Annotated in this window: 50 protein-coding genes and 2 pseudogenes; 27 read left to right on the top strand and 25 right to left on the bottom strand. The window is 69.1% G+C overall.

The features are described from left to right. Positions 1 to 90: 90 nt before the first annotated feature. Positions 91 to 1,059, bottom strand: coding sequence for a hypothetical protein (locus B056_RS37430; protein ID WP_018503851.1), 969 nt, complete (start codon positions 1,057 to 1,059; stop codon positions 91 to 93). Between the two features lie 204 nt (positions 1,060 to 1,263). Between B056_RS37430 and B056_RS0121095 the strand changes: the two genes are divergently transcribed. After that, complete coding sequence (locus tag B056_RS0121095) at positions 1,264 to 2,640, top strand: hypothetical protein (RefSeq protein WP_018503850.1); 1,377 nt, start codon at positions 1,264 to 1,266, stop codon at positions 2,638 to 2,640. A gap of 183 nt (positions 2,641 to 2,823) precedes the next feature. Here the strand turns inward: B056_RS0121095 and B056_RS0121090 are convergent, their stop codons facing one another. The 3 genes from B056_RS0121090 to B056_RS0121080 all read right to left on the bottom strand — a co-directional run bounded on the left by B056_RS0121090 (position 2,824) and on the right by B056_RS0121080 (position 6,843). Continuing rightward, on the bottom strand, positions 2,824 to 3,546 hold the full coding sequence (locus B056_RS0121090; protein ID WP_018503849.1) for a hypothetical protein: 723 nt from the start codon (positions 3,544 to 3,546) through the stop codon (positions 2,824 to 2,826). Positions 3,547 to 4,272: 726 nt separating this feature from the next. Continuing rightward, positions 4,273 to 5,442 carry a DNA polymerase III subunit beta gene (gene dnaN / locus B056_RS0121085; protein ID WP_018503848.1) on the bottom strand — a complete coding sequence of 390 codons (1,170 nt, stop codon included), beginning with the start codon at positions 5,440 to 5,442 and terminating at the stop codon, positions 4,273 to 4,275. Between the two features lie 51 nt (positions 5,443 to 5,493). Then, a complete protein-coding gene (locus B056_RS0121080; RefSeq protein ID WP_063826646.1) occupies positions 5,494 to 6,843 on the bottom strand; it encodes a hypothetical protein in 1,350 nt (449 codons plus the stop codon). 460 nt (positions 6,844 to 7,303) lie between these two features. Here B056_RS0121080 and B056_RS42950 point away from each other — a divergent pair, with 460 nt between their 5' ends. The 6 genes from B056_RS42950 (at position 7,304) to B056_RS0121050 (ending at position 13,989) form a co-directional block, all read left to right on the top strand. Beyond that, positions 7,304 to 7,456, top strand: coding sequence for a hypothetical protein (locus tag B056_RS42950; RefSeq protein ID WP_018503846.1), 153 nt, complete (start codon positions 7,304 to 7,306; stop codon positions 7,454 to 7,456). A gap of 459 nt (positions 7,457 to 7,915) precedes the next feature. Continuing rightward, positions 7,916 to 9,172, top strand: a complete 1,257-nt coding sequence (fxlM, locus tag B056_RS0121070) for a methyltransferase, FxLD system (protein ID WP_026239952.1) — start codon at positions 7,916 to 7,918, stop codon at positions 9,170 to 9,172. After that, positions 9,172 to 9,306 carry an FxLD family lanthipeptide gene (fxlA, locus tag B056_RS40870; protein WP_018503844.1) on the top strand — a complete coding sequence of 45 codons (135 nt, stop codon included), beginning with the start codon at positions 9,172 to 9,174 and terminating at the stop codon, positions 9,304 to 9,306. Before fxlM ends, fxlA begins: the two co-directional genes overlap by 1 nt. A gap of 78 nt (positions 9,307 to 9,384) precedes the next feature. Beyond that, positions 9,385 to 12,126, top strand: a complete 2,742-nt coding sequence (locus B056_RS0121060; protein WP_018503843.1) for a lantibiotic dehydratase — start codon at positions 9,385 to 9,387, stop codon at positions 12,124 to 12,126. Continuing rightward, complete coding sequence (locus B056_RS0121055; RefSeq protein ID WP_018503842.1) at positions 12,123 to 13,193, top strand: lanthionine synthetase C family protein; 1,071 nt, start codon at positions 12,123 to 12,125, stop codon at positions 13,191 to 13,193. Before B056_RS0121060 ends, B056_RS0121055 begins: the two co-directional genes overlap by 4 nt. 16 nt (positions 13,194 to 13,209) lie before the next feature. Continuing rightward, positions 13,210 to 13,989 carry a thiopeptide-type bacteriocin biosynthesis protein gene (locus tag B056_RS0121050; protein ID WP_018503841.1) on the top strand — a complete coding sequence of 260 codons (780 nt, stop codon included), beginning with the start codon at positions 13,210 to 13,212 and terminating at the stop codon, positions 13,987 to 13,989. A 59-nt stretch (positions 13,990 to 14,048) separates the two neighbouring features. Here the strand turns inward: B056_RS0121050 and B056_RS0121045 are convergent, their stop codons facing one another. Continuing rightward, entirely contained in the window at positions 14,049 to 14,396 is a 348-nt protein-coding gene (locus B056_RS0121045; RefSeq protein ID WP_026239951.1) for a hypothetical protein, read from the bottom strand. A 227-nt stretch (positions 14,397 to 14,623) separates the two neighbouring features. On the opposite strand from B056_RS0121045, the gene B056_RS44575 reads away from it, so the two are divergent. Both B056_RS44575 and B056_RS0121035 read left to right on the top strand, forming a co-directional pair. Beyond that, positions 14,624 to 14,947, top strand: a complete 324-nt coding sequence (locus tag B056_RS44575; RefSeq protein WP_018503839.1) for a hypothetical protein — start codon at positions 14,624 to 14,626, stop codon at positions 14,945 to 14,947. A 168-nt stretch (positions 14,948 to 15,115) separates the two neighbouring features. Then, positions 15,116 to 15,427, top strand: coding sequence for a hypothetical protein (locus B056_RS0121035; protein ID WP_051105697.1), 312 nt, complete (start codon positions 15,116 to 15,118; stop codon positions 15,425 to 15,427). A 156-nt stretch (positions 15,428 to 15,583) separates the two neighbouring features. On the opposite strand, the gene B056_RS0121030 is transcribed toward B056_RS0121035, so the two are convergent. From B056_RS0121030 to B056_RS0121010, 5 genes are all read right to left on the bottom strand, one after another. Then, entirely contained in the window at positions 15,584 to 15,934 is a 351-nt protein-coding gene (locus B056_RS0121030) for a bifunctional DNA primase/polymerase (RefSeq protein ID WP_018503837.1), read from the bottom strand. Continuing rightward, positions 15,916 to 16,605 (bottom strand): hypothetical protein, encoded by a 690-nt coding sequence (locus B056_RS39600; RefSeq protein WP_018503836.1) that lies wholly within the window; start codon positions 16,603 to 16,605, stop codon positions 15,916 to 15,918. Before B056_RS39600 ends, B056_RS0121030 begins: the two co-directional genes overlap by 19 nt. A gap of 207 nt (positions 16,606 to 16,812) precedes the next feature. After that, positions 16,813 to 17,259: a hypothetical protein gene (locus B056_RS0121020; protein WP_018503835.1), complete on the bottom strand. Its 447-nt coding sequence runs from the start codon at positions 17,257 to 17,259 to the stop codon at positions 16,813 to 16,815. A 616-nt stretch (positions 17,260 to 17,875) separates the two neighbouring features. Beyond that, positions 17,876 to 18,106, bottom strand: a complete 231-nt coding sequence (locus tag B056_RS0121015; RefSeq protein ID WP_018503834.1) for a hypothetical protein — start codon at positions 18,104 to 18,106, stop codon at positions 17,876 to 17,878. Between the two features lie 227 nt (positions 18,107 to 18,333). Then, entirely contained in the window at positions 18,334 to 19,725 is a 1,392-nt protein-coding gene (locus tag B056_RS0121010) for an XRE family transcriptional regulator (RefSeq protein ID WP_154677155.1), read from the bottom strand. A gap of 806 nt (positions 19,726 to 20,531) precedes the next feature. Here B056_RS0121010 and B056_RS0121005 point away from each other — a divergent pair. The 8 genes from B056_RS0121005 to B056_RS0120970 all read left to right on the top strand — a co-directional run bounded on the left by B056_RS0121005 (position 20,532) and on the right by B056_RS0120970 (position 29,653). Continuing rightward, positions 20,532 to 21,530 carry an aldo/keto reductase gene (locus B056_RS0121005; protein WP_020572621.1) on the top strand — a complete coding sequence of 333 codons (999 nt, stop codon included), beginning with the start codon at positions 20,532 to 20,534 and terminating at the stop codon, positions 21,528 to 21,530. 74 nt (positions 21,531 to 21,604) lie between these two features. Next, the gene (locus tag B056_RS37420; protein WP_018503831.1) at positions 21,605 to 22,396 is read left to right on the top strand and encodes an endonuclease/exonuclease/phosphatase family protein; all 792 of its coding nucleotides are present in this window, start codon (positions 21,605 to 21,607) and stop codon (positions 22,394 to 22,396) included. Between the two features lie 436 nt (positions 22,397 to 22,832). After that, complete coding sequence (locus B056_RS0120995; RefSeq protein ID WP_018503830.1) at positions 22,833 to 24,686, top strand: B12-binding domain-containing radical SAM protein; 1,854 nt, start codon at positions 22,833 to 22,835, stop codon at positions 24,684 to 24,686. A 56-nt stretch (positions 24,687 to 24,742) separates the two neighbouring features. Next, a complete protein-coding gene (locus tag B056_RS0120990) occupies positions 24,743 to 25,468 on the top strand; it encodes a nucleoside/nucleotide kinase family protein (protein ID WP_018503829.1) in 726 nt (241 codons plus the stop codon). 18 nt (positions 25,469 to 25,486) lie between these two features. Beyond that, a complete protein-coding gene (locus B056_RS39595; RefSeq protein ID WP_018503828.1) occupies positions 25,487 to 26,743 on the top strand; it encodes a DegT/DnrJ/EryC1/StrS family aminotransferase in 1,257 nt (418 codons plus the stop codon). A gap of 4 nt (positions 26,744 to 26,747) precedes the next feature. Further along, a complete protein-coding gene (locus B056_RS0120980; RefSeq protein WP_018503827.1) occupies positions 26,748 to 28,151 on the top strand; it encodes a formyltransferase family protein in 1,404 nt (467 codons plus the stop codon). Beyond that, entirely contained in the window at positions 28,148 to 28,840 is a 693-nt protein-coding gene (locus B056_RS37410) for a hypothetical protein (RefSeq protein ID WP_018503826.1), read from the top strand. Before B056_RS0120980 ends, B056_RS37410 begins: the two co-directional genes overlap by 4 nt. Further along, positions 28,841 to 29,653, top strand: a complete 813-nt coding sequence (locus B056_RS0120970) for an endonuclease/exonuclease/phosphatase family protein (RefSeq protein WP_018503825.1) — start codon at positions 28,841 to 28,843, stop codon at positions 29,651 to 29,653. Here B056_RS0120970 and B056_RS40865 read toward each other — a convergent pair. The 3 genes and pseudogenes from B056_RS40865 to B056_RS0120955 form a co-directional block, all read right to left on the bottom strand. Further along, on the bottom strand, positions 29,650 to 30,255 hold the full coding sequence (locus B056_RS40865; RefSeq protein WP_026239949.1) for an NUDIX domain-containing protein: 606 nt from the start codon (positions 30,253 to 30,255) through the stop codon (positions 29,650 to 29,652). The two genes, B056_RS0120970 and B056_RS40865, sit on opposite strands and share 4 nt — an antisense overlap. Before the next feature lie 369 nt (positions 30,256 to 30,624). Continuing rightward, positions 30,625 to 30,765: pseudogene (locus B056_RS45425) on the bottom strand (GNAT family N-acetyltransferase); the annotation flags it as partial. Positions 30,766 to 30,866: 101 nt separating this feature from the next. Further along, the gene (locus B056_RS0120955) at positions 30,867 to 31,115 is read right to left on the bottom strand and encodes a WhiB family transcriptional regulator (RefSeq protein WP_018503822.1); all 249 of its coding nucleotides are present in this window, start codon (positions 31,113 to 31,115) and stop codon (positions 30,867 to 30,869) included. A gap of 215 nt (positions 31,116 to 31,330) precedes the next feature. Here B056_RS0120955 and B056_RS0120950 point away from each other — a divergent pair, with 215 nt between their 5' ends. From B056_RS0120950 to B056_RS37400, 7 genes are all read left to right on the top strand, one after another. Then, positions 31,331 to 32,206: a helix-turn-helix domain-containing protein gene (locus B056_RS0120950; protein ID WP_230203099.1), complete on the top strand. Its 876-nt coding sequence runs from the start codon at positions 31,331 to 31,333 to the stop codon at positions 32,204 to 32,206. Continuing rightward, positions 32,193 to 32,405 (top strand): DUF397 domain-containing protein, encoded by a 213-nt coding sequence (locus tag B056_RS40855; protein ID WP_076784742.1) that lies wholly within the window; start codon positions 32,193 to 32,195, stop codon positions 32,403 to 32,405. The genes B056_RS0120950 and B056_RS40855 overlap by 14 nt, the downstream gene beginning before the upstream one ends. A 254-nt stretch (positions 32,406 to 32,659) precedes the next feature. Beyond that, positions 32,660 to 33,181, top strand: a complete 522-nt coding sequence (locus B056_RS0120945) for an AAA family ATPase (protein ID WP_018503820.1) — start codon at positions 32,660 to 32,662, stop codon at positions 33,179 to 33,181. A gap of 186 nt (positions 33,182 to 33,367) precedes the next feature. After that, positions 33,368 to 33,988 (top strand): class I SAM-dependent methyltransferase, encoded by a 621-nt coding sequence (locus tag B056_RS0120940; protein WP_018503819.1) that lies wholly within the window; start codon positions 33,368 to 33,370, stop codon positions 33,986 to 33,988. Between the two features lie 232 nt (positions 33,989 to 34,220). Then, positions 34,221 to 35,012, top strand: a complete 792-nt coding sequence (locus B056_RS0120935; RefSeq protein WP_018503818.1) for a ParA family protein — start codon at positions 34,221 to 34,223, stop codon at positions 35,010 to 35,012. A gap of 833 nt (positions 35,013 to 35,845) precedes the next feature. After that, positions 35,846 to 36,097 (top strand): hypothetical protein, encoded by a 252-nt coding sequence (locus B056_RS0120930; protein WP_230203097.1) that lies wholly within the window; start codon positions 35,846 to 35,848, stop codon positions 36,095 to 36,097. Between the two features lie 192 nt (positions 36,098 to 36,289). Next, a complete protein-coding gene (locus B056_RS37400; protein WP_230203096.1) occupies positions 36,290 to 36,820 on the top strand; it encodes a hypothetical protein in 531 nt (176 codons plus the stop codon). Here B056_RS37400 and B056_RS0120920 read toward each other — a convergent pair. The 3 genes from B056_RS0120920 to B056_RS44570 form a co-directional block, all read right to left on the bottom strand. Continuing rightward, positions 36,806 to 37,003, bottom strand: coding sequence for a hypothetical protein (locus tag B056_RS0120920; protein ID WP_018503815.1), 198 nt, complete (start codon positions 37,001 to 37,003; stop codon positions 36,806 to 36,808). The two genes, B056_RS37400 and B056_RS0120920, sit on opposite strands and share 15 nt — an antisense overlap. A 122-nt stretch (positions 37,004 to 37,125) precedes the next feature. After that, positions 37,126 to 38,106 carry a class I SAM-dependent methyltransferase gene (locus B056_RS37395; RefSeq protein WP_154677154.1) on the bottom strand — a complete coding sequence of 327 codons (981 nt, stop codon included), beginning with the start codon at positions 38,104 to 38,106 and terminating at the stop codon, positions 37,126 to 37,128. Positions 38,107 to 38,271: 165 nt separating this feature from the next. Beyond that, positions 38,272 to 38,556 (bottom strand): hypothetical protein, encoded by a 285-nt coding sequence (locus tag B056_RS44570; protein ID WP_154677153.1) that lies wholly within the window; start codon positions 38,554 to 38,556, stop codon positions 38,272 to 38,274. A gap of 311 nt (positions 38,557 to 38,867) precedes the next feature. Here B056_RS44570 and B056_RS37390 point away from each other — a divergent pair, with 311 nt between their 5' ends. Beyond that, a complete protein-coding gene (locus B056_RS37390) occupies positions 38,868 to 39,983 on the top strand; it encodes an ISAs1 family transposase (protein ID WP_230203095.1) in 1,116 nt (371 codons plus the stop codon). A gap of 133 nt (positions 39,984 to 40,116) precedes the next feature. Here B056_RS37390 and B056_RS44565 read toward each other — a convergent pair whose 3' ends face one another. Continuing rightward, positions 40,117 to 40,527 (bottom strand): transposase, encoded by a 411-nt coding sequence (locus tag B056_RS44565; RefSeq protein WP_230203094.1) that lies wholly within the window; start codon positions 40,525 to 40,527, stop codon positions 40,117 to 40,119. After that, positions 40,478 to 40,681, bottom strand: a pseudogene (locus B056_RS46110) (IS1182 family transposase); the annotation flags it as partial. The pseudogene B056_RS46110 and the gene B056_RS44565, both read right to left, overlap by 50 nt. 390 nt (positions 40,682 to 41,071) lie before the next feature. On the opposite strand from B056_RS46110, the gene B056_RS37385 reads away from it, so the two are divergent. Further along, complete coding sequence (locus B056_RS37385; RefSeq protein WP_230203093.1) at positions 41,072 to 41,494, top strand: hypothetical protein; 423 nt, start codon at positions 41,072 to 41,074, stop codon at positions 41,492 to 41,494. A gap of 96 nt (positions 41,495 to 41,590) precedes the next feature. Here the strand turns inward: B056_RS37385 and B056_RS42040 are convergent, their stop codons facing one another. From B056_RS42040 to B056_RS42925, 3 genes are all read right to left on the bottom strand, one after another. After that, a complete protein-coding gene (locus B056_RS42040; RefSeq protein ID WP_018503807.1) occupies positions 41,591 to 42,016 on the bottom strand; it encodes a class I SAM-dependent methyltransferase in 426 nt (141 codons plus the stop codon). A 177-nt stretch (positions 42,017 to 42,193) separates the two neighbouring features. Continuing rightward, positions 42,194 to 42,442: an effector-associated domain EAD1-containing protein gene (locus tag B056_RS44560; RefSeq protein WP_018503806.1), complete on the bottom strand. Its 249-nt coding sequence runs from the start codon at positions 42,440 to 42,442 to the stop codon at positions 42,194 to 42,196. Positions 42,443 to 42,612: 170 nt separating this feature from the next. Then, positions 42,613 to 43,122, bottom strand: a complete 510-nt coding sequence (locus tag B056_RS42925; protein WP_020572619.1) for a DUF6232 family protein — start codon at positions 43,120 to 43,122, stop codon at positions 42,613 to 42,615. Positions 43,123 to 43,799: 677 nt separating this feature from the next. On the opposite strand from B056_RS42925, the gene B056_RS0120865 reads away from it, so the two are divergent. Continuing rightward, entirely contained in the window at positions 43,800 to 44,630 is an 831-nt protein-coding gene (locus B056_RS0120865) for a class I SAM-dependent methyltransferase (protein ID WP_407672402.1), read from the top strand. A gap of 334 nt (positions 44,631 to 44,964) precedes the next feature. On the opposite strand, the gene B056_RS37375 is transcribed toward B056_RS0120865, so the two are convergent. The 4 genes from B056_RS37375 to B056_RS0120845 all read right to left on the bottom strand — a co-directional run bounded on the left by B056_RS37375 (position 44,965) and on the right by B056_RS0120845 (position 49,030). After that, positions 44,965 to 45,468 (bottom strand): site-specific integrase, encoded by a 504-nt coding sequence (locus tag B056_RS37375; RefSeq protein ID WP_018503803.1) that lies wholly within the window; start codon positions 45,466 to 45,468, stop codon positions 44,965 to 44,967. A 466-nt stretch (positions 45,469 to 45,934) separates the two neighbouring features. Further along, on the bottom strand, positions 45,935 to 46,984 hold the full coding sequence (locus B056_RS37370; RefSeq protein ID WP_084647213.1) for a Crp/Fnr family transcriptional regulator: 1,050 nt from the start codon (positions 46,982 to 46,984) through the stop codon (positions 45,935 to 45,937). Continuing rightward, entirely contained in the window at positions 46,984 to 47,565 is a 582-nt protein-coding gene (locus B056_RS39590; protein WP_018503801.1) for an RNA polymerase sigma factor, read from the bottom strand. Before B056_RS39590 ends, B056_RS37370 begins: the two co-directional genes overlap by 1 nt. Positions 47,566 to 48,181: 616 nt before the next feature. Then, a complete protein-coding gene (locus B056_RS0120845) occupies positions 48,182 to 49,030 on the bottom strand; it encodes a hypothetical protein (RefSeq protein WP_018503800.1) in 849 nt (282 codons plus the stop codon). Between the last annotated feature and the right edge of the window lie 437 nt (positions 49,031 to 49,467).

The following is a 49,467-nucleotide window of genomic DNA, read 5'->3' as shown; positions in this document are numbered from 1 at the left end:
CTTCCGGCCTCCGGGTCGCCCGTCGGCGGCTCCTTCATGCGCGCGAGATGGAACGTTCCCACGATTCAGGCAAAGCAACTCTGAAAAGGCTCAGTCTTCCCGCGCATACGACCAGTGGTCGGAGAAGTCGTCCTCGACACGGTGGGAGCGCACCGCGTCGAGGATCCCGCGTAGCCGGCCCTCGGCGTCGGCGTACTCGACGGTCATCTCAACAACCTCGGCAGCGTCAGCTTCCCCACACCACAGCTCGCAGCCCCTGCGGGGACTGCCCGCCACCATGTCCTCCAGGACGCTCCCATCCTCCAAGGGGACCAGCGACATCTCGGCGAGGGTGGGATCCACGAGCGGCTGGCTGCCGAGGATCTCCTGGATGGCGGCGGTTACCCCCGGCAGCCAGAAGTCCAGGTTGTGGGCCAACAGCCGGATCGGGTCGGACCCCGAGAAGGCCCGCAGGGCGGAGCCGGAGTTGAGGTGTCGCCACACCGTCGACGCCCAGGCCCGGGAAACCCGCTCTTCGAAGTTCACGGGGAGGAACCGGTCAGGTGAGACGAGTTCCGTGAAGTACGGCCACTGCCCGCAGCGCAGCGCCGGCAGCCCGTGGCGCTGGACGGCCTGGTACGGCAGCAGGTGAAACAGCGGCGCGTACTCGTAGTAGCGGCTGGCGGTTCTCGGCACGAACACGATGTTCACATCGCCGCGGTCGGCGATCTCCCACATGGCAGGCGGGAGATCCTCCTCGGCGAAGAACCGGCGCCGGAACTGGGCTGCTTCCCACAGCACGTTCCACCGGGAGACCGCCACCACCCAGTGAGCCCGCTCCTCGGCCCCTACCGCGGTCAGGGGCAGCGTGACGTACTCCGGGGGAGCAGGCACACGCGGACGGATCACCCGCCGGTAGAAGGGAGCCGCAGGCAGGTTTATCGCCCGCGGGTACAGCTCGGCGGTGATCTCCTCGGGATCCGCGAAGAACTCCTCGCGGTGGAACGCCTCGATCTCCGCGGCGGTGGGCTGGCGGTCGCGGGTCATCGGCCCCAAGTCCTGGTCGGTGGTGTCGGTCATGCCTACCTCACGACGCTCGGCGTCGTTTCCGTTCCACGTGGCGTCCGCGGATCTCAGCGGGGCCGCCGGCATCCGCGCTGTCTCCGCCCCCGCGATGCCGGCAGCGCAAAGTTCGGGTCCTGCACCATCCCACGGAACTGTTTCCCGATCTCCATCGTCTATGCTGTAGCAACTCACAGCACAGTTGATTCGGAGGTGGTAGCGATGGAGATGTACCGTGCTCGCGCGCTGGGGAACGGCCTGCGGACCGATCATCCGATCCCGGACCTGCCGTTCGTCGACGACGCGCACATCCCCGTAGACGACCCACAGAGGGTGGAGGCGGTCGGCCGGCGTCGAGGCAGCGAGATGTGGGGCCGACAAGACCAGGTACCGGAGGGCGGGTGGGTGGCGTTCACGACCGACCCGACGCGCCACGACCTGGCATGGGGTGTGCGCTGGCATCCCGATCACGGCAGGTCGGTGGTGCTGTACCACAACGAGGAAATGCCGTCGGTGCACAGCGCGCTGCTGGGACCGTCGTTGCTGTTCCGGGCCGGGGGTTACTGGTGGGACGGTGAGACCTGGTACCGGCCCTTGCAGGTGTGGGACCCGGCCGCGGAAACCTACCTACGCCGACCGGTGCCGGGCGCGACGGCGATCAGCGCGGCGGATCTGCTCGCCGGCGGCGGGAACGCCGCCCGGGGCCGGGTGCTGTCGGTGGACGAGGTCACGCTCGACGCCGGCCCGGCCAAGGGATGGCTCGACGACCTCGCCGTCTGGGCGGCCCGCCGCAGCGCGGATGACCGTCCGCTCGATCGCTGCGTGGTGCGCCTGTCCGCCCCGGAACTCGCCGGTGACCAGCTCCTCAGCCAACGCGAACTCGCCCTGGCCGCCGGAGTGGCGGCGTCCACGGTGCGCGCCTACGTCGCCCGCGGCGAAGGAGAGGTTCCCCTGCCCCAGGCCACGGTCGGCGGGCGCCACGTGTGGGCCCGCCCCGTCGCCGAGGGCTGGGCCGAACGCCGCCGCCGTTCCTCCGAAGGCCTGACGGAGGCGATGAGCTCGACCCACTACGGGGAGCAGCACCCCCCGGGGGTGATCGACGTGTGGAAACGGTACGCGCAGACCTTCATGTCCCTGCTGTGGGACAACCCCGACCGGCGCCGACGATGGGCCCTGCGCTGGCGTAACCAGGCCGCGGTCCAGGACCTCGCAGAGAACCTGAGCTGGACTGTCGCGGCCGGGCTGAGCAGCAGCCAGCTCATCCCCCTGGCCGATCTCGCGATCACCATCCGGCACGCGGTGCTCGACGAGTTCGCCACCGGGCAGGAACTCGACCGGCAGATGGACCCAGCCCGTGAGGCGATCTTCTACGGGATCGCCCCGGCGATCGCCCGGATACTGGACTGGCTCATCCGCCATCATCCCGTCCTGGCCGCCTCCGCCATCGCCGACATCGTCGGCGAGGCCGAACGACGCCTGCAGGTGCCCCGCGACGTCAGCGAGGATTCCCTGCGCACGGCCCTCGCGCTGGACGGAAAACTCGATGACGACGACTACACCGAGTTCTTCAGCCGGGCCCTGACGCCCGCGCACAGCTGAGGGAGCGCGGCCTGCTGGCCTCGGCCGCCGGCCCGGTGCCGGTCGTCACCCGCGACCAGCAGGCCCCAGCCTTCGAGGAGGACGGCCCGGTGTGAGGAAGCGACCGGGCTGTAGTGGATGCGACCGTCCGAAATCGACGGGAAGGAGGATGTGTCCCGGGTTCGGGGAAGGCCGTGTACGCGATCATTCCGTCGTGATGTGGGTGCGGAAATCCGCAGCGGCGCGGAACAGAGTGTCGAGTAGGCCGGGCGCGATGCGGTCCTCGGTGAGGGTCAGGTACCAGCACCGGTCGCTCTCGTCGTAGGCAGCGCCGCTGTCGTGGATCAGATCGAGCTGTGCCTGCCACCGGTGAGGGCTGGCGGGAGCGGGGACGATGCGCAGCCGTGTTTCCCGCTCGTCGGGCGCGGGGTTGCTGGAGGTGGGGGTGACGGGGATCGGGGGAAGGTCTCTCTCGACCTGCGTCCACAGCAGGGTCACCCACTGGTGAGCGAGGGCTGCGTCCCAGCGGCGCGGTGGCCAGGTCCAACGAGACAGGTAGCCGTGGGACTTCGCCGCGGTCAGGGCGTCGAGGAGCCAGACGGCGCGGGCCTGGTCCTGGTCGGCGCCTGCGGCCCGCAGGAGACGGATCGCGCGGTCGGCGAGTGCGGCGCCGGCGGCGTAGGCGTCCACCTGGTCGCCGGTGGCTCCCTCGGCGAGCCGGGTCCGGTGCCGCCTCCGGCAGACATCAGCCGCCGCGCTAAGCCGGCCGATGTCGGCGCCGAGGTGGCGCAGCAGGATCTCGGTGTAGGAACGGGTGACCGGTTCCCGCCGAGCCGGTGTGTTCCGCAGTTTCGGGAGAATGCCGAGCCCCAGCCCCCACAGGGCCGTTTCATCACAACTACGGACGTTACCCGCCTCAACCGTCATATTCGGCACCGTACGACGCGACGTGGTGACGCGGCGCCGGTATCCACATGCGGACCTCGGTTTGGCGACACGCAACGAGGCCAGCCCACGCGCGGCACTCACGCCAGCGCGGTAGCGTCCCGGTCGCCCTCCTCGGGCAACCACACACAGACGGCCCGCCTCCCCCAACCTGCCGGGGGAGGCGGGCCGCTTTTCGCGTGCCCCGCTTCTCTCCCTCGTGCGAGAGGGGCGGGCTTTCGCCGGGTCCGGGGCCTGGCGGCGCGCCGTGGCGGCTGCTGGGGCCGTCCGGGCGCGCCCGGTAGTCCGCCGTTGCCACGGCAGATACGGCGATGCCCCACCTGTGGGTCCCCCCGGCGGGTGGGGTTTCGTCGCGTCTGGGCTGGTCGCGACACGTGCGGTGGCTGGCCAGCTGGTGGTGTCCGGCGTGGGGTTCGGCCCGGTAGCCTGCTGGCGCCCTCCCGGGCGCACACGGCGGGGCCCTGCCTGCAAGGGGAACGCGGGCGGGGCTTCGTCATGGCAGGCGACACGGGCCGTGGTGTCGGTGCTGGCGGCGTCGGGCTGGGTAGCCTGCGGCGGCCCGGGCGGCGCAAGCCCCGCTCATCCATGACGAGTGGTGAGCGGGGCTTCGTCGTGTCCAACGGTCTGCGACACGGAGCCGGCATCCCTGGTGAAGTAGCGCCGGCCGGGTTGGACGGGCACGCCCCCAACCGGGATGCGGTGCTCGGCTCAGCTGTTGAGGCGGATCGGCATCAGCAGGTACCGGTAGTCGGGGATCTCCCCGTCGCCGGTCTTGCCCGTGAGGATGGCTGGTTTCTGGGCGGCGATCTCGGGCTCGACCGTGGCGAATCCGAACCGTGCAAGGTCACCGTCGATCGCGCCCAAGGCGTCGGTCAGGTACGCCGGGTTGAACTGCACGGTGAGCTCGGGGCCGTCGTAGGCGACGGCCAGCGTTTCGGACGCCTGCGCCTCCCCACCGGTGCCAGCATCGAGAACGAGGTGGCCAGGGGTGAAGGTGAGCCCGACCGGGGCGGTGCGGGAGGCGACCAGGGAGACACGCTTAACGGCGTCGGCCAGAGGTCGGATATCGACCTCGGCGGTCAGGGGGGTGCTGTCGGGCAGCAGCTTGCGGTACGGCGGGAAGGTGCCTTCCAGTAGCCGGGTGGTGGTGATCCGGCCGGCGACGTCGAAGCCGGCCAGCGCCGGCTCGCCGCTGGCCCGCCCCTCCGCCTTGATGGCGCCGACTGCGGCGATGGTGATCCGACCGTTGCCGGCCGCGCGGGCGATGTCCGAGAGGGTGCGGGCGGGGATCAGCAGGGTCTGCGCCAGGTCCGCGCCGGGGACGGGCTCCCAGGGAATGGTGCGCACGGCGAGCCGGTACCGGTCCGTGGCCGCGAGGGTCAGCGTCTCGGGGCCGAGCTCCAGGCGGATGCCGGTGAGCACCGGCAGGGTGTCATCCCGGCCCGCGGCGATGGCGACCTGACCTACCGCGGCGGCGAACAGGCCGGCGTCGACCGTGCCGAGCGTGGGCGGCATCGCGGGGAGCGCCGGGTAGTCCTCGGCCGGCAGCATCGGCAGCCGGAACGCGGCGGATCCGCTGGTGATGGCCAGGCGGGTGCCATCCACGGCCAGCTCCACGCGGGCCTTCGGCAGGGCCTTGACGACCTCGGCGAGCATCTTGCCGTTGACCAGCGCCCGGCCAGGCTCGACGACGCGGGCGTCGGCCGCGGCGTGGGCGGCCACCTCGTAGTCGTAGGCGGAGACCCTCAGCGCGCTGTCGCCGGCTTCGAGGAGCAGGCCCGCGAGGACCTGGAGCTGGGTGGTTGCCCGGCCAGGGAGGGTCCTGGCGGCCCACGGGACGAGATCAGCGAGAGAGTCACGGTCGACGGTGAGACGCACCCTTCTATTGTGCGCCTCGTGCGAACTGATGTTCGGGTGCGACCCAGTACCTCAGATGGCGATGGCAGCGACCCGGTGGCCCAGTTCCACCACAAGCCCCTCCCGCGTCCAGGGCGCCAGTTCGGCAGCCAGGCGGCGCGCACGATCGTGAACCTCGGCGTTCGGAGCTGCCGCTACGACGTCCAGCGCGGCGAGGGTCGAAGCGGCAGCGGCGGCCGGATCGGCTCGGTCCTGCTTCAGGCTGCCGGACGCGACTGCCAGATGAGCGAGCGCCGCCCCTTGGCACGGCCCTTCAAACGCGGCGACAGACCGTCTGCCGGCCTCGATCGCGATGGCGGCTCGCCCCGGAGTGCTGGCCGCGGCCAGTGCGGTGAACAGGTGCTCGTTGGCCTCTCCCCACTCGATCGCCGGGTGGCCGACGGTGGCCGCGCGCATGCCGTCCAGCATCGCGGCGAGCGCCGTGTCTGCTCGCGCATACTGCCCGGCGGCGGCGGCGGCCTCCGCCTCGTAGCCGGCGAGGCGCGCTTGGTCTGCCGGGTCGGCGTGGCGCCGGCCGTCCGCGGCAATATCGGCGGCGGTCAGGGCCAATCCGGCGTCTAGGGCCTGCCAGGACCGGATCCCGGCCACCCGGGCTCGCAGCACTGGTTCTCCGGCGGCGGTTGCGTGGACCTCCGCGATACCTGCGAAGACCCGGGCGAACTTTTCGTCGCCCGCGAACGAAGCAAGGGTGGATAGCCCTGCGGCCAACGTTCCAGCGAGCAAGGTCAGCTTGGGGACGTACGACGGGTGCACGCGGCGTTCGAGAATGGACTCGACTGCCGTCCATGCGTCAAAGGCGGGAGGGAACAGGTCTGCCGGGTTCGCGGTTGTCCGGCCGCGTTCGAGCGCGAGAAGCGCGGCCTCGGCGTCCGCAACATCCGTGATCTTGGGGCGGTAGGTCTGGAGCTGCTCGTCCACCTTGCCGGCAAACGCGAGAACGGCTGCGGCGCTCAGCCCCCCTGCGTTGAACAGACGCCTGTCCGTTGGACTCACCTCCCCTGTTCGTTCCACTGTCTGCCCCAGCAGCGGGGGCAGTCCACCCAAGCCGGGAAACTCCCTTGCTGCCATCCGGGTGAGGCGGATCTCTTCGTCCTCACGGCGCGCCTGGACCCATGCTGCGAACACGACACCACCTGCCCGGAGTCCCCGGTCAAGCGCGACGATCGTCGCTTCGGATGGGATAGCCCACATCCGCCCGCCGGGTTGGTGCCCTTTCGCGGCGGCCGAGAACGCTTGGCGGGGGATGCCTGTCTGGTGCTCCAGCCCTGTGAAGGTCGCCTTCCGGCGCTTCCGTAGATCGTCGATGACGGCGATGAGTTGGTCGAGGGCGGGGCGCGGTTCCGATCCGGATCCAGTGTGCACGGTGGCTCCCCTCCAACCGGCCGTCTGGCTGTGTGTATCTGCATTGCATGTGAGTGCCTGCATTGCAGGCTGTCTGCTGCCTGTTGCGCAGTGTGTCATAGGTCATGCGCGGCGGGACACACGCCGGCCACCTCCCGGACCCGAAGAGGAGCGGAACGTGACACCACCGGACGCCCCCGGGTCCGCCGGCCGGATGCCCGCCGAGGGCCACCCGTCCCACCGCGACCCGTCGCCACGCGCACAGCGACGGTCCGGTGTCGGGCTGGACGAGGTGGCCAGGGCGGGGAGGGAGCCGGTCATTTCGGCCGTTGACGGCGCTCCCTCCCCACCCCTCCCGATCCGCATCCCACACACAACGTGGCCGGCGGGAATCCGCCGGCTGTCCAGCAAAGGCCGCGGGCATGTTGTCCGTCCGGTCAGCAGCCGGGCAGGTGCGGCCGAGCAGACGTGGACTGTGGTTGTGCTCGACACGGACGGCGACCCGCGGGAAACCGTCACCGGGTTCTCCTCGCTGGATGCCGCCGACGCCTACGCCCAGTTCGACCCGGACATCCTCCGCTGGACGTCGGTGCCGTCCCGGCCCGCGATCCCAGATCGCCCGCCCGGGACCTGAAACGGGGGGCGCTCTTCCCCACGCGGCCCGTCCACCACCCCGCCCGCGCCCGCGCGACCGTGCCGCCCGCGCGACCGTGCCGCGGGCGGGGTGGCCCCGCTCGTCGCCTGCTCCGGTGCTGACCCGATCCGTCGGGGCAGGCGGCCCTACCAGGAAGGATCGCCGTGGATGTCCCGTGCTCTGCTCCGGACGCCGACCCGTTGTGGCAGCAGCCCTCCAACCCCCATCCCACGGCGGTGGACGCGGTCGAAGTCGCCCGAGGCCCGGCCCTGGTCCTCATCCGGTCGTCGCTCGGCCGGGTGCCAGTCGGGGTGACCCCGGGGGCGTGGGCGAGCTTCGTGGCCGCGGTGAGGGCCGGCGAGTACGAGGCAGAACCGGTAGCTGATTACCGGCCTGCTGGAATGCCAGGAGTCGCCCGGACCGCGGCGGCTCGCACGCATCGGGAGAGGAACCTCAAGGATGAGCCTCGGCACCATGAGTAGTGAGAACGAGCGCCTCCGTAACACGATGGTCGACCTGATAGCCGCCGATCATGCGGGGAAGGGTCTCACTCTGCGGCCCGAGGTGGAGGCGGCGCTGCGGACCGTCCCGCGCGAGCTGTTCACGCCGGGCCTTCCACTGGAGAGGGCGTACGACGCGAACACGGCGGTCTTGAAGAAGATGCGCGGCGACGAGGCCATCAGCTCGGTGTCGGCGCCGTACCTGATCGCGGAGATGATCGGCCAGGCCACAGATGCGCTCGGCTCTCTGGAGGGCCGGCACGTGCTGGAGATCGGCAGCGGCGGCTACAACGCCTCACTGGTGCGGGAACTCGTCGGCCCGACGGGGTCGGTCACGACCGTCGACATCGATCCCGAGGTCACCGAGCGGGCGGTCGCCTGCCTGGCGACGGCGGGCTACACCGACATCACGGTGGTGTGCGCGGACGCTGAGCATCCGATCATGCCGGCCCGTACCTACGATTTGATCATCGTCACGGTCGGAGCGTGGGACATCCCGCCCGCGTGGCGTGATCAACTCGTCGACGGTGGTGTGTTGGTGGTGCCGCTACGCACGTTCGGGATCACTAAGTCCTATGCCCTGCGGCGCCGCGGGGACCGCCTGGTCAGTGAGAGCCACCGCCAGTGCGGATTCGTTTTCATGCAGGGCGATGGGGCCCACGAGGTGCGGTACATCGACATCGCCGAGGGTGTCCATCTGCGGCTGGACGAAGGCCAGCAGGTCGACCCCGCCAGGGTCGCTCGTCTCCTCGAAACACCCCGGGAACAGGCCTGGGCCGGGGTAAGTCTGCCGCCCCGTACCACTCTGATCAACCTGGACCTGTGGCTGGCGACCCGTCTGCGCCGCGAGGCAGGCGAGTTTGTGGTGCTGACAGCGCAGGAGGCGGCCATCAAGGCCGGCACAGTCGTGCCCTCCTGGCGTTTCGGTACCCCAGCCGTCCTCCGCGACGGCGCATTTGTCTACCGCTCGGACCTGCACTGGACCGATCGGCGATTCGATCTCGGCGCATGCGCTCACGGAACCGAGGCCGCGGTGGCGGCCGGGCGGATGGTCGAGCACATGCGTGCGTGGGTGGATGCGGGCAGCCCGGCTCCGGTGCTGCACGTCCTTCCCGCGCACACCCCGGACGGCGACCTGCCGGACGGGGCGGTTCTGGACAAGCGGCACAGCCGCCTCGTCCTGACCTTCACCTCCACCGAGAAAGGAACTCCCTGATGGACGAGTTCGACCTGAACCTGAACCTGGTCGACGCCGGGCCCGCGGCGAGCGGCCACGCCACCACCACCAGCGACGAGTGCGGCTCCGGCAACACGGACTCGGACGCCTGCTCGGGGGGCAGCGGCAACTAAACCCCACGCACTCGTCGGGTCCGGCCCCATGGGGCCGGACCCGCCCTCCTTCGCCCATCCCGGAACGCGGAGCGAGAGATGTTCCAAACGGCAGACGCGGCGCTGATCAGGGCTGCCTCCTACCCTCGAGACCTGCGGCTGCCTGCGTGGCCCGACCTGTCCACGGAGAAGCCCGACCACTGGCTGGAGTGGCTGCGGGAGGTGTGGGCGCTGCCCGACTTCGCTGCTGCCGTCGGGTCGGCCGCGCCGGACCTGGCCGCCCAGATCACCCGCGCCCTGGCCGAGGGGCCGCCTCACACACGCAGGCTCCGACGCCTGGTGGAGACCACGGTTCGGTATCTGCTGCGGTGGACGACTCGGGCGACCCCGTTCGGCAGGTTCGCCGGAGTGGCACCAGTCGCGATGGGCCCCCGCGCGACGGTCCGATGGGGGGAGCGGCACCACACGGTCGCTCGCCCGGATGACCGCTACATCGCCGAGTACACGGGCATGGCCGAGCAGGACCTGGCGACGCTGCGCACGGTCACGGTGATGACGAACTCCCTGGGATACCGCCGGGGCAAGGTCTGGGTGCTGCCCTGCGGCCGGGTCGAGGGGGAGCGGGTCTGGGATGTCGAGGTCGCCCTGACCGGGCCGGTGCGGATGGCGGTCGAGGCGGCCGGCGTCCCGATCCCGTTCCCGGAGCTGGCCGCGAAGGTGGCCGGCGACCCGGCCAACGGGAAGGCGGCCGAGAGGCTGCTGGCAGCGCTGGTGGACGCGGGGGTGCTGGTGTCGGCGATCCGCCCGGCGATGACCGTGACTGACCCGGCCGCGCACCTGGCCCGCCACATCGCCCTGCCCGACCCGGACGATCGGATCGCGGTCGATCTGCGGGTCGACTGCTCGGTGACATTGCCTCCCGCCGTCGTCCGTGAAGCGCAGGAAGCCGCCGCCGCGCTCGTCTCCGTCGCGTCACACCTACCGGGATGGGCCGCCTACCACCGGGCATTTCTCGAACGGTGGGGGCCGGGCGCCGCCGTGCCTCTGCGCGACGTCCTGGATGTTCTCGGGTTCCCCGCCGGCTACCGGGGCTCACCGCGCCGTGACCCGGCCGTGTTCACCCCCCGAGACAAGATCCTGACGTCGCTCGCCCAGCAGTCCGCCATGGACGGCTGCGCCGAGGTGGTGCTCGATGACGATCTGATCGGATCGCTGCGCGGCGGCGATGACCGGCCGCCGATCCCGCACACCGAGCTGCGGTTCACCCTCGCCGCCGAGACACCACAGCACCTCGACCGCGGTGCGTTCACGTTGACGGTGGTGAGTGGGGCCCGCCATGCCGGAGTCGCGGCTGCCCGGTTCCTGCACCTGCTCACCCCCGCCGAGCTGGACCGGTTCCGCGGCGCCTACGCCGACCTGCCGACCGCCTTACCTGGCGCGGCCACCGTGCAGGTGTCCGGGCCTCCGCTGGACGCCCGACTTGCCACCGTCGCCCGCGCACCCGAGCTCCTGCCCGTGCTGCCCGTCGGGGACTTCCACCCCGACCCGCCGTGGACGCTAGACGATCTGGCAGTGGCCGGCGACGGCCAGCGGCTGTGGCTGGTCTCGCGCACCACCGGGCGGCCGGTCGAGCCGCTACTGGTCAACTGCGTGCGCCTCCCGACCGCCCAGCAGCCACTCGTCCGGTTCCTCACGGAGATCTGGACGGCCTGGACGGCAATGTGCGCCCGGTTCGACTGGGGGCACGCCCGCACGTTGCCGTTCCTGCCACGGGTCCGCCGGGGCCGATCGATTCTGCACCCGGCCCGCTGGACCGTCCCCGCCGAGGCGTTACCGGCCCGCACCGCGACGTGGCGGCAGTGGCGGGCGGCCTGGTACCAGCACCGCGAACGCCACGGGCTGCCACGGCAGGTGTTGATCGGCGACGATGATGTGCGGCTGCGCCTCGACCTGGACGAGAACGCCCACCTCGTGGTCCTGCGCAGTGATCTCGACCGGCACGGGCGCGCTGTCCTCACCGAGGCCGGCGGGCCCTCAGGGTGGATCGATGGCAGGCCCGCCGAACTCCTGCTCACCCTGACCCGCAGGTCACTGGGCCACCACCCGACCACCCGGCCGGTCCGTCCCGCCAGCACCCTCCAGCACCGGCCCGGCAGGTCACGCTGGTTAGACGCCCGCCTCTACGGACACGCCGATCACATCCTCGCCCGCCTGCCCCTACTCCCCGGACTCCCCGCAGGTTGGTGGTTCCTGCGCTACCCGCACCCCGAACCCCACCTGCGGCTGCGTATCCCGCTGCGCACCGCCCAGTTCGCCGACGTCGCCCACGATCTCGCCCGGTGGGCGGAGCAACTGCACGATGACAGACTGCTGGCCGATTACACCCTGGCCACCTACCGGCCGGAGACCCGCTACGGCCATGGACCGACCCTCGCCGCGGCCGAGGCGGTGTTCGCCGCCGACTCCCGCGCCGCCCTCGCCTGGACGTCCGGCGACCGCCAGGCTGGCACCGCAGCAGGGATGCGCGCCATCGCCCAGGGGTTCACCGGCGACGGGGCGCGTTGGCTCGTCGAGCACGCACCCCACGGCGGCGGGCCCCGGCTGGAACCCGCCCAGCTCGCCGGGGCCCGCCTGCCCTACGGAGACGAGGTTCTGGCCGCGGCGCTGGCCGCCTACCGGGCTCTCGCCGCCCGAGACGGTCTCGACCTCGACCAGGTGCTGGCCGACCTGCTGCACCTGCACCACGCCCGCATGATCGGTCCCGATCTCGCCTCCGAGCGGCACTGCCTGCGCCTAGCCCGCGCCCTCGCCCAGACCACCCTCGTCGGGAGACAGCCGTGACGGCAGGCCAGTCCCTCGGCGACGGAGCGGCCGGGATCGCTCTCCTCCATCTGGAGACCGGTGACTGGCCGGCAGCGTACGCGGCGCTGGAACAGGCCGTCGCCGGCGGAGTCAGCGTCGCCGAGCCGGCCAGCCTCTACTACGGCGCTCCCGCCCTCGCCTTCGTTCTCGCCGGCACCGACCGGCCCGGCCTCGCGCGAGCGACCGCGACCGCCGCAGCAGGGACCGCCACGCTGACCCGCCGCCGTCTCGAGGCGGCCCACCGGCGCATCGACCAGCACCAGCGCCCGCCGTACGCCGAGTACGACCTGATCCGCGGCCTGACCGGACTCGGTGTCGCGCTGCGCCGCACCGGCGACCTCGACCTGCTCCGCGATGTGCTGACCTACCTGGTGCGTCTCACCAACCCGATCGACGGCCTCCCCGGCTGGTGGTGCTCACACGGCCCGCACCGCGACCAGCCCGTCCCGGGCGGGCACGGAAACCACGGGGTCGCCCACGGCATCACCGGACCACTCGCTCTCCTGGCCCTCACACTGATCGACGGGGTCACGGTCGACGGACACGCGGGGGCGATCAGCCGGATCTGCCGGTGGCTGGACACCTGGGAGCGGCAGACCAGCGCAGGTTCGTGGTGGCCGGAGTTCGTCACGCTCGACGACGTGGACCAGGGCGAACCGCGCCAACCCGGCCCACTCCGGCCGTCGTGGTGCTACGGCACCCCTGGCATCGCCCGCGCCCAGCAACTCGCCGCCCACGCCCTCGACGACGCCGCCCGCCAGCGCAACGCCGAAGCCGCGTTCACCGGATGCGTCAGCGACCCCGCGCAGGTCGGCCGTCTCCTCGACCGCGGCCTGTGCCACGGAACCGCCGGACTCCTCACCGCCGCACGCCGGATCACCGCCGACGCACTCACCCCGATCCCGCTCGGACCACTGGCCCGCCTGCACCAGCAGACCACCGCCGCAGCCAACGAACCCTCCGGCTTCCTCACCGGCGCGGCCGGCGCCGAGCTGGCCGCCGCCGGGACCACGACCTCGTGGGACGCCTGCCTCCTACTCTGCTGACCGAAAGGCCCAACCGATGGACGAGACCCCCTGGACGCAGGTGAACATCGCCTGGCCCGGCCCCGACCGTCATCAGCGTGAACGCCAGGCCGTCGACCACCTCGCCCGCGTCCTGCCCGCCGCCGAAGCCGACGGCCTCATCACGGGCTGGTTCTTCATCCGTAAAGGCTCCTGGCGCGTTCGCTACCTGCTCGCGCAGGATTCGACCGGCCGTGACCCTTTGCACCCCATGCTCACCGACGGGGTCGGCTGGACAGCTGACATCTACGAACCCGAGGTGCATGCCTTCGGCGGTCCCAGCAGCATGGACACCGCGCATGCGCTGTTCCACCACGACAGCCGCCACCTGCTCGCCTACCTCCACGGCGACCCCGTCGACCGGCGGGAACACTCCCTCGTGCTGTGCACCGCCCTCATGCGCGCTGCGGGACTGGACATCAACGAGCAAGGCGATGTGTGGGCACGGGTCGCAGCGCATCGCTCCGGCCTGACCGAGACGCCGGCCGACCCCGAGGTGTGGGCCTCGTTCACCAGCGGCGTCCGTCGCCTTCTCCTCGGGAACGCCCGTGCGGACCTCCTCGGCCGCGAGTGGCTGAGTGCGTTCGAGGACGCGGGCAGAGCGCTGCGAACCCTGCGGGAACGCGGCGACCTCGCCCGCGGGATACGCACGATCATCGCGCTGCACGTGATCTTTCACTGGAACAGGCTCGGGCTCCCCGCGACCACGCAGGCCACCCTCGCGCAGGCAGCGCAGCAAGCCGTTTTCGATGATTGGCCGACTCGCGCTGCTTTTTGACGGAGCATCCGACAGCGGCCCCGTACCGCGCGCGGCGGCCCGGCGCGGGGCCGCTGTGGTCATGCGCGGAGGGTGTGCTCCAAGGCGACGCAGATCCCGAGCAGGCCCGGCCCCGGCGTCACGTCGGAGATCACCCTGCCCGCCGGTACCCGGCGCAGTGCCGCCGTGAGGAGTGCGGTCGGGGTGCCGGCCCGTACCCGGATCACGTCGCTGAGGCCCCTGGTGCAGAAACCACCGTCGGCCGCCGCGTTTTCAGGGGCCACGGTGATCGAAACCGAGATGGCGTTCCCGCCGCGGGCAATGCCGACGAGGGTGGTTCCGGCGCCGCAGCGGTCGAGGGCGTCGGCGAGCTCGGCGGGCAGTGTGCCGCGGTCGCACTGGACCTCCACGCCCTCGTCGCCGATCAAGATGGTTGGCGACGTTGCTTCAGCGATTTCAGGTGATACTTGAGACATAGCGCGGAGTCCTCCCGTAGGCGAGGTGTCCGGGCGACAGTCGGCCCCGCACGGTGCGCGAACACCGTCGCGGGGCCGCACCATTTGCGGCCCGGTGACAGACCACTCACGCTAACCGATCTGCCGTACGTCGTACAGCGCGTCTGCGGCATACGCCGTACGGCCCTAGCGTCCGCTGCATGCCCACGTTCCCCGAGCTGCCTCCGCTCGTTGACACGGCGGAGGTCCGGGTGATGCTGGGCTGGGGGCGAGGCGGGGAGCCGGTTGGCCGGTCCGCTGCGGCCCAGGTGGTCAATGATCGCCGCTTCCCGGCACCGGTGATCTCTCATCCGCCGGAGGAGCCGGACCGGCCGCGGGAGCGGCTGTGGCTCCTCTTGGACGTCGACCGTTGGATGGACCGAAACCGGCCGGGCTGGCGGGCGCGCCGTCCGGCCGTCGACCCGGCGGTGCCAGAAGACGCCCCGACGACGCGAGCGCACATCCGCGCAGCGGTCGTGGACTGACGTCAGCCGACCAGTGGCCCCGTATCACCCTCGTGGGTGGGTGCGGGGCTGCCGCCTGCACCGAATCGGCGCGAAAGGTGCAGGCGGCAGCCTGATCACCCTAGCCGGCAGGGCGTACATGGAATACTCCAAGTGAGGCATACGGCGTACGCCCCTAACGTCGCCGAAATGGATGCCACGGGGTGGGGTGAGCTCGTCGACTCTGTGGACATCCGGATCATGCTCGGGTGGGGGCGCGGAGGCGAACCCGTCAACCGCTCCAGCGCCGCGAAGGTCATCAACGACTACCGGTTCCCGAGAGCTGCGATCTCCCACCCGCCGGACGAGCCCGACCGCCCGCGGCTACGCCTCTGGCGGCTCGCAGATGTTGAGCGGTGGATGGACGTCAACCGGCCGGGATGGCGCACCCGCCGGCCGGTGGTGGAGCCTCCGGTACTGGAGGATGCGCCAACAACGCGGGCGCAGCTACGGGCGGCATAGAAAGGGGCCCGGCGCCGATCGGGGGATTCGGCGCCGAGCCCCTGTGTTGCGTAACGGGAACGATGCAGCTTGGTGACCTTTTTGTCGAGGAGCCAGTAGCGGAGTTGTCAGGATGTTGCGTTCTGTCGCCGCGCATGTCCCGTCCTGCCCGGGTTGCTACCCGCTGGCCGGCGTGCCGGCGGCGAAGTACAGGTGCAGCCCGCCGCGGGGGGTGCGGACGGTGAATGTGTTCGGCCAGGGGGCACCGTATGCCGCGCAGGTCGCGGCGAATCCGGCGATCCCGTCGGCCTCGCCGGGGTGGCGGTCGAGGTCGAGAACGACGATGTCGGAGGCGCGGCATCCGACCCCCAGGGTGCCGGCCGCCGCGAGCTGGGCGACGCGGCCCGGGTCTTTGGTGCAGTGACGCTGCCACCCGGGAGCTGGCCGGCGGCCGCCCGGCGGCAGCGGGAAGAGAGCCAGGCCCCGGGCGGCCGCAGTCAGGGCCGCGTCTACGCCGCTGGTTCGCACACGCACTCCCCGTACGGGTCGTCGGAGCCGCCGGCGCCGCACTCCGGGCAGCCGTCGTCAGTGCTGCAAAAGCAGGACTCGTCGGGTCCGGCACCGCATCCCAGGCAGCCACCGGCGTCCACGAACGCAAACGCGGTCATGGTGGGGTGTCGGGTTCCCTCGTAGATCCGCAGGGCGCCGCCGTCCTCAGGGCGTTCGCCCCATGGCAGACCAGGCAGCTCCACCGTGCTGTCGAACTGCTCGCCGCAGGTGTCGCACTGGTAGGTGTCCTCCCAGATGGTCTCGCAGAACAGCGAGCCCGGGTACCGGTCGACGTGGATCAACAGGCCAGGGCAGCCACCGGCCGCCTCTGCCCGCGGGGCACAGGCCGCGCCGTGCTGGCACGGACCCGAGCAGCGGCACGGCCGCGCCGCGGTGACCGGCCGCCACGCCGCCTCCGCACGGGCACGAAGCTCCGGCGCCGCGTCGCCAGGCAGTACCCGACAGCCCAACTCGTCGACCGTCACGTCGGACTCGTCGGGGTACGGGGCCAGCAGACGCGGGTCGGGAGCGGACACGCCCGCGGTGGCGCGCTGGTCAGCCAGTGCCCGGGCAGCGACCGAGTACGGCTCCCCGGTGACGGCCGCGCGGGCGCGGATCGCGGCTTTGCGGGCCTTGTCGCTGGTCATCATGTCTCCGCGGCGGGACGTCCCACGCTCATCCCGCTCGGGGTCGATGACGAGCGGTGGAGCACGCGAGTCGCGGACCCTTGTCCTCGTCGCCTCGCACGGCGCGGCGTGGGCGCGAGGCTGCGAGACTCGGAGCAGGCCGGCGTGACGGCCAGCTCTATTGTAGGCAACACCTACGACGCTTCCGCCTCCTTCCCGCCGGTAGGTGATTTAGGTGAGTTCGTCGAGGGGTCGGACCGGGCCAGTGACCTGGGCGCGGACCTGGCGGATCATCCGACCGAGCTCGTCGAGCAGACTTCGTTTCGTCGCCCCGGATGCGATCCCGGCGGCGACCGTCTCCGCCGCGTGATGGATGAGGTCGTCCCACCGGTCGGCGGAGATCAGATCCCGGCAGGTCGCGCACACCGCCCACGGTTGGTTCGCGGAGACCAGGAACGGGGGTATCCGGATCTCCCCGGCGACCGGCAGCAGCCCCACCGCGGGATCGGCGTTGCAGAAGTCGCATCGTTGCCGCGCCGACACGTCGATGTTGTCGACGGGCACGGGCATGTGGTCACCGTCCTCGACCTGGCCGGGCGCGTGTATCCAGATCTCCGCACTCAGTAGTTGGAACAGAACCAGCGGCCGGGAACAGACAAGGCAGAACTTGCGACGCATGACCGATCACCTGCTTAAGTCGTGGCGGATGAAGACGCCCGCCGCGGCAGCGCAGATGGCCGTGGAATCTGCTGATCCCTGCCGAGCGGGCGACGGTCAGACGCCGCGGGGGCCGCGGGCCGGCCAGCCCTTCAGCCCCTTGGGGTCGGCTGCCGTGGCACTTTCCTCGTCACCCGCCCGGCAGGGGCAGCATCCACGTCACCCATGTACGCGAAGAACACCGATCAGACAGATACACGACCGGCGCCGTGCCCTCGATCGCATGCCGCCCTACGCCCAGGCCGGCTGTCCCGCTCGTGCGACGGAGATCGAAGGCTCCCGGTCGACCTGTGAGCAGCTCCCTGGTTCAGGGTGCCGGTTTCGGGGAACGGCCAATGGGCGAGAAGCGAACGGACGTAGTGACGGCGGTGACGAGCGAGCGCGGCGTCGCCGCGCCATGCAGGACTCCGCGCATGCCGACCGCAGCGCAAGGCAGCCGCCATGCGGCCGGTGTTCGAAGTGGACACAGTCAAGATCGTCACCGACAGTCCGCGTATGTAAACAACGTTGACTATCTTTAAACGGACGGACCAGCGGGCGTCGGGCTCGAAGCCGATGAAGGTCGGTTCCGCTGGGCTTACCGCCGAGGAGTTCCTTCGAGGGTGAGGCGTACCGTCACCAGGTCCCCGTCAACGCCGACAACCTCACCCGGCCAGCAGGTGCCCTCATCATCGCCGGTGGTGAGACGTGTTCCGACGGACGGCGGCGGCCCGGTCCACCCGAAGTCCGCCCTGGCGATGGTCGTGGTCGTGGGGGCACCATCCTCGTCGAGTGTGATGTCGTTGAGGTCGACCCACAGGTAACTCACGCTGCTCCTTGTCGACGAACCCGACCCGCCTGGGACACAGCGCCGGTCGGTAAAATGCAGAGACGAGTGCCGGGCACACTCTCGGTTGTCGCCTGACGGTCTCGCAGGAAACCTGGGGTACGCACGCGGCGGGCGGCCGAAAGCACTGCCGGCTCACGGATATGCAGGAAGCGGGCAGACCCGCGGAACGGAACAGCGCTCCGGATTAAACGTATGTTCGTACGTATTCAGGTGGTGGGCGATGCCTGTGGGAGCGCACGGCGGGATGTCGTCACGAGCTCTCCGAGATCGCGGACGTCGGAGAGCTCGGACCACCGGCTGTCCATCTCCTTCCACATCGTCCCGGCCTGTTGGATCACGGTCCGGTTGGGGCGCCCCTGCAGGGTGAGCAGTGCCGTCCGTACCGCTTCCGCTGCCTGCTCCGGATCAGGGCTCTGTCTGCGCAGGTAGGCGCGGGCGAGGGAGTTGTACTTGCCGCTGACCTGAACGACATGGTCAGGTCCGTTGGCGAGCTCCAGCTCCAGGCCTTGGCGGGCATGCCGCTCGGCGGCTTCGCCGTCTCCGAGGTTGGCGAGGGTCACGGCGGCGAAGCCGCAGGCGAACGCCTCGTCTCCGGGGTTCGGGCCGGGCATCAGGCCGCCGGACCACACGTTGTCCTGCATGACATGGAGGGCGCGGCGTGCGTCGTGGGGTCGGCCGGCGAGCGCGGCGGCGCGGGCCTCACAGCCGGCGAGGATGGGCAGAGCAAACGGGTGTGCGCCGTCCTGCGCCCGGTGGGCGATGTCAGCGGCAGCAGTGTAGGCACCGGTGAAGTAGGCGACGCTGCTGCGTATCGCAGCCGCAGACCCGGAGAGCAGCGCATCGCCGCTCTCGGTGGCGTGTCTGCTGGCCAAGGCAAGAAACTCGCGGGCCGCGTCGTCCGCGCCGATGTCGAAGCCGAGCGTGCCCAGGTAGAACGCCGCCCATCCAGCGAGGTTGGTGAGTCGAGCGCGGACCGCCAAGGTCACCCTCGTGTCAAGGAGGGCCTCGATCTGTCTCCACTTGGGCTCGAGCCGGGCAATCAGAACGTGGTGGGGGGTGGTGCGGTAGATCTGCGCAACCTCGTGGATCTCTGCCTCGAACTTTTCCAGTGCGGCGGGTCGTGGGTCGGCGCCGGCGATGCGCTCGTACACGGAGGCGGCTGCCGCGGCTGAACCGAGCATCACGCCGCCGCGGAGTGCACTGCGCCGGTTCGTGTCCATCACCTCCCCGCTGCTAGCAACCACTGTCGCCCCACGATCGGCCGTAGGTCCAGTCGGAGCCTCGGATATGACGGGAACGCGCAGACCGATCTCGAGGGCGTGCTGTTCCACCGACGCGAGCCGCCAGAGATCGATCAACTCACCGTGGGCGTCGAGCTCCTTGTCTAGGCCCTCGACGGTTTCTTGTGTGGGTAGGGGAACGGGCTGCCCCGCCCTTTCCCCCCGCACCGCGGCACGAACCGTCGACCGGTCAACGTTCCGCCATGGCGTTCCCATCGCGCTGGCCAGGCCCGCGATGGTGGCCTGACGCTCGTCGTAGAGCTCCTGCACTCGCCTCAGGTAGCGACTTCGCGCGGGCTGCCGGTCGTCGGTCTGCACGAAATCCTCCTCCGTCCTGCCCCATGCACCTGGGTGGGACGGAACCCCACCCAGGTCTCTGCCCCCAGCACAGGGTGGGCGGGGACAGTCCGCACTCACCAGGGTGGGGATCATTCCCACCCTGGCGACGAGTCGCTGCGAAGTGTGTCATGACTGGTGCATGCAGTGACATGTCGGTTCAGAACATCGATTTGCGGGGCCGCACCCTCCCGTTCTCACACTGCGCTAACCGCGTGATCACGTGTGCTAACTGGTCGGTCTCCCCTCAGCGGCGCGGGGAGCCGATCGACGCAACAGGCGCAGGGAAGCCACCGGGCGGTACGCGGCCCGCAGCGTGGGGTCCGATCAGCAGGTACGAACGTGCGCTGTTCTCGAGGCCGAGGTGGGCAGCGGCGTGTGTATCACCGTGCCGGTGGTGCACCTGACCGCCGCCCGCCGAGAGCTTTTCCCGTAGGTACGCAGCACGCTCTGCGGCCCTCGGAGCGGCGCTGGGGGTTTCGGTCGGGAGCCTCCGTGTTCATGCAGGCCCTGGAGCTGGCCCTCGGGGCGTCCCTGGGAACAGCCCTGCGAGGTCCCGAGACTGTGGGCCCATCCCTCCACCCGATAAGTTCGAGAACGCTGACGGGGAGATGACCTTCATGACTGTCAACGATCCGATGAGCACCCGAGGCAGTCGGCTGGTGAACCAAAATCCATCAACAGTGAGTGGAAGAGTTCCTCGGCGTCGGCTGGGCCGGTGTGGCATCGAGGTGTCCGCGGTGGGTGTGGGGTGCTGGCCGATCGGCGGGCCGGATCACAATCTCGGCATGCCGATGGGCTGGTCGGAGGTGGACGAGACAACGGCCGTGGCGGGTCTGGAGCGTGCCGTCGAGCTCGGCGCCGATCTGTTCGACACGGCGGATGTGTATGGCCACGGGCGGTCGGAACGGCTTCTGGGTCGGGTGGTGGGCCAGGTCCACCGGGACACACTGGTACTCACGTCGAAGGTCGGCTACTTCGCCGGTACCGCACGGCATGGGTACGAGCCCCGGCACATGCGCCGCCAGCTGGAGCAGAGCCTGGACAACCTCAGCACCGATCACCTGGACATTTACTTCCTGCACCACGCCGACTTCGGCCCCGAAGACTGCTACCTGCACGGCGCGGTCGAGGCGATCCGCGGCTTCCAAACCGAAGGCCTGATCCGTGCCGTGGGAATGCGGGGGCCGCACCGTTTCGCCCTCGATCGGCTGCAGACCCCATCGGAACTGCGCGGCGACAAGATCGCACGGTTCCGTGCCCTGTTCGAGGTGGTCCAGCCCGAGGTACTCGCCGTGCGGGACAACCTGCTGACCCCCGGTCACCGGTCCGCGGGCATCTTTGCGTTGGCTGACGCCCACGACTGCGGGGTTCTGGTCAACAAGCCGCTTGCCCAGGGCCTGCTGACCGGCAGCTACACGCCTGACCGTCCACGGACGTTCGGACCCGGAGATCACCGCGGACGCAAACGATGGTTCGCCCCTGAGGCAACTGCAGTGATCGCCGAGGGCCTCGCCGGCGTGCGGGACCTCGTCGGACCCGAGCCTGCGGACCTGATCCGCATCGCCCTGTGGGCCTGCCTTTCGCGTTCCCCACATGCTGCTGTCCTGGCCGGCTTCACCCGCCCGGAGCAGGTCGGCATGAACCTCACCTGCCTCGGTGACCGACCCGAACCATCGACGCTCGACGCGGCCCGCTCGATCATGGCGCAGGTGCAGGCCCGCTTGGACGCTGGCGGACAGGTCTTCCTCGACGAACTCGCCGCCGGCCCGGGGACACCCCGGTGACGGCGACGCACCCGACGCGAAGCGGGCAGGTCCCGGACGGACAGCCCCCTGACGGGCGGGGGAGCTCCATCGGCGTGCTGACCTGGAACGTCCAGCGCGCCAGCCGGGTCAGAGGCGCACGGCAGGCCGCATGGCTGGCCAGCTGTCCGGACGCCGACGTCGTCACCGTGACCGAGGTCGCCAGCGGGCCCGCTGGCGACGAACTGGCCAAGGCCCTCGCTGGGTACGGCTATGCCACGCACCTCACCGACGCCGCGGGCAGCGACTACCGCGTCCTGATCGCCGCCCGCGTCGGCGACCTCGCGCCTGCCCTCGAGCTCCGTACCGACCATCTGCCCCACCGGCTCGCGGTCGCCACCGTCACGCTGCCCGGCCCGCGGTGCCTGGCAGTCGTCGGACTCTACGTGCCCTCGCGCGGCCCCCGAGAGCGGCGCAACGTCGCCAAACGCGCCTTCCAGGCCGCCGTCGCCGACCTCCTCCCGATCCTCCCGTCCACGTTCGGCCCCCACGTGCCGGTGGTCGTAGCCGGCGACCTCAACGTGGTCGAACCAGGCCATGTTCCCCATCACGGCGTGTTCGGCCGCTGGGAGTACGACTTCTACCGGGCCTTCGCCGCCAGCGGTTTCACCGACGCTTTCCGCCACCGCCGCCCCCAGGCGGTCGACCACTCGTGGTTCGGGCGCTCGGGAGCTGGCTACCGCTTCGACCACATCTTCTGCACCAGCCCGCACCGCGACACGCTCGGCGACTGCTACTACCTGCACCAGCCCCGCGTGTCCCGCCTTTCCGATCACGCCGCGCTCGTGGTCCGCCTCACCCCGCCGCCGATGCCGCCGGCTTCCATGACGCCTCAGCCTCTGCGCTAAGCCGCAGCCAGGCCGTTCCGCCCGCGTCGCACGCGCATTCCCGCACGCCCACCCACGAATACCCTCCGACGCATTTTGATCACCTTGCGTTGCATTGCGCCTTTTGGCGCCCTGGGAGGTGTCAACGTCCATGCCGACTCTCGCCCCGTTAACCACGCACAGCAGGCTGCTCGACGCGATGTCCCACGTTCTCGGCGACCAGGTTGACCCGCGGGCAGCCGACGACCTTCGCCGCATTCCCCTGACCGACCCGGTCGCGTTGAGCGCCGCGTTGACAGCTCTGCTCCCCGGCCCTTTCAGCCTCACGGGTCCCCTGGACCGTCGCCTGCTCCTCGCCGAGCGCGCGTCGGGACGTGGCTGGTGGACAGCAGCGGATCTGTCCGGCCATCCGCACGCGAGCAGGAGCTGGCCCGCATGGACCGCAGGACGGATCACGGTGGGGAACACCAGCGAGTGGCTCTCCACGGCGCATGTCACCCGCGAGGCCGTCGACCGCCTGCTGCGTCCCCGCGTCCTGCTCACCGCCTTGTATCACCCCGAGTGGTTCCCGTTGCCCCGCTTTCCCCTGGCGATCTCCGACCTGGCGCGGGCCGCCCGCTCCACCCTGCTCGGTCAGGTGCGCCTCATGGACATGCAGCTGGGCGTGACGATCGAGAACATCCTCACCGCGGTGGACACCTGGCAGCCGGACATCGTCGGTATCTCAGCCACCTTCGGTCAGCACGACCTGATGACCAGCCTGCTCGAGGAACTCCTGAGCCTGCCCGCACCGCCGCTTGTTCTGGCGGGCGGCAGCCTGACCGCCCGCAACGAACAGCTTCTGCTGGACCGCCATCCGCAGCTGCTCGTCGCCCGAGGCGCGGGAGAGCCGACCCTCGCCGACATCATGAGCTACGTCCACGAAGACCTCGATCTGTCCCAGGTACGTGGACTCGGATACGTCGGGGCGGCCCGCGGCGGTGGGCTGGCCATCGGGCGCGATCACCGGCGGACCGCCGCCGTGACCAACCGCGCCCAGTCAGACTTCCTGCCCGAGCTCGACCTGCTCGACGCCACGTTCGAGCACAAGGGTGTCGCGCAGCTGGAGGCATCCCGGGGCTGCACGAACTCCTGCTCCTTCTGCCCCCGCGGCCACAAGGGCTCCTGGGCCGGGTCGAGCGCGGATGCCCTCGGCTGGATCCTCAAGGAGATGGGCCGGGTCTTCGACCGGCACCCTGGTGTCTCCCGCACGCTGTACCTCGTCGACGAGGAAGTTATCGGCGCCGGGCCCGACGCGGTCCCACGGGTGTTGGACCTGGCAACGACCTTGCACGCGGCCGGCTTCCAGTGGGAATCCTCCTGCCGCGTCAACCAGGTCGTCGACCCCGAGCACGATCGGACATGGCACGTCGAACGGGCCCGCATGTGGCGCCAGCTCGTCGCTCATGGCCTGCGCCGCATGTTGTTCGGTGTCGAATCGGGGGTCGCGTCGGTTCTGGTCCGGTTTAACAAGGAGACCACCGCCACCCAGAACGCGCTGGCCATCCGCACGCTCTCGGCGCTCGGCGTCCCCACCCGCTTCATCTACATCACCTTCGACCCGCTGATGGACCTCGGCGAGCTACGCGCCACCCACGCGTTCCAGGCCCGCACCGACCTTCTTCTGCGCCCGCTGCCACACCTGAGCGTCGAGGACATCGTTGACGGCGTCCACGACGACCGGTTCGTCGCCCGACACAGCACCGGTCAGCCCCTCCACACCGCCATCTCCTACCTGCTCGTGTCGATGGAGTGCCTCCTCGGCGCCGCCTACACCCGCAGAGTGCAGGCCGCCGGCCTGGCCCGCGCCGTCCGCCCCTCCATGGGCCGCGTCGACGCGGAGTTCGCCGACTGGCGTATCGGTCGCTGCTCGCATCACGCCCAACTGTGGGTCGACCGCCATTTCGCCCTCGACTACACGCTGAAGAGCCTGGAGAAAATCCTCGACGAGACAGAGCGCCACCTGGTCCGCACCACCCGAGTGATCGTGAAGGGTGCCGCGTTCGCGCTGCTCACCGACATGCTCGACCTCCTCGCCCGGATGCCGTCACGGTCGCTGCCGAGCCGCGACGTCGAACACCTCGATCGCGCGCTGCGGACGGCGCTGGACCACCAGCACGCCCGTCTCACCGACGCGATGGCGAACACGATCAACACCCTGCTGACCCAGCTGCCGGCCGACGCCTCCGCGCTGCTGCACCGCGAACACCGCCGGTGGGAACAGGCACAGGACTGGCAGCTGATCAACGCGGCGGACCCGTGCGGCACCTGACCCCATCGGCTCCACACCGCGCAGACCGCAGCCGATCTGGCGACGGAAGGAGCACGATGATCGGCAGCTTCATCGCACTCGAAGGTCCCGACGGCGTCGGCAAGTCGACCCTCGCGGCCAGGCTGGGAACCGAGGACTACACCACCGCGGTGGCCGGCCTGAAAAATCCGGAGAGCACCCGCCGGCGGCTTGTCTTCGTCAGCCGCCGTCAGATCTCCGCCACCTCGGACTACTCCGCCACCCTGATGAAACAACTGGCCACCATGCTCTGGCACAGCGGGGACGCCCCTGACCTTCCCGACGGATTCTGGGTATCCCTGCAGGCGGCATGGTTCACCGCACACGCCACGACCGTTCTCGACCCGCTGCTGACTGCCGGGTACGACGTCATCGTCGACGGATGGGTATACAAATTCTTCTCCAAACTGCTGCTACAGGGATACACCGAACCCGAACTCGCGGCAATGTTCGGCCGAGTGCGGATGCCGGACGCCGTGGTGCTGCTCACCGCTGACGTCGGAGCCCTCTACGACCGCCGCCACGCCGAGTTCCGACTCGCCGAGCTCGGCATGCACGCCGGCTACCCCGCCCTGGGACGGGCCACGTTCGTCGACTACCAGCAACGCGGCCTCGGCCGCCTCCTGAGCTTGGCCAGGAAGAACAGCTGGTCCACGGTCCCCCTCGAGGCCGGCGCGCCCGTCGAGGACTGCCTGTCTCTTCTTCGGCCCCTCGTCGCCGGCCTTCGCGCGGAGGCGACCCGGCGGCCCACCGACCCTGCCTAGCCTGGAGGTTCCCGTCCGATGGCAGCCCGCATCGTCCACAGCGGACCCCGAACATTCGACATCCCCGGCCCGCACTACCAGTGGCCGATCATCGATGACAGTCTCAAGGAAGCGATCGTCGCACAAACCGAAAGGTCCCTGTCTGACCGCGACTCCACCGGCATCGTCGGCGAATTCGAAAGGGAATTTGCCGCATTCGTCGACGCGCCCCACGCGATCTCCTTCTCCTCCGGCACCTCCGCGATCCATGCGATGAGCCGCATCGCAGGACTGGGACCTGGGGACGCTGTCCTCGCGCCGGCCTACACATTCCTCGCCACCGCGTCACCGTTCGCCTTCGAGGGTGTCGAGGTGGTCTTCGTCGACGCCGACGAGTACGGCAACGTGACCGCCGAAACGCTCGCGGACCAGCTGAAACCGAACATACGCGCGGTTATCGTCACGCACCTGTGGGGCAACCCCTGTGACATGCCGGCGATCGCCGAGTTCTGCCGCGAACACGGGCTACTCCTCCTGGAAGACTGCTCCCACGCCCACTTCGCCTCCCGCGCGGACCAGCACGTCGGCAGCCTGGCCGACCTCGCCGTCTACTCGACGAACCAGAAGGCGATCACGACCGGTGAGGGCGGCATCCTCACGATGTCGCAGCAGCGGTACCGGGATCTGGCGCTGCTGTTCGGCCACTACAACAAGCGCTGCCAGACCGAAATCGACCCGGCGGCCGACTACGCCCCGTTCGCGTTCACCGGGATGGGTCTCAAACACCGCCTCCACCCCGTGGCGGCCGCCATCGGTGTGCACCAGCTCGCCCGCGCCGCCGACATCGAGCGCCGCCGTCGTGGCGTGCTCGACCGGTTCGTCACCGGGCTGGCGGGCAATCCCGTGATCAGCCCCGTGGTGGTGCCCCCGGAGCAGGGCCAGCACGGGCTGTACGTCACCGGGCTGAGGTATCACCCGGACAACTCGACAGTGTCCCTCGGCGAGTTCGTCTCGTGGTGCCACGCCGAGGGGGCGACCGAGGTCGACGTCCCCGGCTCCACCCGTGACATCAGCCAGGAACCACTGTTCACCCGCCGCGACCCGCACGCCCCGTACCGGGTCACACCATCGCCGGCCCCGTCGGGGAGGCCGCCGCGGCTGAGTCGCTTCGCTGGCGTCCAGCGCTTCCAAGACACTTTCATCAAGATCCCCCTGTGGGGCTACGACGGCGACGATCCCATGGTCGAGGGCTACCTCGCCGCACTGACCGCAGTCAGCACGGCCGTCGCCGCGTAACACCATGGCCACCACAACCCCCGGCGGCAAGGCCCCCATCCGCTACCCCGTCCTGCACGACCTCGACGCAGACTTCACCCTCTCGGAGATCATTTCCGCTGTCGGAGAGCCGGACGTGCCCGGCCGGCCTCGCGTGTCCCTCGGCCTGGCCGCCGCCGCGCGGTGGGCCCGGTTGTGGCGTCTTCGCCAGGCCGACGCCGAGGCCTGCGCCACGGTCCTGGCCGCCGCCGCAGCCGCGGAGCCGGCTCGAGTAGACGAGTACGACGTCGGTGATGACGTCGCCGTCCTGCACGCCTTCGAGGTGGCGCCCCTGTGGCGACCCCCGGTCGCCACTGCCGTCGGCGCTCTCACCCCGTCCGTCGCCGAGGCGTGGCTGGCCCTGGCCCGCCACTGGATCGGCCTGTCCACGGCGACAGGCGACCTTCGGTTCTTCAACGCATCGTGCAAGCTGCTGGGCGCTGTCTGGACCCAGACCCGACCACGACACCGCGCACCGGGGCACCCGGACCCGGACAGCTGGAGTGCACTCACCCAGCCCCTGGCGGCCACAGCCCAGCTTGCCAGCGTCATGACCGACGACCTCACGGTCCATCTGGCCAGCAGGCTGATCGTGGCTGCCCCATCGCCGGCGCTGGCGGAGCCTGACCTGGTCGGGGCACCCGCACCGGGCCGCTGCGCTGCCCCACCCACCATCGCTGTGCTGGCCGCGGCGGGATCCAGCACAGCACGTCGCTTCCTCGCCGCAGCCACGGCCGTAGGGCTGCCGATCACGGTCGCCTGCTGGTATGGCGAGGACACCAGCCAGTCCGCCGACCTCACCCACTCCGGATACGCCACCGCCTGGTACCCGTCCACCGAGACGCCCACGATGACCGGTCCCACACCCGCCGCCAAGCCCAGCGACCCGCCCTCCGACGCCGCGGCCCACCTCGTCACACCGAGCTGGGACGCGGTCGCGGCAGCGCTACGGCGGCACCACCCCGACCTGGTGGTCCTCCTCGGCATGCCGATCCTGCCGACGTTCATCCTCGACCTGGCCCGCCTCGGTGTGATCAACGCCCACAACGGTGCGCTGCCGCACTACCGGGGTATGGACGCCGTCGGCTGGACGGTCATCAACAACGACCCCGTCGTCTGCACGCTTCACCTGGCCCGGCCCGCGGTCGACCAAGGCGAGGTCCTCGCCACCATCCCCCTGCCGCTCGCCCCCACCCGCACGCTGCACGCCCGCGTCAAGGACGCCCAGCTGCGGCTGTTGCTGGCCGCATCCCAGTTCGTCGCCGCCACCGGGCAGCTCCCCGCATGCACCCCGCAACACCCAGGACGACAGTTCTACCGGCTCCATCCGCACCTCAAGCGTGTCCTCGACGCCTGGGCCAACAGCCTCCACCCGACCGAAAAAGGATGATCTCCGTCATGGCCAGTGCCTCGCACCCGGCCCTCCTGGGCCTCGGACGCATCGACTGGGACGACACCGGATCTCTTCTTCACCATGCGCGACCCCTCTTCGACGCGCTCACCGACCAGTCCGGTCTGCTTCCCGCCCTGCTGGACACCCTCGCCGCCGACCCGCACCTGCAGCCGATGTGCGAGCACTACGACTTCATGGACAAACTCGTTCTCCACGACGATCGCGAATCACAGTCTCGCCTCCGGCTTCACCTGTATCGGCCCGGCTATTTTGATCGCCCGCACAATCATCGCTGGTCGTTCGCGAGCCACATCCTGCGCGGCAGCTACACGCATCGCATCTTCGGCCGTGATGACCAGTTCGGCGAGGACACCGACCCTGATACCCTGCAACCGATACACGAGCGGGTCGAACGCGCCGGCAGCAGCTATGCTCTCCACCACACCAGCGTCCATTCCGTACACGCCGAGGCCGACAGCATCTCCCTTCTCCTACGAGGCCCCGCGGCCAAGGACCGGTTCCTCATCCTCGACCGTTCCGGCCCGTCGTTCTGGGCCTACGGCGCCGCCCACGAATCACCCCAGACACGGGCCAGCAAACAGATGAGCCGCGGACAGGTCGAAGAGGCGATCGCCCGGATCCGATCCCTGATCGCCACCGCGCACCCTGCGCCGTCGGAGGTGTGAATGGACACCAACGCCGACCAGGGAATGCTGTTCGCCGATCTCGGAGACACCGTCGAGAACCATGCCCCCGCCGAGGACCTGCGGTTGTGCTCTCTCAACGTCAACAGTCCCAGCCTGGCCCGCGCACAGCGACTGGTCGACTGGCTTCTCAGCAGCGACCGCAATGTCCTCGTGCTCACCGAGATGCAAGCCAACTCTGGTCGGCTCATCCGCAGCATCCTGGAAGCGCACGGATACCGAACCAGCTGCACCCCGGGGTGGCACGAGAGCCGCTTTCACACCCTCATCGCAGCCCGAGGATTCGAGGTCGCGAACGTCGAGCCCGGCCCCCTCGACCCGCGGGTGGTCGCCGTTGACCTGACATCGACCGCCAGCACCCTCCGACTGATCGGCGTCTACGGACCCACCAACGGCATGACCACCGACAGCAGCCACCACCGTCGTACCTTCCAGCAGCAGCTCCTCGTGTACCTGACCAGCATCCGCCGCCCCGGCCTGTGCGTCGTCGGGGACCTCAACGTCATCGAACCCGACCACCGGCCACCGCTCCCGGCGTTCGAGGAACACGACTACGCCTTCTACCGAGGCCTGATCGACCTCGGACTACACGACGCCTACCGCGCCTGCCATCCTCACGGCAACGAACACAGCTGGTTCAGTAGCGTCTACGGCAGCCAACGCCTCGATCACGCCTTGATCAGCCCAACGATCACATTACGAAAATGCGTCTACGACCATTCAACTCGCCATCAAGGACTGTCTGACCATGCTGCCATCAATCTCGTGACCGAGCTCACCGAGAATGACGTTTAGCGCGAAGAGACACCGGTGGCGACTAGGGCCGTTCTCAACTTGTCGACGAACCGGTGCATCTGCGGATCGAAGGTGCTCGCGGCCCAGTCGATAGGTTCATCCAATCCAAACCAGCTTATACCTCGAAACTCGCGGGGATCTGGCACAATAGCCTGTCCACGATCCGCAGCAAGAACAAACCACAGGGTGACATCCGTGTGACTGTCCGCTCCACGGGTCTGCGTGACAGTCAGGAAGAAAGGATTCCCGCCGCCCAGTTCCTCGTGGAACCGCGCCGCGATCCCCAGCTCCTCCTCCGCCTCTCGAATGACGGTCGTCGCCGGGTTCTCGCCATCGTCGACGTGACCACCCGGCAGAAGCCAGCACCCGGCCTTGACATGGTCAACCAGAACTATTTGCCGATGATTGTCATCCAGCAACGCGAAGTACACCGCGAGATGGCGAGGAGGGGTGGCGGGAGACTGAACCCGGAACAGAGGCGCTCCTGATGCCACCCAGCCAAGGATCTCCCGCTGGTCACCTGTCTCCTGATTATCGTGCGGCGAAACCCGTCCCACAAGATCCGCAACCACAGATCGGGGCTCGTCATCGAGCAGCGGCACCAATACCTCCCACAGGCACGCTTGGCAGCATGTCAGGCGGACACGCGAGCTGCCGACGCCCTTGGACATACGGCCACGCGCATGGTCAAAACCTCCGCGACGCTACCGCGCGCTCCCTACAGGACTGCGGAGGTGGCGCCTCGAGAGGGCCATGTCGTGATCGGCTCCTGCTCCGCAGCTCCGCCGAGGCACCAGCCGCACGTGCCTTCCTGCGCGGGCACGGTGGCAGAGCAGTCGTCGCCCGACGGCCTCAAAGTGGCCACGTCCCTTGACCAGAGAGAGGACCCCGGTCCTGACGATGCCGGCGCCTGGTGGGTCGGCGTTCTGATCGCCGCGGGCGTGGAGACGAAGCTGTCTCCACCACGCGGCCTACTCGGCCTCTCGCAGGTGGGCAGCCCATTCGTCGCGGGTGATGGCGTAGACGTTGTTCGCCTTCCACGGGCCCACGTCGGCGACCTCCCGGAAGGTCATCCCGAGCTTACGGGCGATCGCGTTCATGCCCGCGTTCTGCGGCGGCTTGACGGGAGCAGGCGGTCTGCGCGGCAGTGACCGGGTAGACCAGCAACAGCTGGCGAAGACCGCCGCGCCGGACCCGCTCCCGGAATACCTGATCATGCGGTGCGTACCCGCAGACGCACTTGACGCTTCAGGGTCCGGCGTTCGTCCTCGCTCAACCCGCCCCACACACCGGAGTCCTGCCCGGTGTCCAGCGCCCAGTTCAGGCAGTCGCTCGTGACCGCGCACCGCCTGCAGATCGCCTTGGCCTCCTCGACCTGGCGCTCGGCCGGGCCGGTCGTGCCGATCGGGAAGAAGAGCTCGGGGTCCTCATCACGGCAGAGGCTTCGGTGCCGCCAGTCCATCAGCAGTCTCCACTTCGGGATCGCGGGCCGGATCCTGCAGTCGGATCCGCGCCGATATCCCCAGGATCCACACCAAAACAAGATCATGCAATACCATAATAGAATTCCATGAAGATTTTTTCGTGAGACTGCCTGGCAGCACGACCTGTCTCGGCTGCTTGCTGCACATGCATGGCCCGTCGAACCGCGGCCGCGGCGGTGGCAGACTGCCCCTCGTGGACCGGACAGAGCGAGACGACACCAGTCCCACCGTGCGTCGTCGACGGCTCGGCGCCGAACTTCGCCGACTGCGAGAAACCGCCGGTGTCACCGCCGATCAGGCGAGAATCCACCTCGACTGCGCCGCATCGAAGATCTCAAGAATTGAGCTCGGGCGAAGCCCCACCACCGCCCGCGACGTCGCAGACCTGTTGGAGCTCTACCAGGTCACCGACTCCGACACGGTCACAGCGCTCACCGCCCTGGCACGGCAGTCCAACGAGCGCGGATGGTGGCAGTCCTACGGAGACCTGCTCCCCGGCTGGTTCGACGGCTACATCGGCCTGGAAACCGAAGCCAGCGCGATCACCACCTACGAGACCCAGCTCGTTCCGGGCCTGCTGCAGACTCCTGGCTACGCCGCGGCGGTCCTCGCCGCCGGGGTCCCCCGACGCTCGGAGAGCGACATCGCCCGCCAGGTGGAGCTACGCACCCAGCGGCAGCGGCTGCTCACCCGTGACCGGCCTCCCGCCGTGTGGGCCATCCTCGACGAAGCTGTCCTACGTCGGCCCGTCGGCGGCGTAGAGGTGCTGCACGCGCAGCTTCTCCACCTGCTCGACCAGGCCCAGATGCCCGCGCTCACCCTGCAGGTCCTGCCCTTCGACGCCGGCGCGCACCCCGCCCTCGGCACCGGGTTCTCCGTCCTGCGATTCGACGCCGGAGCCGGCGATGAGGACGTCGTCTACATCGAGGCCCTCGACAGCGCGATCTACGTCGAGCGGGCCGCCGACGTACGCCGCTACATCGCCCGCCTGGACCACATCCGAGCCATCGCCCTCCCACCGCAGCAGTCCCTAGAAATGATCAAGAAGGTAGCCGATGACATCACCTGAACCAGACCCCACCTGGATCAAGAGCAGCTACTCGAACTCCTCCGGAGGCAACTGCGTCGAGGTCCGCCTCGGCACGACGGTCTCGGTCCGCGACTCGAAGGACCCCGAAGGGCCTGTCCTCACGTTCACGCCACGGGAATGGGAAGTGTTCCTCTGGGGCGTCACGGAGGGCGAGTTCGACCTGCCGGCAAGATCTTGATGGTGCCGACAGGACCGGAGAGGTGAAGCCCGAAGATCGGCGTCATCTCCTCCCAGCCGTGCCGTGTCGAGGATCCGGCGGACGAGTTCGTTCCGCACTGCCTGATCCACCAAGACTGGTGATGGTGCTCGTCGGCGCGCCATGGCCACGCGGCCAGATGATCGCGTTGTGCAGCTGGTCGGCGGTCAGCTCGAGTCGAACAGTGGCCGCCCGTCTGCCGCCTTGCTTGGACGCCGATCGGTTTGCCGCAGCCAATGATCCTGATGGGTGGTCTTCCCGGCTCCGGGAAGACCACCCGAGCCAGGCAGTTCGCCGCGGCGCACCGGGCGCTGCGGCTGATTCCGGATCACTGGATGATCCCGCTGTTCGGCGAACCGATGGCCGACGGTAAGCGTTTCGTGCTCGAGGGGCGGCTTGTCTCGATCGCCCTGCAGGCGCTGCGGCTGGGGACCAGCGTCGTGCTCGACTACGGGCTGTGGGGCCGCGACGAACGCTCGGCGCTGCGCTGGCTGGCACGGTCGGCCGGGGCCGCCAGCCAGGTGGTCTACCTTCCCGTGGACACCGACACCCAGCTCGCCCGGATCGCCCACCGCCAGGTCACGGCACCGCACCAGACGTTCCCGATGAGCGCCGCCGACGTGGACCGCTGGCGCGAACAGTTCCAGGTACCGGACGCCGCCGAGCTCGACGGCGGGCAGATCCCCGGCCCACCGCCCGGCTGGCCGGACTGGGCGCAGTGGGCGGCCGAGCACTGGCCCACCTGCACCGATAGCTAACGGCCGTCACCGACCAGTGAGGCCAGGTATTCAATCCTGCGCGGTTCTTCCTCGCCCCCGGATCGCCGGCCCGCTGTCCTGCGGTCTTCGGCCGCGCGTCAGGCCGAGGGCCCAGGCGGCGCCCGACAACGCCTCGTCGACAAAAGCAAGAGGCCGGCCACCGCATCGGCCGCTAACCTGCGCTCCGTGACGATCAACGATCCCAAAGACGTCGTCCGTCGCGGCTACGACCCCGTCTCCCGCCACTACCGCGGCGACGACGCGCAGGAAGGCCAGTACGGACCGTGGATCACACGGCTCCAGCAGCGCGTCCGTTCCGCTGCCACCATCCTGGACCTCGGCTGTGGTTGCGGAGTCCCCGTCGCTCACGCCCTGGACAAGGCGGGACACGCCGTCACCGGCGTGGACCTCAGCGAGGTGCAGCTTCACAGAGCCCGTGCACTCGTTTCCCACGCGACCTTCATCCACGCCGACGCCACCGTGGTGGACTTCCCGCCCGCGTCCTTCGACGCCATCGTCTGTCTCTACGCACTGATCCACATGCCGCTCACCGAACAGCCGGGGCTGCTCACCCGGATCGCCACCTGGCTGCGACCCGGAGGATGGCTGCTCGCGACGACAGGGCAGCAAACATGGACCGGCACCGACGAGGACTGGCTCGGAAGCGGCACCCCCATGTGGTGGAGCCACACCGACGCCACCACCTACCGATCATGGATCGCGCAGGCCGGACTCACCGTCGAGACCGAGACCTTCGTCCCCGAGGGCACGAGCGGCCACGCCCTGTTCTGGGCGCATCGCCCCTGACCCCCGCGCGCCAGCCCACTGGCGTGGAGGAATCGACGAGCGGGGCTCGCATCGCGCGGGTCACCGTGTCTTGTAGTCGAGCAGGAACGAGAGCGCCGCAGGTCGAGGCCGGTTTTCGCTGCTGTCCGCCGACTCGCTACCGTTCCCTCCGAGTCCGTAACTCCAGAGGTCCCGTAGTTCCGGACTCCCGAAGGCAGGAACTTCCGAACTTCGGAACTTCATAGGAGGCGGCATGCGGATCACGATTGCCAACCACAAGGGCGGCGCGGGGAAGACGACAGCGACGGTGAACCTCGCCGCGGCGCTGGCGGAACTGGACAAGCGAGTGCTGGTCGTCGACATGGACCCGCAGGCGAACGCCTCCCGGCGCCTCGCCCGCCCCTTCGACCGCGACGCGCCTCAGCTCACCGCGAGTGAGGTTGTCCGGTCAGGCGAGGAAGGAGTAGCCGCCCAGGCGATAGCGCCGTCTGGCTGGCCCTCCCCTTACACCGAGCTGGTGTCGGTCCTCCCGGCCCGGTTCGACCTGGACAACCGGGTGAGCGAGGCGGGCACGGTCGGTGCCGTTGGTCGGCTGCGGCGCGCCCTGCAGGGCGTGGACGACGAGTACGACTACACCTTGATCGACGCCCAGCCCTCCCTGGGGCATCTGACCCAGATGGCGTTCGCCGCCTCGCAGAGGGTTCTGGTCGTCGTCGAACCGGAATACGACTCGGTCGAAGGCGCGCTGCGGGTCCGCGACTTCGTGAAGGGCTATGCCCAGGACCTGGGTCAGCCGGACCTTCGGGTCCTCGCCTATCTCGTCAACCGAGCCCGCCGAGTCGGCGAGCACGCCTTCCAGCTCGAAGGGCTCGCCGACCGGCTGGAGGGTGACGTGTGGACGCCGCACATCCCGGAGTGGACGGCGGCGAAGGACGCGGCCTCCTCGGCGCTGCCGTTGCAGATCTGCGGGTCGGCACGGGGACCGGAGATGGCGACGCTGTGGACGGAGCTGGCGAAGCAGATCATCGTCGAGGGGGCAGCGTGAGCCCGGTGCAGCGTCAACGTCCTGGCGGCCCGTCGCCGTTGAACGTGACGGTGGAAAGGCCGCACGTGGGTGTGAGCACCCCTCCCCCGCCGCAGCCGGTCGAACCTCCGAACTCCGGCAGTTCCGAGATCCCAGACTCCGGCAGCCCGGAAGTCACGGAGTCCCGTAGTTCGGGAGACCGTGACTCCGGTGCCGCGGAGGTTCCGAACTCCCCCACTTCGGTGCTTGGGGGCTCCGGTACTCCAGTCATCACGGAGTCACGGACTTCCGAGGTCCCGGACTCCGGTGCTCCGGTAGCCCGGCAGTCCGGTACTCCCTCACTCCGGCACTCACCTACCAAGGAAGTTCCAGAGTCCGGTTCTCCGGCAGTGCCGGACTCCCGTACTTCGGTGATCCCGCAGTCCCGTACCCCGGAAGTACCAGAGTCCGGTAGTCCGGTAGTCCGGAACCACGGCAGTCCCGCAGTCCGGCAGTCCCGCACTACGGGACTGCCGGCATCCGTAACTCCGGAAGCCCCGGAGTCCGACAGTTCGGTAGTCCCGAAGCTCGGAACATCCGCAGCACGGGACTCGGGGACTCCGGAAGATCCGGAGTTCGGCACTACGGGACTGTCGGAGTCCCCAGGTCCGGAGGTTCCGAGTTCCCGTAGTGCGGTGGTCCCGGACTCCAAGACTGCCGAACTTACGGTGTCCGGTTCTCCGGCAGTCCGGGACTCCGCAAGTTCGGAAGAGCCAGACTTCGGGAGTTCCAGAGTTCGCACCCCCAGGGGAGCGGACCGCCGTACGCAGGCTCGCTACCTGTTGTTCGAGCGGGTTGAGACTCGGTTGGGCGAGGTGCAGGTACGCGAGCTCGAGGATCTGGCGCGCCGCCTACAGAAGGCCCGCGTGGACAAGACGGAGCGGATCACCGCGAACACCCTGCTGCGGATCGCCGCTGACCTGCTGCTTGCCCGGTCAGGGGAGTTGAGCGGCGACACCGAGGAGCAGCTCCGCCGGTCGGTCGGACTTCCGGAGAACCGGAGTTCGGGAGTTCGGAAGTCACGGGCCTCCCGGGGGACTGTGGAGCAGCGCTCAACCAGCGTTTAGCGCTACTAAACAACCGTGTAGCTCCGCTAAACGAGGAGGTAGACCGCTGTGCCATCGCTTGACCATCGCATGGACACGGTAGTTGAGGAGGTCGTCAGCCTGCTTGCTGCAGTACCACCAACGGCGAGGTGGGAAGCCATCCGAGGGCTGCGGACCCGCCTGTCATTGCTGCAGCAGTTGACTGTTCGTCAGATGGCGGAGGAAGACTTGGGCACCGTTGGGCGGCAGCTGCAGGTCACCAAGTCGCGGGTCAGTCAGCTCAAGGGTGCGGCACCGGCGGAGGGTCCGTGGACCATGTGGGGGAGGGCTCTCGCGACTGCGGGAGCCCTCGCGGACCTCGCCGAACAGCCGGGAAGCCACCGCCTCGCGGACGAGTTCGCGGACCTACTCGCTGACGGTCTACACGGTCCGTCGGCGGCGGTTCGGCCGCGAGTGGAGGACGCCGCGCGGCGCTGGACGGCGGCGGCTCGGCGCCGCCGGAGGGCAGAGGAGGCCGAGCGTCTACTCGGTCGGCTGGCCGCGCTGCTCGACGCGGGGATGCCGGCGGGGGAGCCCGAAGCGGCGCAGCGAGCCGAGTTGGTGTTCGCCTTCCACGCGGACCGGGCGGCGCTTCGAGGCGAACGTGGATGGCCACCGCTCCTCGGTCTGGAAGCGTCTGCGATGTCGCTCGGGGGCGCCTTGGATGACAGGAGGTCCGCGAGCTTCACCTCATTCAGGACGTGAGAGGACGCTGGTGGCGCGGCGGGACCGGCGCTGGCGGGTTCCGACGTCGACCTGCCGGCGGGGGGTGGCGCCGGCGGCGACCGCGTTCAGATCCGCGGCGATGTTGGTGCGGATGAGGGTGAGCATGTGCTCGCGGTCGTCGTCGGGGAAGTCACGCAGCAGGCTTGCCAGCAGGCTACTCACGGGGATCGCGCTCCTCGGGGTTCTTTCTGCCACGGTGGGGCATCCGTGGTCTGCGCCACCGCCTACCCGTCCCGCACCCCGATATACCCGCTCCCTGACCTGTGCCTGCCGCCCTGGGCCGGTCAGGGACCCCGGGCCCTGACGAACGTCCGGCCGGTGCGCACCATGGCCTCCGTGACCTGGCGGACCCCAAAACGAGCCGCCAAGACGGGTGGGCGACTCCTCGCCCAGCAGGCCCTCGGCCCGGGCACGGGGCCGGCTGAAGGCCATCGACTGTCATCCCCTGTGGAGCCCACCGTTGCCGGTCGATCTCCGGCTACTCGGTGGCGACCTCTGCGCGCCGAGGACGAACGCGAACCGGTCGGGAACGAGAGCAACGACTCGGGGTGCGCCGCGTCGATCTCGGCCACGCCTGCGCTGAGCGCGTCGTCGTCGAACGTCGACAGCAGCGACATGTGCCGGCCGCGGACCATTCCCAGGTACCGGCCTTTCGGGATCTCGACCGAGCGCTCGCGGTAGCTGACACTGACCGCCAGACCGGCGCTCCACATGTGATCGGCGATGGTCTCCGGGTCGGGCTGGAGCTGTTCGAAGCGTCGCAGGGCCGCACCGAACAGCGGGTAGGTGATCTTCCTGGGCAGCATCACGACGAGCAGCCGTCCGGCCGGGCCCAGGAGTCCGGCCAGGCCGGCGATCACCTGCGGGCGGTCGGCTGCCGCGATGTGATGGACCGCCTCCTTGACCACGATCGCGTCGAGGGAACCGGGCAACGCGGCATCGGGTTCGTGCCCGTCGACCGCTGCGAACTGCTCGGCAGACGCGCATACGGGGCGTAGGCCGGAGTCCGCGGGAAGCTGGCGCAGCATCGCGGGGGAGGGGTCGACGCACAGGATCGGCACCGTGGGCCGGACCAGGCCGAGAAGGCGGCGAGTGTGCAGTCCGGTCCCACATCCCACGTCGGCGATCCGGTCGCCGCGGGTCAGCTCGAGCGATCCGACGATCTCGCCGGCCATCCAGTCCAGGAATGTCTCGCTGTAGGTCCAGGCCTGGTCGTAGCTGCCGGCGAGCCGTTCGTAGTGCGCCGAGGTCTCGCGGTTCTCCACGTCGGACCCCCTGTCACCTCCCGCGCCAACACCGTCTGCGGGCCCCCAGTTGTCTCCGATGCTCTCAGCCATCCATGGGGCCGATTCGACGCAAGCACCTCCGAACCATGGTGACGGCTTGAGCTTCGACTCGACGACTCCACTGACCGGCGATCCACTGCCGATCTACGACGGGCGCCCGCGGCGCGCCGGCGCGGACGGCAGGGTCAGCACGATGTCCGCGCCGTTGGCTTCCGGTTCTGCCGGCGGTGCTGCCTGCGCGCCGATGCGCTCCCAGTGGTCCGGCAGGTCCTCGCGCAGCAGCCGACGATTCGGCCCGCAGGCCGGCGAGATCGACCGGGTGGCCAGCGAGCTCGGCTTTGTCGAGGCCCTTGGGAGAAGGCCGCCCAGACGTTCGTGCCGGTGACGACGGTGGACCAGTGCCCGGGCCGCAGGCGCTATCGTCACCATTCGTGCCGCAGGCGAGGCGCCGGCGGTGTCCGCTCGTGGCGGCCCGGCCGTTCCTGGCCGTTGTGGTATCGGCAGAACAGCAGCACACGGCCGATGCCGCGCACGCCGGGCGGTTCGTCGGCCGACCCCCCACCCCAGGGCCATTTCGTAGTCGATAGGCCAAGTTGATCATTCTTGGTGTCGGCCGATGCATGGCCTGACCTGGACGGATACCGGCGACATGCCTGGAGTGGATGCACGGCAGGCACGACCCCCTGCCGATCATGGAGTTCTCGACGCTTCATGTTCGCCAGGGAAGGCCGTGCCCGCCGATGCCATCATCTCCCCTCGCCGTCGTGGTCGACGAGCTTGCCGCGCAGATTCCGGACAGGATCGGCAAGCCACATCTGGTTACCGAAGGTGACCAGATGGCGTTGCTGGAAGCTCTCGCGCAGGTACCGGATCCCCGTCGACGGCGCGGAGTGCGTCACTCCTTCGCCGCGATCCTGACCATCGCGGTGTGCGCGATGCTCAGTGGCGCCCGGTCGTTCGCGGCGATCGGGGAATGGGCCGTCGACCTGCCCGCGGATGCCCGCGCCGGTCTGGGGTTGACCGGGCGGATCCCGGGCCCGGTGACGATCTGGCGGGTGCTGGTACGGGTGGACCGGGCGGCGTTGGAGGCCGCGATCGGAGCCTGGATCCGGGCCCGCCTGGACGCCGTCGACACCGCCGGGCACCAGCCGCCACGGCGCCGACGCCGGGTGCTCGCGGTGGACGGCAAGGCGATGCGCGCCACCCGCCACGGCGCCCACCCCGTGCACCTGCCCGGTGTCCTCGACCATGCCCGCGGCGTGGTCCTGGCACAGGTCGACGTCGACGAGAAGACCAACGAGATCCCTTTGTTCTCGACGGTTCTCGACCAGATCCCCGACCTGACCGGCGTCCTGATCACCGTCGACGCGATGCACTCGCAGACCGCGCACGCCGACTACCTCCACGCCCGGGGAGCGCACCTGTTGGTCACCGTGAAACGTAACCAGCCCACCGTCCACACCCGGTTGAGGACGCTGCCGTGGAAGGACGTCCCGGTCGGGCACACCACCACCGGCCGTGGTCACGGCCGGATCGAGACACGCACCCTCAAAGCCGTCACCGTCCCGGCCGGGCTCGGGTTCCCCCACGCCGCCCAGGCCATCCAGATCACCCGCACCTCCCGCCCGATCACCACGAACAAGGGCAAGCGCCGCCGGCGACGTGAGACCGTCTACGCGATCTGCACCCTGCCCGCCCACGACGCTCTACCGGCCGAGCTGGCCACCTGGATCCGCGGCCACTGTCCATCGAGAACCGGCTGCACTGGGTCCGCGACGTCACCCTGGGTGAAGATCTCCACCAGGCTCGTACCGGCAGTGGACCCCAGGTCATGGCCACTCTCCGCAACCTGGTGATCAGCCTGCTCCGGTTCGCCGGCTTCACCAACATCGCCCGAGCCCTACGCCACCACGCCCGCCACCCCGACCAGGCAATCACCCTCATGACCAGCACAAACACTGACTTTGCAATGACCCTGGACTCTGCTGCTTAATTCGCGGTTCGGGTTGTGCGCTGCTGGCTGAGGCGGGTGAGCCTGCTGGCGCGGGGTGTGAAGGCTGGTTGATCGGGGTTCCCGTGGGCGTCGAGGCGGATGACGTTGACCGCGGTGGCAGCGAAGGCGTGTTGGAGGCGGGTCTTGGGCAGGCCGCGGTAGCGGGCGTGGCGTAGGCCGGTGACGTCGAGGGCCTGGTTGATGGTGCCTTCGATCCCGGCGCGTAGGGCGTACCGGGTCTTCCAGGTGTCGGTGGCCTGTTCGGTGCGGGCGGCGGCAGAGGGTGTCGTGGAGTTCTCGGGGGCGCAGGCTGAGGAAACGGACGCCGCGTGCCGCGGTGGTGCATGCCTTGCGGGTGGGGCAGGGGTGGCAGTCGGTGCGGGCGAACTGGACGACGATGGCGTCACGGTCGTGCTGGCGGACGGGGTACCAGCCGGTGCTGGTGTGGCCCTGCGGGCAGCGGGCCTGGCGGGCTTTCCAGTCGATCCGGAACGCGGCCTTGTCGTAGCCGGTGCCGGCCCTGGCCTGGGGTGAGTGGTCGAGCAGGGCGGGGGTGACCATGGTGATGCCCCGGGTGGCGGCGTCGTGGATCAGGTCGGTGGAGGAGTAGCCGGCGTCGAGGTAGTGCTCGGCGGGGGTCAGGCCACGCTCGGCGAGGGTGGCCTGGACCGGCCCGGTGGCCTTCACGTCCGGGACGGATGCCTGGGTGGTGAGAACGTCCGTGATCAGCCGTAACGGCAACGCCCCGGGTTCGGGTTCGGGTTCGGGTTCGGGTTCGGGTTCGGGTTCGGGTTCGGGGGGAGGGTCGCAGGTTTCGGTGAGGTGGATCTTGTAGCCGCACCAGAACAGGTCGTCGCCCTTGGCCGCGCGTCGCGGTCGTAGGCCGGCGCGTTCGACGTCGTCTTCGCCTCCTACGGCGTGCTGCCCTGGATCGCAGACGTGACGGCGTGGATGACCGCGGCGGCCACGGCGCTGCGTCCCGGCGGCGTCCTGGTACTGGTGGATGGGCACCCACTCACCCAGATGATCGACATTGTCGATCCCGTCAGGTTCGATTTCCCCTACCAGGGCGGCGCCGCTCACCGCCTGGAGTCCGCCAGCTTCTACGCGAGCAGCGCCACCCAGCTGACGACGACGAAGACGGTGCAGTATCCCCACGGCCTGGGCGAGATCGTGACCGCGGCGGCGGCCGCCGGACTCCGCGTCGACGCACTCACCGAATACCTCGACTCCGACGGCCCGGAAGGACGCGCAGACCAGATGAGGCGCGGGCAGGACGGCCGCTGGCGGCTGATCATCACCGGCCAGCCCGTCCCAGTGCAGTACGCACTGCGCGCCACCCGGAACAGCACCACGTTCAGTAACCGTATTTGATCTTCTCGGGGCGCCATCACCAGCACGATCTACTCAACCGCTCGTCCTGGAAGGCACGCGGCTCTGCTCTCGCAGCGTCGACGCCACGGAACACCTTCACCGGCGGCTGAGTTCGGCGGTGAGGAAGCGTGTGTCGAGCCAGGGCCGGGTGGTCTGTCCGGTGAACGGGTCCGTCAGGTCGCGGTCGTAGCGGCCGGCGATCTCGGTGTCGTCGTCCTCGCGGACGGTCCAGCCGTTCGGGTACAGCCACTGGGCCGGGTGCGGACGGGGCTCGGTGTTGAACAGTGACCGTGCCTCGACACCGGACCGGCGGCTGAGCCGCTCCAGCGTCGCGGTGTCGGAGGCCAGCCGGTCCAGGGCCGCGAACCGATCCAGCGCGAGGCGGCTACCGACGGCGGACAGCTGGTGGATCCGCCGCAGCAGGTGTTCTTCGGCGGCGGCGGGAAGGTAGCCGAGCAGGCCCTCCGCAACCCACACAGTCGGCACTGCCGGGAGAAACCCCACCGCGGTGAGCGCGCCCACCCAGTCCTCGCGCAGGTCGGTGCCGACCGCGACACGCCGGCAGCCAGGCGCGGTCCGCGGCTGCCGCGCAGCACGTCGTTCTTGAAGGCGAGCGCCACCCCCAGGCGAGCAAGATTCAATGACAGAACGGAAAGTTCGTCGTCACAGGACAACACGCTTCGCCGACCGTGGGAATTGTCAGCGCCGGCCGGCCGCGAAGACGGGATTCCCCGGAAAGAGATCGCCCGCGGAGGCGAGGACGCGGTGCCTTCCACCATGGAGCAGTCCGTGGCGGAGCAGATCGGAGACCGTAGTCCAGAAGGACGCGGCATCGTCACCGGACGGCGGAATTCGCTCAGCAGGTACTCCGGCCGCGACGAGCAGTTGTCGGGCCGGCGTGGCCGAGCCGAACACCGTGGCGAGCATCTGGATCTCGGCCCGGCTCAACCCAGCCTCACCGGTCTCGACTTCTGTGTCAGCCCTGTCTCCACGAGTTGACCGCGACGGGGAGGCATCGCCAGCGTGGGGTGATCGTCCCGCTCCGTCAGGATTGACGATCTTACCGATGTTGCCGTCGCCGACCTGATGGATACTGTCGCCGAAGTGGAAGCTTCCACTCACAGCTGCCCCACCTTGCCGATATTGCCATCACCGATCTGCATTACCCGGTCGCCCACATGGAAGTTTTCGATAGTGTACTGGAACTCGGCCGCCGGATTGCTGATCGCCCCAGTGACAGAACTCAGGAGATTTCCAGTTTCCGTACTATTCTTGGACACGATCCTTGCCCGAACACCCCCGTTGGTCTGCACCTCAAGGATCGAGAATCGCCGCGCCAGTAGGTCCAGCAGCTGCACGAAACGATAGAAAAGAAACGCGAGTACCCCGAACCCAACTAGCGTCGCGACCGATTCGTGCCCCGCCGCGGAAGCCAGCGAAGCGATGACTGCGCCAATGGCCCCCCATAGAAATACCGACCGAATAAAGTTAGATATGACACTACCCCGATTCGCCCCAAGGTCGACTGCTCGCACCCGGGCAATGTTGTTCAACGGATAGGCCTCACGGCCGATCCACAGGATTCTTTCACTGACCGTAATTTTTATGAATTCGGATTGAATGGCCATTGATCCCCCATATTACCGATGATCCAGATATCGGGGACGGATTCTACACAATCTATAGGCCCACCAATAGAGATTTTTGACGGATTCGTAGTTACATGAAACAATTGACCATTGATTGGGTGAATGTTGATATAGTCCACCTTTCAACAAGGGCGACAGAACGCCCGCCGGTTCACGAGTGTCGGTTCCCAGTCGATCTGTCCTCCGGCAGTGCCGCTGACCTGCGGTTGGACAGATCGACTGGGACGGTCGCCGCTCAGCGTGTCCCATCCGTTCTGTCCTTTTCCGGGGGTGCGCTGACCTGCGAGAGGACAGATCGGTGGTCAAGGCTGGCAGCGGAGCGTGTTCGACTGACCTGAATTCGCAAGATCGATACTGATGATTGTGACTGGCGGTAAGGGTGATCGTCACATGACGGCTGGCGGGGCCGGTCGTATCTTGCTGTGGTCGCCGGAGGTGCCTGAAGGTCCGCCGCTGACTGGCCGTTGATTGCGAGCTGGGTATGCGGACCGCCCGACCGCTTATCGTGGATCATGCTCGGTCGAGCGTCGCATGTCCTATAGCTCGCCCAGCGACCGCGCGGGCTGCTCGTGACGCCCGAGGGTTGGACCGGCCGGCAGCGTCAACCCTAGGTTGACGTCGAACTCTCGTCAACCTAGGGTTGACGAGTGACAGAGCTGAAGCGAGAGCCTGACCTGGTAGACGCAGAGACCGGCGTGGGTCACGCGAACGAGCCGCACCGTGCGCGGCGGGTGGCGGAATCGTTCGGCGTCGACGCCGCACGTTATGACCGGACGCGGCCGAGCTATCCGGAAGCGTTGGTCGCGCGGGTGGTAGCGGCCAGTCCCGGGCCTCGGGTGGTCGACGTCGGCTGTGGCACGGGCATCGTGGCCCGCCTGTTGCGCGCGGCGGGCTGCCAGGTGCTGGGAGTCGAGGTGGATGCGCGGATGGCCGAATTCGCGAGACAGGGCGGGCTGGAAGTGGAGGTCGCGGCGTTCGAGGACTGGGAGCCGGCGGGCCGGGTGTTCGACGCCGTGGTCTCCGGCCAGTCCTGGCACTGGGTGGATCCGGTGAAGGGAGCGGCGAACGCGGCGCGCGCGCTGCGCCCGGGCGGTCGACTGGCCGTGTTTTGGAACGCCTTCGCGCCCCCGCCCGAGATAGCCGAAGCCTTTGCCTCGGTCTACCGGCACGTCGCGCCCGACCTGCCGTTCAGCCCATGGGCGGCCCCGACCCTCGACGCGGATGCCGCGTTGGCCGCCAGGGCAGTCGACGGGATGCAAGCCGCCGGTGGTTTCGGCGACGCCGAACAATGGCGGTTCGGCTGGGAACGGACGTACTCCCGGGACGACTGGATTGATCAGGTGCCCACTCACGGCGGCCACAGCCAGCTCCCGACAGCCCAGCTGAACCAGCTGCTGGCCGGCCTCGGCGCCGCGTTCGACGTGTTTGGCGGCAGCATCACGATGCCCTACGTGACCCTGGCGGTCACGGCCGAGCGCACCGGGTAGCTGCCGGCGGGCGTCACGCCCGCCCGGATCGCGGGTGTGTAAGAACAGCGGTGTAACCCCGATCAAGGAGTGATACCTGCGCGGAGCTCGTCGTCGTCGAACGTCGACAGCAGCGACATGGGCCGGGCCGCGAATTTTCAGTTGCCTCCGATGCTCCCAGCCATCCGTGGGGCTGGTTCGATGCGGGCGCCGCCGAACTCCTGGCGCTAGGCGCGAGCCCGGCGCGACGCCCATGGCGCCAGGCTCGCCTCCATCTGCGATGCCCACCAGGTGGTCGCCCGAGTTGAGGGCTGCGGGTCGGGCCCAGGCAAAGGGCCGGAGGCGACTCTGCCCGCTACAGCCCCAGTTGCGCGGAGGGGTTGTTGTGGAAGATCGAGGCGGGTCGGTAGTAGCCCATGGCGGTGGCCATGGAGCGGTGGCGGGTTTGGCGCATGACGGTTTCGATCGGGATGCGGTTCAGGCCGGCTTGGGTGACGAACCCGGCGCGCAGGCTGTGGGCGCCGAAGGCTGCCGGTGGGAATCGGTCGGGGTCGTCGAGGAGGGCGACCGCGGCCTGCACGATCCGGGCCACTGACCGGCCCGAGAGCGGGGTGTCGGGTCCTGTGGTGGGGCTGCCGAGTCGGCCGTGGCGGTCGATCGGCCGGAACAGCGGACTGTCGGCGGGTAGTCGGGTCGGGTCGGGCAGGCCGAGGGTGTCGGCGAGGGCGTACGTCCAGTCCGCCACGGCCTGGACGGGGCAGCTGGCGGTGCAGGTGCCGGCGGGGTGGCCGTGGGCGACGCCGACGAACGCACCGACACCGGTCTGGTCGGTCTTCGACTGGGCGATGAAGACCTTCAAGCCGTCGCTGTCGACCGCGGTGACGTCGCCGATGGTGAGGGCGACGAGTTCGCTGCGCCGCAGCGCGGCGGCGTAGCCGAGGAGCAGCAGGGCTCGGTCGCGGTAGGCGGCGAGGACGGTCTTGTTGTAGCGGCGGGCGGCCCGGCCGGCGGCGCGGGGTCCGCTGTCGGTGGTGGGGGGAGGGGTGCGGGTGCGGGCGTCGAGCCGGGTGGCGATGGTGGCGAGCTGGGCGGTGATCAGGGCGCGTTTGCCGGTGGGTCGGGTGCGCCGGGTGCGGCGTAGGCCGGCGACGGCGCGGCGGACGAGTTCGTCGCGGGTCGGGTCGTCGGCGTGGGCTTCTCGGACATCAGACGCAGGGGCGAAATCGGGCCCAGATTGCCACCGATCCAGTGACCCATCTCTAGCTGTCAGCAGGTTGCTGACAGCCGTCAGAAGCTTGCCGACAGCAAGCCATCTTCACGACATGCTAAGTGGTCGTAGGAGAGGGAAGTGGTTCTTTCTCTACTGAACTAATGTTGAGTAGCGCCGAACCAGCTGCCTTTGGCTGATTTCCAGGTTGTAGGTCGTGCTGACGGACTCCAGCTGCTCGGTACAGAGCCTCAACATCCCGGATCACGATCGCCCGGTAGCGAGTGTCCACCACACCCTCCTCCCGTAGCTTGCGTAGATCCTTGTGCACCGTTGGCTCGGCGGCGCCGACCAGCGCAGCCAGCTCCGGCTGGGTGAATGCGATCTGGACACGCCGGCCTGGCCCGTCCGTCGCATCGACTCCGTATGACCGGTCCAGCTCGCAGATCACCCGGGCCAGCCGCATCGCGATCGTGCACCCGCCGAACTCGACCCGGCGCCGGGTCGAGCTGCGCAGCTTGGCGCTCACCGCCCGCAGCAGGGGTGGCCCGATGTCGGGGTGGGAGCGAAGCAAGGCGAGGAAGTGTTCCAGGGGCATGACCTTGGCCAGCACGGCGCCGGCCGCCGTGACCGTCGCCGAGCGCGGCTCGCCGTCCAGCCCGGCCTGCTCGCCGACGAGGTCGCCGGCGCTTCCGATGGCCAGCAGCGCGAAGCCTCCATTCTCGGTGGCAGCTGTGACCTTGACCCACCCGCTCAACAGCAGGACCACGAAGGTGGTGGAGTCGCCCTCCTGCATGAGGACCTCGCCGTCGGCGTACTCGTGAAAGGTGCCAAGGCTGAGAAGCACGCGCCGGGTCTGCTCTGGCAGTTGACCGAGCAGAGTGGCCGCCGGCCAATCACGAGGCGGTGCGGACGTGGACTCGCCGCCAGCAATAGCGGCAGCCTTCGGGGTTTCGGCCCGCAGGCCAGCCGCTACCGGCTCGCCTGCTCCTGCGGTGTCCCCTTGGGCTAGACGCTGGCGGGATTCCTGGACGCGTCGAAGGTGAGCCTCCACCTCCTCGTCGGCGACGCGGCCGACAACCTCGTCGGCGAGGTCGAGGAGCCCGGCGAGCAGGTCATCGGGCGGCTCCTGCGCGCCGGGTTCGCGGAGTGGGTCATCCCTGGTCATCACACCCCCTTCTTAGGTGAGGCGGGACTGTGATTGAACGGGGCACGCTCCTGGAGCAGGACCGCCTTGAGCCCCCGACGGGCCGCCACGAGGTTCTGTCGGACCGCGGCGGGAGTCTTGCCCAGCAGCACGCCTATCTCAGCCGTGGTCAGATCGGCGAGAATTCCCTCCATCACCTGGCGCTGCGCGGGTGGCAGCGAGGCAAGCAGCTGATCGACCCACTGCCGGTCCTCCCACACGGTCAACGCGGCGTCCTCACCGTCCTGCAGTGTGTCGCCTCGCGCGACCTGGCGTTGCCGGACCCGATCGAGTCCGCGCGTCCGCGCCTTGTAGAAGTGGTTCAGCATTGCTCGGCGGGCATAGGGATAGGGATGCTCGACCTCGCTCCAGCGACACAGGATGTCCTCCATCGCGGCAGAGATCGCGTCCTCGGCCTCCTGTTTACCGGCACCTGCGTACAGGGCCGTCCGCAACAGCCTGCGATAGCTTGCGCGGAAGAATGCCGTGAACTCGTCTTCTGATGGGTTCGGCGGCGCGGCGGCCGAGCCTGGTGCCGGGGCTGCGTTGTCGACCTGGGTCACAGGCCATCCCTCGTTCCTCGGGCGCGAAACCGTTGATCATCACGATGGGCCTCCTTGCTTCCCTGATCCCGCGGCCGGCAAGAGTGTGAGGCTCCCAGCCAAGATTCTTTAGCCGGCTGCATTATTGCCGCTCTCGCGCGCAGCGGGCCGACGATCACGCCGGCCTTCCAGCCAGGTCGACAGCACGGCGGCCACACCGGCGATCCCTGCGACCGGCACGGATCCAGTCGCCGCGTACACGCCTCCGACGCCGACGAACACTCCGTTGGCCACGGCAGTCTGCCCCCCGGACTCCCAAGGGCCTCCCGCACGCGGTGAGGCGCTGACCTGGTTCTCCGAGCCTGAAGCCGGCTCGTTCATCGCCACATCCCTCCGCCGGCGCCCCGCCCTGCACGGTGGCGTCGCCTCTGTGGTCCCGTTGCGAGGCCACCTGTGAGTCGAGTCGGGAGGTTTGTCTAGCGCACGCCCTCAAGTCGCGGAAACGGAGATAGTGCGAACAGGTCCGCAACATGCGGGTAAATGCGGTGGTGTGCTGCCTGGTGTACCTCCGCCGCCGAGCTCCCGCCCTTACGTGGCGGTAGGTTACTTAGCGGAGGCAGCCGTGATGGCGACACAGTCAGGCGTGACAGACTCCGCGGTTCGGGGCTACGTCGGCCGCCAGCCACCGCAGGAGAGGGGTGGGGTCACCGTAATGCGACCACCGCAGCACCGGCCCAGCAGCAGTGAGCATCGTGAGTAGGCGTGCGCTGTCGTCAGCGATTTGGCTGGCGTCACGCGGTGGAGCGTCGAGAAGGTAGCTGTGGGCTTCGCCTTCGGCGACATACCAGTCCCCGCGGAGGTGGGGACGCACAGCGGCGATTGGCTCGCCAGTAACCCAGCGGCCTGACACAGCCACGCCGTCAGTCCCGTAACTCGGTAGGACGGTGACAAGGCGGACACGGGGGCCGACTTCAGTTAGGAGCGGATGGGCCTGGCCGAGCTGCCGGTAGGTGAACCAGGCGGCGGTATCGAGATCGCGCCGCGTCTCGGGGGTTACCGCAGACAGCTCGCGGAGGCTAGGGCCGACCTCGTCGTAGGGGACCGGCAAGCGGTGGGCGAGATCGACCCATGTGCCAGCCTTGACAGGGATAAGGATCGGCAGACTGGTTACCGTCAGCTGGCCGGCAGTCTCATACATGATCAAATGATCGTTCGACAGCAACGACCAGCCGTGTTCGAGTAGAAGTCTCAATGCGAGGGTGGTCTTCCCAGACTGCCGCTCTCCGGCAAAAATCAGCAGTGTGTGCAGCCCGTTCGCACTGGGGGGGCTAAGTGCGGCTGAGGCATGGAGCATGATGTACTGGCGGGCTTCGCAGGCCGCGAGAAAAGCCGCGCGGATCCATTTTCGGGCCGCGACCTGGACGGCGACCTGCGTAGGCCCGCACATCTCGACGTGGCGTCGAACGGGCTCCGCACGGTAGCCCACCCCACATTCATCGAGCATCCATTTTTTCGGTGGGCATCCTACCCGAATATGCATGGTCCAGTCGGCTGGTGGCGGCGGGTCGGGATGGAGGGGGTAGAAGTCCCTCAGGTAGCGATACAGGGCTTGACCGCTGGCCGCTGCCGCGCGGACACCCACTGTGGTCGCACCAAGAGGGAGGACTTTAGCCCAGAAACCGGCGGCCCGCTCGTTATGAGAGGGCTCGGGGCTAGCAGTCGAAGTCATCCCAGCGATCAACCTCCCTTCAGAATCCTACCTGCAAGGTAGATCGCAACTGGCTGGGTCCAGCGCACACCATGCGGTGCCGCACGGTGGACCAGCCTGAGCCCAATACCGCTTGATTAGCCTGTCGAGAGGATCGTCCAGCCTGACACGCCAACGGATGCTCCCTTATCGATAAACCTCTGGACTCGGCATGC

It is taken from the genome of Parafrankia discariae (assembly GCF_000373365.1).
Taxonomy (GTDB): domain Bacteria; phylum Actinomycetota; class Actinomycetes; order Frankiales; family Frankiaceae; genus Parafrankia; species Parafrankia discariae.
This window is presented reverse-complemented; position numbering and strand designations above follow the sequence as displayed.

Coding starts and splice junctions, on each gene's coding strand:
- B056_RS37400 (WP_230203096.1), top strand. CDS start 36,290: ATGGCGGAGGAAGACTTGGGCACCGTTGGGCGGCAGCTGCAGGTCACC.
- B056_RS37385 (WP_230203093.1), top strand. CDS start 41,072: ATGACCGCGGCGGCCACGGCGCTGCGTCCCGGCGGCGTCCTGGTACTG.
- B056_RS42925 (WP_020572619.1), bottom strand. CDS start 43,122: ATGGCCATTCAATCCGAATTCATAAAAATTACGGTCAGTGAAAGAATC.
- B056_RS39595 (WP_018503828.1), top strand. CDS start 25,487: ATGGCAGCCCGCATCGTCCACAGCGGACCCCGAACATTCGACATCCCC.
- B056_RS0120970 (WP_018503825.1), top strand. CDS start 28,841: ATGGACACCAACGCCGACCAGGGAATGCTGTTCGCCGATCTCGGAGAC.
- B056_RS44575 (WP_018503839.1), top strand. CDS start 14,624: ATGCCCACGTTCCCCGAGCTGCCTCCGCTCGTTGACACGGCGGAGGTC.
- B056_RS37390 (WP_230203095.1), top strand. CDS start 38,868: ATGCCATCATCTCCCCTCGCCGTCGTGGTCGACGAGCTTGCCGCGCAG.
- B056_RS0121060 (WP_018503843.1), top strand. CDS start 9,385: ATGTTCCAAACGGCAGACGCGGCGCTGATCAGGGCTGCCTCCTACCCT.
- B056_RS0120980 (WP_018503827.1), top strand. CDS start 26,748: ATGGCCACCACAACCCCCGGCGGCAAGGCCCCCATCCGCTACCCCGTC.
- B056_RS0120935 (WP_018503818.1), top strand. CDS start 34,221: ATGCGGATCACGATTGCCAACCACAAGGGCGGCGCGGGGAAGACGACA.
- B056_RS0120990 (WP_018503829.1), top strand. CDS start 24,743: ATGATCGGCAGCTTCATCGCACTCGAAGGTCCCGACGGCGTCGGCAAG.
- B056_RS0120955 (WP_018503822.1), bottom strand. CDS start 31,115: ATGGACTGGCGGCACCGAAGCCTCTGCCGTGATGAGGACCCCGAGCTC.
- B056_RS44570 (WP_154677153.1), bottom strand. CDS start 38,556: ATGGTGACGATAGCGCCTGCGGCCCGGGCACTGGTCCACCGTCGTCAC.
- B056_RS0120945 (WP_018503820.1), top strand. CDS start 32,660: ATGATCCTGATGGGTGGTCTTCCCGGCTCCGGGAAGACCACCCGAGCC.
- B056_RS37430 (WP_018503851.1), bottom strand. CDS start 1,059: ATGACCGACACCACCGACCAGGACTTGGGGCCGATGACCCGCGACCGC.
- B056_RS0121095 (WP_018503850.1), top strand. CDS start 1,264: ATGGAGATGTACCGTGCTCGCGCGCTGGGGAACGGCCTGCGGACCGAT.
- B056_RS0121090 (WP_018503849.1), bottom strand. CDS start 3,546: ATGACGGTTGAGGCGGGTAACGTCCGTAGTTGTGATGAAACGGCCCTG.
- B056_RS0121035 (WP_051105697.1), top strand. CDS start 15,116: ATGGATGCCACGGGGTGGGGTGAGCTCGTCGACTCTGTGGACATCCGG.
- fxlA (WP_018503844.1), top strand. CDS start 9,172: ATGGACGAGTTCGACCTGAACCTGAACCTGGTCGACGCCGGGCCCGCG.
- B056_RS37410 (WP_018503826.1), top strand. CDS start 28,148: ATGATCTCCGTCATGGCCAGTGCCTCGCACCCGGCCCTCCTGGGCCTC.
- fxlM (WP_026239952.1), top strand. CDS start 7,916: ATGAGCCTCGGCACCATGAGTAGTGAGAACGAGCGCCTCCGTAACACG.
- B056_RS0121020 (WP_018503835.1), bottom strand. CDS start 17,259: ATGCGTCGCAAGTTCTGCCTTGTCTGTTCCCGGCCGCTGGTTCTGTTC.
- B056_RS0121050 (WP_018503841.1), top strand. CDS start 13,210: ATGGACGAGACCCCCTGGACGCAGGTGAACATCGCCTGGCCCGGCCCC.
- B056_RS0121005 (WP_020572621.1), top strand. CDS start 20,532: ATGCCGATGGGCTGGTCGGAGGTGGACGAGACAACGGCCGTGGCGGGT.
- B056_RS37370 (WP_084647213.1), bottom strand. CDS start 46,984: ATGACCAGGGATGACCCACTCCGCGAACCCGGCGCGCAGGAGCCGCCC.
- B056_RS39600 (WP_018503836.1), bottom strand. CDS start 16,605: ATGATGACCAGCGACAAGGCCCGCAAAGCCGCGATCCGCGCCCGCGCG.
- B056_RS40855 (WP_076784742.1), top strand. CDS start 32,193: ATGACATCACCTGAACCAGACCCCACCTGGATCAAGAGCAGCTACTCG.